Genomic DNA, 50,860 nt, shown 5'->3' with positions numbered 1-50,860 from the left:
AGCCGTTCGTAACGCTCGTCCAGATCAAAGAAACCAGGCTGTCCCCGCATCATCCGCTCCCGCCAAATCAAACAAGCAGGATGGAATCACGAATATCGCAAAAGCGGTAGGTTTTTCGAGGTGTCCAACTGTTTTCGGGCTAAGAAATCGGCTTGCATCAATTCATTGGTGATCGCCTGCCATTCGCTCTCCGACAATGTGATGCCGTCATCGGCGGCAACCGTTTCCGCATACAGTCTTGCCGCGACGCCGGCCAACGTATTCCCTTCCACAACGCCTAGTGCCAGATGGCCATAGTCGCACCCCTTTTCGATCAAAAAACTCGTAGTAACTCACGGCGTCCTTCGCATCCGCATAGGATTTGAGCAGCAAAATATCCGCTTGAGAAAGAACTTTCCCGACCATCGCCTGCCTCCACTACTTAGAATTTAAGGAAAATACTTGATTGCAAGACCGGCTGGAGGCGGCGTGTCCTTGCCGATGACGAAGCCATCGAGCTTTGCGAGAACAGCGGCCCTGATTGCGGGCCATTCTGGCAGCAAGCCACCCCGAATGTGGATATTCAGGTAGAAGCGGTCTTTCCACGCGATCCGCATCACGCAACGGTGCACGTAGGGTTTGATCTGTGGAGAGCAGGTTGCAAATTCTATTTGGCCGAGATCGTTCTGACCGCGGTAAACCAGATGATAGACTTCGGTGGGACGAGTAGACTTTTGCAGAACCGGAAAACCTTCATAGGTCATGCCGGGAATATCAGCCACAGCCCCTTGGCGCGCATCGTTCACCGAGGCGGAGATGAAACCAATGCCTGCGTCAAGTCCGTATCCCTTATAAAGCCGCTCCAGCGTTCCGCTTGCTAGGCATTTGTTTGGTCGGACCGGCTTCACCGTCACTGAAGTGCAGTTCCGATTGACGAACACCCTTATGAGGTTGGAGGTTGAGGGAAGCTCTAAAAATTGCGGTGCATTGTCTCTCGTTTTTGCGGTCAGTCCTGGCCAAAGCCCAATGAATGAGAAGCCGCTTTGCAACTCATCCGGAGCAGCCTCTGAGTTTTCCAGGATTGTAGCCAGATGCCGGACCGGTACGCGAAACGCATACCCGTCCATTTGAAACTGATAGATATCATCGGAAATCGCTCTCTCGGAAATCAGTTTAACTGTTTTCCGGAACGGTACGGAATCAGTCTCCGAGGCGTGAATTGCTGAGGGCGCAAGCAATATGAGCATGCCTGAAATTAGCAATATCGCCTTCCATGCAAATCCATACGCGTCTGAAAATACTCGACGATCCAAGCCCTGTGCCCCCCCGGGAAATGGATTGATGCACAACCGTATCAGCCAGAAAGCATCAACGCAAACATTAACATGAGTATAACAATCATATTTAATTTATGGATCCGTCCCAGAGCGCCATCATCCTCTGCGGCGGCGACAAGCAGGGCATGAGTCAGACGCTGTTTTACAAGACCCTGATCCGCAAGGCCGATATCCGCTTTTCCGCCTGGCTGAAGGAGAAACGCAATGGACACTGACTGGGAAACAATGCGCGCTGAACTGCCGGACGGCGTCCGCGCACGCCTCCGACGCCAAGCGCGACGAGCGGCGGCTTGGCAAAGCACTGGCCGAGGTCCGCAAGGCCATGCAGGCCACCCAGCAGGAGGTCGCAGCCCGGGCCGGTATGACGCAGAATACCGTCTCGAAGATGGAGCGCGCGGACGATGTTCTGCTTTCATCGGTCGTCCGCTACATGCGATCTGTTGGCGGCGGCGTCGAGCTTATCCTGAAGACCGCAGATGGTGGGGCACGGCACGTCGACTTGACCCCTGAGATATCCATCCCGGCGACCTCCTCTCGTCCCCCTCAAATATAAAGCGGTGCCATCCTTCGCCAGGCGCCGGCGCGGTGGGCGCGGCCGTGCCAGATGTGCATCTGGTGCTGCACGCCGTGCTCCTGCAGCAGGTGGCTGAGATGGCGGTTGTTCTCGAGGAAAGGGTCTTCGGCGCCGATCGTCAGCACGATCTCCATCCGGCGCAGGTGGTCGAGCTGCGGGCCGGCAGGAAGGTTTGCGAGAAAGTGGGTCGGCGTGCGGAAATAGACGTCGTTGTCGTAGTAGCCGCCCAGCAGATCGTCGAAATGTTCCACCTTGAGGGTGAGGTCGTAGCGGCCGGAAAAGGCGACGAGCTTGCGGAACAGATGCGGGTGGCGGAAGGCGAGGCTGGCGGCCTGGAAGGCACCGAGGCTGCAGCCCTGCGCAATGGTGCAGTCATGGTGGTTGCGCGCGTTCATCAGCGGCAGCACTTCTTCCAGCACATAGTCTTCGAAGAGCGCGTGACGGCGGATGCGGTCGGCGGGGTGGCGCCAGTGGCTGTAGAAGGTTTCCCCCGCCAGCCCTTCGATGCAGAACAGCTGCAGCTGCCCCGCCCTCACCTTCTCCGCAAGGCTCGCCACCACGCCGAGTTGCTCGTATTCGAAGAAGCGGCCCTCCCGGGTCGGGAACATCAGGACCTTTGCGCCGGCATGACCGAAAACAAGAAGCTCCATGTCACGATGGAGCCGTGGACTGTACCAGCGTAGATATTCCCGGATCATGTCACCCCGAAGAACTGCCTGACCTTCTCGCAGAGAAGGTTATGCTGCACCGCAGCGTCAGGATAGTCGAAGTGCCCCGCGTCGAGAATGAAGGTTTCATTAAATTTTGATTTCGGCAGCGCATTGGCCACGGAAAACTGGCAGGGCGGTGCGACAGCCGGATCGAACCGCGCCGCCGCCACCAGCATGGGCTGGGTGATGCGGGTTGCGGCGGTCGCCGAATCGAAGAGCCTGAGCGTCTCGTCCACCTCCGGATGCGTGCGTCGGTAGGCCTGCACGGAAGCCGCACTGCCGGTGCTCGGCAGCGTCAGCCACAGCGGACGGTTGCCGAAGGTCGGCACTTCGAGAAAGCCGCGATCGATACGCCGGTCGTAAGGCATCGCCAGCGCGCCGATGCCGCCGCCAAAACTGATGCCGCTATAGCCGATGCGCCCGGCAAGCTTCGGAAACAGGGTGGAAAGCGCCGAGACCGCAATCCACAGATCCTCGACGCAGCCGCCGATCACGTAGCGCTCCGGCTTGTCGATGTGGTGGAGCACGTGCCAGACGGCATTACCGGAAATCGGCGGATGCGGGCTTTTCGACATGCCGCGAAAGCAGGGAAAGAGAAGGGCCGCATCCTTCACCGGATAATCGTAGTCCGGCGCATCGCGCCCGCCATATCCATGGCCGACGACGATGCCGCGCTGCACTTCCCGCCCCTTCGGCGTCAACAGCCAGCCGCCGATGCGCACCCGGTCGGTGGAGGTGAAGCGGATCTCGCGCACATGCCAGTCGTCATGGTCGCTGGCGCCCGGCAGAAGCTCGGGCTGCGGCTTCACCTTCAGCGCCCGCTCGTAGCGCCTGGCCCAGAAGGCATCGAACCCCTGCGGCGCCTCGGGCGGCGTCAGGGCAAGAAGCGCCTCCAGACCGTAGCCATAGGTCGGGTCGAAGGGATAGGGGTGAACGGTCGGAATGCTCATCGGGTCTTGCCTTGCACAACAGCGCCGGGACGAGTTGAAGGCACTGCCCTGCCCGGTTCATCGATACGGAAAACCCCGCCGGATCGCTCCGGCGGGGTGCATGTCGAACGGTTTGCCGCGAAAGGCTCAGCCGATTTCCGACTGGCTTTCGACGATCTTCGAGACCAGGCCATAGGCCACGGCGTCCTCGGCCGACAGCCAGTAGTCGCGGTCGATGTCCTTGGCGATCTTCTCTTCCGTCTGGCCGGTGGCCTTGGAGAAGATCTTGATCAGGCGCTGGTTCATCTTGATGATCTCGCGGGCCTGGATCTCGATGTCGGAGGCCATGCCGCGCGTGCCGCCGGACGGTTGATGCAGCAGGAAGCGGGTGTTCGGCAGGCAGATACGGCGTTCCTTCGGCACCGACACATAGATCAGCGCGCCGGCAGACGCGACCCAGCCCGTGCCGATGATCCAGACCTTCGGCTTGATGAACTTGATCATGTCATGGATGGAATCGCCCGATTCGACGTGACCGCCGGGCGAGTTCACGTAGATGCGGATGTCCTCGTCGGAGGCGGCGGCAAGGGCCACCAGCTGCGTGCACACCTTCTGCGCCAGTTCCTGCGTGATCCCGCCATAGATGAAGATCGAGCGCGACTTGAAAAGGTTCGCCTCCGTTTCCTTGCCGAGCGGCAATTCCTTGCTCTTGTCGTCGTCGTTTTCATCAAGCATCGAGCGCTCTCCAATCTCAGTTCCGTAGCTTCGGACATAATGCGTTCGGCGGCGTAAAACAATGAGCGAAACACGAGTAAGGTGAATGCCGCCTTCGTCATTTTGCGGATGGACAGATTTTTAGGCACTGCCTAATCTTGCGGCTGGCGATGGGTGACCGCCTCCCGGCATCCGCTCGCCGCCATTTCAGGGGAACCTCCATGTTGAAACGCCTTTCGCTCACCGCCGCCATGCTGGCCGCCGCCGCCGCACCGGCCTTTGCCCATCTCGATCCGCTGGCGCACGGCTCGTTTGCCGCCGGCCTCTCGCATCCGATCTTCGGTGCCGACCACGTACTGGTCATGGTCTCCGTCGGCCTGTGGGCGGCACAGATCGCTGCAAATCCCGAGCGCCGGGCAGCACTCTGGGCCGTGCCGGCCGCCTTCGTCTCCACCATGGCCTTCGGCTTCCTGCTTGCCGTGCTCGGCGTTCACCTTCCCTTCGTCGAGCCGGCGATTCTCGCCTCGGTCATCGGCCTTGGCCTGCTGGTCGCCATGGCCGCCCGCCTTCCGGTCGCAGGCTGCGCCGCGGTCGTCGCCATCTTCGCGCTTTTCCATGGCCATGCGCATGGCGCGGAACTGGGTGAGGCCGGTGCGCTGCAGTTCGGCCTCGGCTTCGTTCTCTCCACCGCGCTGCTGCACGTGGCCGGCATCGGCCTTGGCATCGTGGCCCAGCGCGCCACGCCGGTTGCCGCCCGCGTCGTCGGCGCGCTGACCGCCCTTGCCGGCCTTTCGCTGGTGTTCGGCGGCTGATCTCTGGAGCGGGGCCGGCCCGCCGGCCCCGCTCCCAAGCTTACCGAGATTTAAGATTCCGCCGGCTGCAAAAGCCGGAATCCGGCCCCATTTTCTTCTCATGCATGGCAGCAATCCATCAGCCAGGAGATGAACATGTCACCGGAAGAACGCCAGTTGCTGAACGCCCTGTTCGACCGTGTCGCAACCGCCGCGGCAACGCCGCGCGATGCGGATGCCGAGCGGCTGATCGCCGATGCGGTGCGCCGCGAACCGGCCGCGCCCTATTATCTCGCCCAGGCCGTGATCGTCCAGGAAAAGGGCCTGGAAGCCGCTTCCCGGCGCATCACCGAACTGGAAGCGCGGATTCGCGATCTGGAAACCCAGGCTGCCGCACCACCACCCCAGGAAGAGCGCGGCGGGTTTCTGAGTTCCATCTTCGGCTCCAGCCAGCCTCCACGCGCTGCACCGCGCCCGCAGGCGCCGGTCCAGCCTGCCGCCGCCGGTCCCTGGGGTGCCGCTCAACCCGCCTATGGGGCTCCGCAAGGCTATGGCGCGCCGCAAGCCTATGCACCGCCGCCCGCCGCCGGCCCCTGGTCGCAGCAGCCGCAGGGCCTGCGCGCCCCGTCTGCCGGCAGCAGCTTTCTCACCGGCGCGCTTGGCACCGCAGCCGGGGTTGCCGGCGGCATGCTGCTCGCCAATTCGCTGAGCGGCATTTTCGGCCATCACATGTCCGGCCTCGGGCTTGGCAATCCGATGGCGGAAGGCTTTGGCGGCGGAATGGTCGAGGAAACCGTGATCAACAACTATTACGGCGATGCAGCCGGCGATCCGGGCCAGGATTGGGCCGCCCAGGATGCGGCAGGCGGCAATGATGTTCAAAATGCCGATCTGCCGCCCGATGACGGCCTGCAGCCGGCCGATGATACCTTCGCCTCCGACTGGAGCGCCGGCGACAGCGATTACGACGGCGACGACAGCAGCTTTGCCTGACGCCGTGCGGAGAGGCGGTTCTGCCGCCTCTCCCGTGATCGGTGCACGGAACCGATCAGCCGCGGCCGCGATAGGTCGGCACGCCCTGGTCCGGCAGCCACACGCCCTCCGGCGCCGCCCCGGTCTGCCAGAAGACATCGATCGGAATGCCGCCGCGCGGATACCAGTAGGCACCGATCCGCAGCCATTTCGGAGCAAGCAGGTCCACGAGACGCTTGGCGATATAGACCGAGCAGTCCTCATGGAAGGCCCCGTGATTGCGGAACGACACGAGGAACAGCTTCAGCGACTTGGATTCCACCAGGAAGTCGCCCGGAATGTAATCGATGACGATATGGGCGAAATCCGGCTGGCCGGTCATCGGGCAGAGCGAAGTGAATTCCGGCGCGGTGAAGCGCACCACGTAATCGGTTCCGGCATTGCCGTTCGGCACCCGTTCCAGCACCGCCGCTTCCGGGCTTGCCGGCGCGTCCACCTGTTTTCCGAGCTGCGACAGCCCGCTGACATCCGTCATGCTCATTCTATTGACCTTCTACCTTGACCTTGAGCCCGTGGGCGCGTTCGCCCTCCGGCTCCACATGAATGGCGAGTGATGCGCCGGGAATAGCCGTCTTGATCGCATCTTCCAAGCGATCGCAGATTTCATGCGCCTTGCCGACGGCCATGTCTGCGGGAACCACCAGATGGAAATCGATGAAGGCGGCGGCGCCGGCGCGACGGGTGCGCAGATCATGCACGCCGAGAACGCCGGCGGAATTGGCGCGGATCGCCTCGCGGATCGCCTCCTCCTCCTCCGGCTCGACGGCCTTGTCCATCAGGGCCCCCAGCGAATGGGAGATCACCTTGTAACCCTGGAACAGGATGTTGATGCCGACGATGATGGCCAGCACCGGATCGAGGATGGCATAGCCCGTCACAATCGCCAGCACGAGCCCGACAAGCACCCCGGCGGATGTGACCACATCCGACATGACATGCTGACCGTCCGCCTTGAGCGCCGGCGAGCGGTGGCTGGTGCCGATGCGCATCAGCACGCTTGCCCAGACGGCATTGATGACGCCGGCCAGCGCATTGATGGCGAGGCCGAGCACCGGCGCCTCCGGCAGGCGTGGCTCCATCAGCCCGCCCCAGGCCTCCTTGACGATCAGGAGCGCGGCGATCACGATCAGCACGCCTTCCAGCACGGCCGACAGATATTCCGCCTTGTGATGACCGAACTGGTGGTCGTGATCGGCAGGGCGCTGGGCATAACGGATCACCACATAGGCCACCACCGCCGCCGTGACATTGACGGAGGATTCCAGGCCATCCGATAGCAGCGCCACCGAACCGGTAACCCACCAGGCCAGGAGTTTCAGGGCCATCACGCCGATCGAGAGGGGGATTCCCCACAGGGCCAGCCGCTGCACTAGGTGCTTTTCGTCGTCGGTCATCGTCTTTCCATGCGCATGCGAATGATTTGCAAGAGGCCTGAAACAGCGAAACCGCCGGAGCGCTCGTGTAGCGCCCGGCGGTTTCGATTTCGTGGCGTCTATCGCTCGGATTGCCGCAAAAGTCAAAGTGTTTGGCTCAAACGCCGCCTGCAAGCCTTCACCCCAGCAGCAACGCCATCTGGATGACATCGATGAACCGGCCGTCGATGCACACGCCGTCCCGCGCCCGGCCTTCCTGCACGAAGCCCACCCTCTCGTAGAGAGCCTTGGCGCGCAGGTTGTCCGCATAGACATCAAGATCGATCCGGTGCAGACCCAGCGCGCGGGCCGCATCGATGGTGGTGGCAATCAGCCGCCGGCCAAGCCCGCGATCGCGATAACCAGGCACGATTCCCATGCCGAGCGTGCCGCGATGGGCCTGAACCTCCCGCTGATGACGACGGATGTCGCACCAGCCGACCACCGCGCCATTCGCAAGCGCGACGAATTGCGGGTGGCCGTTGCGGATATTGTCCAGCACGAAGTCGCGGGTGCCCTCCAGCGGAGGCGCCTCCAGAAAAGACAGGTATCGACGTTCCCGGGCCACCGTGTCGAGGGCCATGTGAAAGCCCTCGATATGCGCCTCCCGGATCGGTTCAATGCCGATCTCCTCCATCTTACGCCGCCTGTTCCTTCGCCCGGCGCGAGAGGTTCGCCACCACGTTCTCGATCATCCGCATGCCGGCATCGCCGCCGAGCGTCATGATCGATTCCGGGTGGAACTGCACTGCCGCGATCGGTTCCTTGGCGTGTTCGATGCCCATGATCGTGCCGTCCTCGCTTTCCGCCGTGATGATGAAATCCGGGTGCAGGGTCTTCGGATCGGCGAAGATCGAGTGATAACGGCCGACCGTTACCTCGCGGCCAAGGCCGGCAAACACGATGCCCGGTTCCAGCACGCGGATTCGCGACGGCTTTCCGTGCATCGGCACCGCAAGATGGCGAAGCTCGCCACCATAGGCTTCCGCCAGCGCCTGCAGGCCCAGGCACACGCCGAAGATCGGCAGGTTTTTGGCACGCGCTGCCTTGATCGTTGCCTTGCAGTCGAAATCCTTGGGATTGCCCGGTCCGGGCGACAGCACCACCAGATCCGGCTTGATCCGGTCGTAGATCTCTTCCGGCACCGGCGTGCGCACCGTAGAGACCTCGGCCCCCGTCTGGCGGAAGTAGTTCGCCAGCGTATGGACGAAACTGTCCTCGTGATCGACCAGCAGGATTTTCACCCCCTGCCCGACCGTCTGTACGTCGCGGCTGATCTTGGCGGTATTGCCCGTGCGGGCATCGCGGATGGCGGCAATCATGGCGGATGCCTTCAGTTCGGTTTCGGCCTCTTCCTCATGCGGATCGCTGTCGTTGAGCAGGGTTGCGCCGGCCCGCACCTCGGCAATCCCGTCCTTGATGCGGATGGTGCGCAGCGTCAGGCCGGTATTCATGTCGCCGTTGAAACCGACCATGCCGATCGCGCCGCCATACCAGGCGCGCGGGCTCTTTTCGTGTTTTTCGATGAAACGCATCGCCCAGAGTTTTGGCGCCCCGGTAACGGTGACGGCCCAGGCGTGGGAAAGAAAGCCGTCGAAAGCGTCCATGTCCGGACGCAGGCGGCCTTCGATATGGTCCACCGTGTGGATGAGGCGCGAATACATCTCGATCTGGCGGCGGCCGATGACCTTGACCGAGCCCGGCTCGCAGACGCGGCTCTTGTCGTTGCGATCGACGTCCGAGCACATGGTCAGCTCGCTCTCGTCCTTCTTGGAGTTGAGCAGCTTCAGGATCTGTTCCGAATCGGAGATCGCATCCTCGCCGCGGCGGATCGTGCCGGAAATCGGGCAGGTCTCGATCCGCCGGCCGGAGACGCGCACGAACATTTCCGGCGAGGCGCCGACGAGATATTCCTGGTTGCCGAGATTGATGAAGAAGGAATAAGGCGACGGGTTGATCGCCTTCAGGCGGTTGGAGATCTGCGAGGGTTTCGAGTCGCAGCGTTCCATGAACTTCTGGCCGGGAACGACCTCGAACAGGTCGCCGCGCCGAAAGCTTTCTTTGGCCTTCACCACCAGTTCGGCATATTCGCCGGGGCGATGATCGCCCTTCGGCGGGATTGTATCCGTTGTGCGGAAGGGTTCGGGCGCAATCTCTTCCGACTTGCCGACCGTCGTCTTGCCGTCGCGGGCAAAGTCGTAGCGGTCGATCCAGGCCTTGGCGGCGTGGTGGTCCACGACGAGGATTTCGTCGGGCAGGAACAGCACCATGTCGCGCTGGTCATCGGGACGGGTCAGCGAAAGGTCGATGGAATCGAACTGGAAGGCGAGATCGTAACCGAAGGCGCCGAAGAGCCCGATGGCGCTGTCGGCATCCGAATGGAAGAGATCGACGATGGCGCGCAAGACGGTAAACACCGTCGGCATCTTCGAGCGCTCTTCCTCGGTAAAGGCGCGGGCGGGTTTGTTGACCGACAGATCGAGGCGCTGCGCCGTACGCGCGCCCAGCGTCAGGTCCGGCTCGCTCGACAGCCGCTCTGCGATGAAATCGAGCAGAACCTCACCGCGGCCGTTATAGGCCTCGATCCAGACAGAACGGCCAAAGGAAGAGATCCCGAGCGGCGGATCGACAATGGCCGTGTCCCAGCGGGTATAGCGGCCCGGATATTCGTAGTTGGAAGAGAAGACCGCGCCACGCCGCTCATCCAGCTTGTCCACATAGCTGGACACGGCATTGGCATAAGGGGTCGGCCTGCGCTTGCGGCTGACGGAAATGCCGCCACGGGTCTCATAAACCTCGGAGCCGTCGTCTTCGATGATGGTAACCATGCTTAACCTCTTCCACTTTCCCATCGGACCCGGTTCTGGAGGAGGCTTTGCACAAAAAAGCCGCCTCGGGAGTTTCGGGCGGCTTTGTCTCGTCTTTGGACATGACTGGTCAAGGCCGCGTTCAGCGAGCCCACCACCAGATAACCATGATCAGCGACGTTTTCATGATGATGTGATAGCGCGGCCCCGCGGCGGCTGCAAGCCCTGAAATAAGTATCATCTTTTTACGCGAACATATACACGGCACCGCAATTAGCGATTAAATAATTTTTGTATGCATTAGTTAATTCGAAAACGTCGGGCAAGGCCCGCAAACGCCTGTTTCGAGGGCCATTCGCATGAACTTGACAATCTCGCGGTTTCTGGGGCTGTTCGGCCTGACGCTGCTGGCCAGCCTCGGGCTTGCGATCGGCGTTCTGCTTTATTCGCTGCAGCAGTTGAAGGTCGACGGGCCGGAATATGAACGGGTGATCGACGCCAAGGACCTGATCGCCGACATCCTGCCGCCACCCATGTTTCTGGTGGAAGCCTATCTGACAGCGATCGAGACGGCGCGCCACCCGGAAGAGACGGATGCCAATATCGAGATCCTGAAGAAGCTGCGGCAGGATTACGAAACGCGCTTTGCCGTCTGGGCGGGCAAGGACCTGCCGCCGGAGATCCGCACGCATCTCGACACGAAACTCAAGCCTGCCTCGGATGCCTTCTGGGATATGCTGGCCCGCCGCATCATTCCGCAGTTCAATCTTGCCAAGAATGACGGACGCGACATCAACCTCGCGCCGCTGCGGCGCCAGTTCCAGCAACAGCGGGCGGCTGTCGTCGAGCTGGTGACGCTGTCGGAAGCCTATCAGAAACGCGTGGAGACACGGGCACGTACGGCAGACATCACTTATCGCGGCGCAGCCTATGCGGCGAGCCTGCTCGCTCTTCTTGCACTGGTCGGCGGGCTCCTGCTCTTCCGGCGGATGGCGATCAGCCCGATGCAGGACATGGGCCGTTACATGACCGCACTGGCCGGCGGCGACTATCAGGCAGGCGTCCCGCATTTCGACCGGCGCGACGAAGTGGGCGGGATGGCGAAGGCCGTCGCGCATTTCCGCCAGGCCGCCCTGGACAAGCAGGCGCTGGAAGCGGAGGCGCGCCAGCAGGCCGAACGGGCCGCCGCCGAGCGCAACAGTCGCCTGAGCGCGGAGATCGAACGCGCCGAGACGCTGAACAAGGTGATCGGCGAACTGGGTGCCGGCCTTGACCGGCTGTCGCGTTTCAACATTCACGACACGCTGGACCAGCCTTTCCAGGCGGAATTCGAGGTGCTGCGGCAGAACTTCAACCGTTCGCTCGCCGTGTTCCAGGAAACGATGCGCCGGGTTCTGGGCAAGGCCGACGAGATAAGGGCCAATGCCGAAAGCCTGGACGGTTCTGCCGACAACCTGGCCCGCCGCACCGAGCAGCAGGCGGCAGCCCTGGAGGAGACCGCCGCGGCGCTCGACCAGATCACCTCCAAGGTTGCCTCCTCCAACGACCTGACACGCAGCACCCGCGTCAAGAGCGGTCATGCGCGTGAAAATGTCGGCCGCTCCGCCGGCGTGGTGCGCGAGGCGATTGCCGCCATGAGCCGCATCGAGGAAGCCTCGCAGCAGATCGGCTCGATCACCGGCGTCATCGACGAGATCGCCTTCCAGACCAATCTTCTGGCGCTGAATGCCGGCGTCGAAGCCGCCCGTGCCGGCGACGCCGGCAAGGGTTTTGCCGTGGTGGCGCAGGAGGTGCGGGCGCTTGCCCAGCGATCCGCCGCCGCCGCCCAGGAAATCAGCCGGCTGATTGCCCATTCCAACAAGGAGGTGGAAGGCGGCGTCGACCTCGTCAGCCGCACAGGCCAGGCGCTGCAGGAGATCGAGGGCGATATCGTCTCTATCGCCGCCGATATCGAGACCATCTCGCAAAGCACATCCGAACAGTCGGACGTGCTGCAGGCAATCAATACCTCCGTCAATCAGATGGACCAGATCACCCAGCAGAATGCCGCCATGGTCGAGGAAATGAATGCCGCCTCCCATTCGCTGACCGAAGAGGTGGGCGAGATGGTCAGCCTCGTCGGCCAGTTCATCCGCAGTGACAACAGCTTGAACCCGGCGGCCGCCTCGCGCGTGGCCTGAGCCGCAGCATCCCGCACGGTACAGCCGCGCCATGCGACCAAATGGCGTCTGGCGCGTTCCCTCCCTGAACCCGCAGGGGAGGACGCGTCATGTTTGCCCGGCTTGTTGCCGCCGCCACCGCCATGTTGATGCTGACCGGCATGGATCTGCCCGAAAAGGGACCACGCCCCGCCGAAAAGCCGGTGGCGGCCGTGCCCGCGGCTCCGCCCGTAAAACCGACACCGGCCACAGCGCCCGTTCCGCAGGAACGGCCCGAGCCTGCGCAAGATGCCGGTGCGCCTGCCGCGACGGCGAAACCGGCAGTGGACAGCGCGCCGGACGCCGCGCCGCAGAATGACGTCGAAATGGAAGAGGAACCTTCCGCCCCGCAGGCGCAAACCCCGCTGCCCGCCATCGCCAGGGAGGACCCGGCAGCGCTCAAGGCCTGCCTTGCCGATCTGCAAAGGCTCGGCACCCGTTACGAGACGCGCGCCAGCATCGTCGGAGACGAACCCGGCTGCGGCATCGAAAGCCCGATCGTGGTTCGCAACATCCTGCCGGACATTGCCCTGTCGGAGCCGACGCCCATGCGCTGCGAAACGGCGCTGTCGCTCGCCCGCTGGATGGCCCAGACGGTTGTTCCCGCGCTGCACATTGCCTTTCCGGAGCGGCGCATCACCGGTCTCAGGAACGCTGCCGCCTATTCCTGCCGCAAGCGCAACGGCGCCGAGGACGGCAAGATATCCGAGCACGCCCGCGGCAACGCGATCGACATCACCGGTTTCGAGCTGGATGATCGCGAGACGATTGCGATGAGCCCGCGACAGGAGGATTCGTCGATGACCGGCGCCTTTCAGCGCACCGTCACCGCCGGCGCGTGCCTGCATTTTTCCACCGTGCTCTCCCCCGGCAGCGACGCCACCCATCAGGACCATCTGCATCTCGACGTGCTGGAACGCAAGGGCGGCTATCGCTATTGCCGGTGATGGCTGGGCAACGCACACCGCGATCCCGAGGCGCCACGATCTGCCGCCCTGGCGTGTTCAGCCGGCGACTTCCCCGAACGGAGAAACAGGCTGGGAAGCGGTGCGGAAGCAGCCCTTTCCGTCAGCCTTGGCGCGGTAAAGCGCCTGATCGGCATCCAGCATCGCCTGTCTGAGATCAACCGCGTCCGCCGGGATCAGGCAAATGCCAATGCTGACGCCCACGCCCGAAAGGCTGCCGGCCACCGGATAGGGCGTCATCAGCCGCACGATGAGCCGGCTGGCCAGCGCCTCTGCCTCCCGGGCACCGGCACCGGTGACCAGCAGCAGGAATTCATCCCCGCCGAGACGAGAGATGGCCGCCCCCGCCGGCGCCATTTCTCTCAGCCGATCGGCAACCTGACAGAGCAGATCATCGCCGGCCGCATGACCGAGCCGGTCGTTGACCGACTTGAAGCCGTCGAGGTCGAGGCAGAACAGGGCGCCAGGCCTGCCTGCGGCCAGCATCTTGCCACCCTCCGCATCAAAGCCACGACGATTGAGCAGGCCGGTCAGCGGATCGGCAAAGGACTGTCGGCGGCTTTCGATCTCGGCCGTGAGGGCGCGCACCGTCGTCGCACGCTGCTGACGCATGATGCCGATGCAGACCATCACGAACAGCAGGCCCTGCAACAGCAGCAGGGGCGCAAAATCCGGATTGCGCATCGCGAAGGGCACCTTGTAGGAAAGATCGATGATGGCGACCTGGATCAGCGCATAGCGCATGGCCGCGAAATTGCGCGACACGATGCCGGCGCAAGAGCCAAGTGCCGAGGCGACCACCACGATGAACATCGGCAGGTCGTCGCCGAATCCCACCACCGTCGTCGTTGCCGCGATCAGCCCGGCCCACACCAGCCCGCTGGCAAAAACGACATCGGGTGCAAATCTGGAAAAACGGCCCCGCATCACGCAAAGCCGGGCGAGAAGCGAGAGAAGATCCAGGCACGCAATGGCGAGCAGCACCGGATGACCAAGCCGCGCGTAAGCCACCAGCGTCACGCAGATGGAATTGACGCTGCCGCAAACAACCGCATGCGTCGAATTGGCGATGGTCGCACCGAGACGGTGGCGCATCTCCTCGCTGATGTCGTCTCCCAGGCTGCCGATCCACCTGAGGATCGGCCATCGTGGCGGATCGATGCCGCCGGCCATTGTCTGTGTCATTCAGGGTCTCCGAATGGCCGGATCGTGGCATTCGAGCCTTGAAATCCCCTTAGCACGGCGGATTTATCGCCACTCCCGACGCACGAATCCGCCGCTGCGGTTAACCGTTGGTTCAAGCTTCGGCCCAAAGACCGGGAGAACCACTCAGAACAACCCCTCGACATGCCCTTCGGCATTCAGCCGGATGCGCTCGGCCGATGGCGCGCGCGGCAGGCCCGGCATGGTGCGGATTTCACCGGTGATTGCCACCACGAATCCAGCGCCGGCGGAAAGCCGAACCTCGCGCACCGGCACCACATGGCCGCTTGGTGCGCCCAAAAGATCGGGATTGGTCGAAAAGGAATATTGCGTCTTGGCGATGCAGACCGGCAGGTGGCCATAGCCCTGCTCTTCCCAGCTGCGTAGCTGCTCCAGCACGGACCGTTCGGCCGTCACCTCGCCGGCACGATAGATTTCGCGGGCCACCCTCTCGATCTTGGTAAACAGCGGAAGATCATCGGCATAGAGCGGCCTGAAGTTGGCGGCACCACCCTCGACGATCTCCACCACCCGGCGCGCCAGATCCTCGATGCCTGCAGAGCCCTCGGCCCAGTGGCGGCAGAGGATCGCGTCTACGCCGAGCGCCGCGGCATAGGCCTTCACGGCATCGACCTCGGCCTGCGTATCCGAGGAGAAATGATTGATCGCGACGACGACAGGAACTCCGAACTTCTTGAGGTTCTCGATATGCCGGCCAAGGTTGACGCAGCCGGCGCGCAGCGCCTCGACGTTTTCCACCGAAAGGTCCGGCTTGGCGACGCCGCCATTCATCTTCAGCGCACGAACGGTCGCGACGATCACGGCCGCCGACGGCGAGAGGCCGGCCTTGCGACACTTGATGTCGAAGAATTTTTCCGCACCGAGATCAGCACCGAAGCCCGCCTCCGTCACCACGTAATCGGCAAGCTTGAGTGCCGTCTGCGTCGCCACCACGGAGTTGCAGCCATGGGCGATGTTGGCAAAGGGGCCTCCATGCACGAAAGCCGGGTTGTTTTCCAGCGTCTGGACCAGGTTCGGCTGCATGGCATCCTTCAGCAGCACGGCCATGGCGCCATCGGCCTTCAGGTCGCGGGCAAAGACCGGTGTGCGGTCACGGCGATAGCCGACGATGATGGCGCCGAGCCGGGCTTCCAGATCGCCAAGGTCGGTGGCGAGGCAGAGGATCGCCATGATTTCCGAAGCAACCGTGATATCGAAGCCGGTCTCGCGGGCAAAACCGTTGGAGACGCCGCCGAGCGGGCCGACGATCTGGCGCAGCGCCCGGTCGTTCATGTCCATCACCCGCTTCCAGGTGATGCGGCGCAGATCGAGATCCAGCGCATTGCCCCAGTAGATATGATTGTCGACCATGGCCGAGAGCAGATTGTGCGCGGAGGTGATGGCATGAAAATCACCGGTGAAATGCAGGTTGATGTCCTCCATCGGCACCACCTGCGCATAACCGCCGCCAGCCGCCCCGCCCTTCACCCCGAAACAGGGGCCGAGCGAGGGTTCGCGCACGCAGATGATCGCGCGCTTGCCGATGCGGTTGAGGCCGTCGCCAAGGCCGACCGTGGTGGTGGTCTTGCCCTCGCCCGCAGGCGTAGGGTTGATCGCCGTGACAAGGATCAGCCTGCCGTCCGGCCTCCCCTTCTGGGCCGCGATGAAATCCGGGCTGATCTTGGCCTTGTCATGCCCGTAGGGCACAAAGCTGTCGGCCGGAATGCCGAGCTTCGCCCCGATCTCGAAGATCGGCTTCTTCTTTGCGGCGCGGGCGATGTCGATATCGGACGGTACGGCTCCCATGGGGTTCCTCGCAGTCGTTGTTTTGCCCTTCATAGACCATGGCAAGGCTGCGTGGAAATGGTGCCCGAAGGGAAGAACCCGCAGACGAACAGAAAAGGCGGCACGGAAAGCCGCACCGCCTTTTCCGCACGCAGCGACCGGAGATCAGAAGCGCTGCGTCAGGGATATCTTGAAGCTGCGGCCGGGCTCCGAATAGAAGGCGCGGGACTGACTGCTGGAGTTGTCACGAACCGTCGTGTAGTCGTAATACTTCTTGTCGAAAAGGTTGTAGATGCCGGCATTGATGCGCAGGCCCTTGGCCTGTTCCGGCTCCCACCAGGCGACGAGATCGGTCAGGCCATAGCCCGGCGTCCTGAAGTAGTTGTTCTGTCCGGCCACCGTGCTGATGTCCACCTCGCCCTGGTCCCAGGAGCGTCCGACCGCCGTGAAATCGAGCCCGACACCCCAGTGTTCGGTATCATAGCCGATGCTGGCCACTGCCTTTACCGGGGCAACGGACTTCAGATACTTGCCATTGTCCAGGTTCTTGCCAAGCGAGGCAACGAGGCCGCCGCCCAGCCGGATGCCGTTGTCGAAGGTGCGATGGGCGGTAAGCTCCACGCCGTAGATTTCGGCGCGGGCCACATTGCGGTACTGGGTGATGTTGTTGCCGTAGTCGGAGAGCGTGTAACCCAGAGCCAGCGCTTCTGCCGCACCAAGGCTGCGTACATCGATGAAATTGCGATAGCGGTTGTAGAACAGGTTGACGCGACCACCGAAGTCCTCGTCGCCCAGATTGGCACCGATCTCGAAACCATTGCTGGTTTCCGATTCCAGATCTGCATTGCCAAGCCGCAGATAGGTGCCTGTTGATCCATAAGAACTGTACATTTCTCCGGAGGTCGGCGCCCGGAAGGCCATGGCCCACTGGGCGAACAGTTCAACCTGCGGCGCCACATCATAGGCCGCGCGCAGTTTCGGCGACAGCCCCGTATCCTCGAACCCGTCCGGCAGGGTCGGATTGCTGGCATTGCTGGCGAAGGCCTCGGTCATCTTCGGTTCGTGCTTCACCCAGTCGAAGCGCAGGCCCGGCTTCAGGCGTACGCCGCTGGCGCCAAGATCGATCTCGTCATCCACGTAGAGACCAACCCTCTGGCTCTCCACCTTGGGCGTATCGGCCTGATTGGTGTGAAGGAAATTGCAGGAAGAATTCGCCCCCGTGTAGATGCCGTTCGACGGGCAATTGTCGTAGCCCGACGAGTATTGCTCGATGGTGCTGGAGGCAAGATCGAGACCGAAGGTGAAGCGGTTGCTGAACCCGCCGATCTCCGCCTCGCGCTGGGCTGCGCCGATGAGGCCGAAGGTGCGTTCCTCATTGTCGTTGACGCGACCGATCGGGCCGACCACCGACGTCGTGCGGTAACCGGTATAGCCATCGGCGGTACGGGTACGCATCCAGTAGAGCGAGGCCCAGGCATTGTCGAAGAAGCTGTCGTCGCTCTCGCTTTCAAACTTGTAGTCCAGCGAAACGCGATCCCGCTCATTGTCCTTGTGACCGATGTAATCGCCCGGGCGATAATTGCCGGTGGTTGACTGCGAGGTCTTCATGTCGGTGTCGCGGTCCTTGCGATACCGTTCCGCGGTCAGGCCGATGGTGTGGCCGCCTTCCAGCTGCTGTCGCAGCTTGAACAGCAGGTTGTGTTGGTCGTAATCGGAGGGATTGGCTTCGGTGCGCGTCGTGGAATAACCGCCGACATCGCCCGCCGTCTTGCGCTCATGGCCCTTGCGATAGCTGCCCTGGAACAGGATCGAGGTGTTTTCAATGCGCTTGGCAATCGCGGCGGATCCCTCCCAGCTGCGATCGCTGCTGTCATAGGTGGTCTTGGCGAGCCCGCCCCAGTCGCGCCCCTCGCCGATCAGGTCTTCCGGCTCCAGCGTGCGATAGGCAACGACGCCGCCAAGCGCACCGGCACCGGCCCGGCTCGAATCGGCGCCGCGCATCACGTCGACGGCAGACAGCGAGGAGAAGCTGAAGGTATCGACACCGCCGGTCGCACTGCGGGTCGGATCGTTGAAATAGGGAACCGGGATGCCGTCAATGGTGGAGAGCACGCGATTGCCCTCCAGACCGCGGATGTTTACCGAACCGGTCGTCTTGTTGACGTTGACGCCCGGCTCGGCAATGCGTCCGAGATCCTCGATATTGGTGATCTGCTTGTCGGCAATCTCGCGGGCCGTGGTTTCCGTGGTCAGCGGGCTGTCGGTGGCGCTGCCCTTCGGCGCGGTGACCCGCTCCCCCTTGACCGCCACGCGCGGCAGCACGGTGGCCGCCTCCCCCGACGCAGCCTCCTCGGCGCGTGCCCCTCCGGCAAGCACGGCAACCGACAGGGCCGAACAGGCAAGAAGCGAAAGTTGAAGACGGCGAAGCATTCGAACCCCTTTCGAAAGGCATGCGCGATCGCGCCGAAGCGCAGGCGCACGACGTTTGACGACAAAGCTGATGATGACCGGGCCCAGGCTTGCCCGTTTCTTGCCACTTAAAAAACATGATTACTGATGTCAAGATTAAACATGACAACATTGGTCATATTTTTGCCATCCCTCGGGGAATGCGGTGATTGTGATAAAGTGGACACATTGTCATAATTTCATCGCCTCGCCCCCAGCTTTCAGGAGTGGCGGCTGCGCCAGCCACTGGACGACACGCGTGCTCCACGACAACAGTCATGCACGGCAGCAGAGTTGCCTGAACGACCTGCTGCCTGAGGTGGTATAGGCCTCAAGGCGGCACTCAACGAAACAGGCGGCGTGTCCGAAAGGTGACAAAAAGATGAGGGCCGAACCAGGCGAGCTTGCGCATTATCTGCAGACATTCGAAAATTAGGTTGGTTCCGGGTCCCGTTTGATATAACTCTTCTTCAAGCGGTATTTGTCACACTTTTACCCCCCCGAAATAATGATCACGCTCGAACGCCACTCTCTTCTCAGCCAGACCATATCGACCGCAGAGACGCGTGACGCGATCGCCTCTGCCATGGCCCAGATGCCGGTCCATTTCGGGTTCGAGTATTTCACGCTGATGAATGCGCCCGCTGCAACCGACACGCTGATTGCGCCGCTGGCCGTCACGACGACACTGCCCCAGGCCTTCGTGCGCGAATTCGACGAATTGCGGCTTCTCAGGGAATGCCCGCTCGCGCCGATGATGAAAAACATGGTGCTGCCACTCTGCTGGAGCTGCGAAGCGGGCGTGCAGGAGGGACGGCTGCTGAATTTTTCGCCGCGTCTGCTCGCGTTTCTCAAGCGACACCAGGTTTGCACCGGCGTTGCCATGCCACTCTATTCCAGCGACGGCTCGGTGTTTCTCATGCGCCTTGACGGCCACCGGCCGATGCTGACCCTGCCGGAACTCAACGAAGTGGGCATGCTGTTCCTGCACGCCTTCACCATTTTCGACCGCCTGCGCCGTCAGGAACCGACCGAGCACAAGCTGCTGACGGCACGCGAGATGGAGGTTGTACGCTGGACTTCGCAGGGCAAGACATCCTCCGAAATCGCCAGCATCCTGTCCCTGTCCGACCACACAGTTAATGCTTACCTCAATAAGGCAATCAAGAAACTCGATTGCGTGAATCGAACCCAGCTGGTAGCGAAAGCCATACGTTTGAGATTGATTAGCTAACGAAATGGGTTGGCGTCTGCCGGACGCCGGGGAGTATGAAGCTTTGCTTCAGGCGAATTTGCGCGAAGACATTCAATTTGGCGAAGAGACCTTCGGCCTGATGGAGCCGGACATCGTCCGTCTGTTCACGACCTTCAACAAGGTCGGCTTCTGGCGCATCGACATCGACACGGGCCATGGCTTCTGCGACGCACAGGCCGCGGAAATCTTCGGCATGGATGCCAAGGACGGCCCCCTCGACATGGTCGTGCTCAGTTCACGCATCCATCCGGAAGATCTGGCCGCGGTGATGGAGAGCCATGAAATGGCGGCCGTCGAGCACTGCAGCTTCCAGAAGATCCACCGGGTTCTGCTCGATGACGGCAGATACAAATATATCTGCTGCCTTGGCGCCTGGCGCGCCAGGCCGGACAGCGCCGGAGAGATCGTCGGCGTGATGTTCGACCTGCCCAAACACCAGTGCGACCTGCGCATCTTTCCGCAAGCCTGAGTGCCGCCATGCCTGCGCCGTGCGCATGGCGGCCGCCTCGGCCTTTTCCACCCTCAGCGATCCAGCACGGAGCGGATTTCCACCAGGTTGGAACGGACCCTTAGGATATAGAATCCCATGGTCGCCAAATGCGTCGGCATGATCCAGCCATCCTCGCGACCGTTGGAAATGATCGCGGGCTGGATGCGCAGCGCCGCCCTGAACTGCGCCAGCGTATCGTTGAACAGCACGCCCAGATTACGCTCGCGCACCACCTGGCCGAAATCCGCCTGCGCGGCGGAGAGCACGGCATAATAGCCGTAGAGCTGGCCATAGGCGAACCAGAAACGGTCGTCGGCGCGCGTATCGAACCAGCCGGCATTGTAGTTTTCCGAACGCTCGCGCAGGATGGCGGCCGTGCCGCCAAGATCGTTGGCGATGCGGTCGACGAACTGCACGAGATTGTCGGCGCGGGTATCGAAGGTGGCGTTGCAGGCGGCAAGCTCGGTGTTGAACGTGCGCAGGCTCTTGATCGCGGCGCGATAATAGGCCGGCGTCGGCGTCTTGAAGCCGAAGGGATCGAGGCCGAAATACCAGGAATACTCGTCGAACTGCAGGTTGCCGCGGGCATCCTGCAGATTGCCGTCGATGCCGGATGTGCCGCGCACGCGGCCGAGCGTATCCACCAGCTCCGCCGAGGTGCGTCGCACCACCTGGTTCACCCCGCGCTGGAAGCTCGCCTTGTTGTCGAGGAAGGGCGTGTGATCCCAGTCGATGCCGAAGAAGCCGAGCCGGTAGAGCAGCATGGAGGAAATCCATGCATTCTGGTTGACGTTCAGGCCCGTAAGGTCGGCCGCGACGTCGACGATGGCGGATGTCTGGCACTGGCGCACGGCCGGACCTGTCGGGGCTTGTGCAGGCGGGGCCTGTCCAGCGGGAACCTGTTCTGCGGGAGATTGCGCCGCGCCATCCGCCGCAGCGGCTTCGGCCGGACGCTCCTGCCCGGCAGCAACCGAACGCTCCGCCAACCGGTACCGGTCGACGAAATTGGGGTCGAAGCCCGTCCATACCTGCGTCTGCCAGATGAAATAGCCATAGAAGGCGCCGACCACGAGAAGCACCGCGAGGATGGGCAGCTTGACCATCAGGTGACGCTGGCCATACCAGCCATGCGCGGCCATGAAGGGCCAGGCAATGGCGGCAAAGCCCAGCCGCAGCACCCGCCCTGTTGCACCCAGCACCCGGCTGAACAACTCCGAAACCATCAAGCATCCTCCTGTTGCGCGCCCTGAGGTAGGGATCCGCCCGCCGCTTGTCGAGACGCTGCCTGCCGCGATGCGGCATATCGCTGGTGGAAGAGGTCGCGCAGATGCGCCCGGCGCGTCCGAATGCTGCGCACGGACAAAAGTCCGAGGTCGCGCAGATGCGCCTGCCGCGACAGATGCGGCAGGTCCGTTCGCATGGCGGCAAGCAGCGCGGGATCGAGCCCGCCGATCAGCATCACGCAGGCTTCCGCCTCCACCGCCAGCAGATGGCCGAGGACATGGGTGCTTTTGGTCATATCGATCAGCAGGTCGACGAGATCGAGACCCGGCCCCTGCCAGCGATCCCTGTTCTCACCGGCTGCGGCCGCGGCCATGGCATCCTCAGCCCGCCCGCCGGCGGTGGCGACAAAGGCGCTGTCCAGCCAGTCCTCGCAGGCAGGCAGCAGATTGCCGAGGAAGATGCGCTGCCGGTCGATGGCTTCGATCAGGGCCTCCGTGCGCTGCAGCAGGGCGCTGGCGCGAACAGAAAAATCGGCCGCAAGCGGCGCCAGAGCAGGCGTGGCAGCGCGGCGACGGCCAAGCCGTGACAGAAGGCCACCCGCCGGCTTCGGCGGCTGAAGATAGGGCGCGCCAAGCTGCTGCAGATCGGCGGCAAGCGCGGCTATGCGATGGGCAAGCGTGCTGTCGACAGCGCGAAACATCACCGACACGGCAGCAAGCTCCGCCTCTGCGGCATCTGCCTCCGCGCGGCCGGATGGCTGGGCCTGGCCCGATGCGGCACCGGCCTTCAGGCGCTGAAGCAGCGCTTCGAGGCGGTCGCGCAGCCCGGCAAGAGCCTGAAGCGGGTCGATGTCCGCCCGCACGTCATCCCGTCCCGTCATGCCCGATGCTCCCCCCATCCTGCCGGCCCCTGCGGCCGGATCACCGCGAAGATGTCACCTTATGACAGTGCGCGGCACCGGCACAACGGGCGCGGCCGCCGGCCGGTTCCTTTGTCGCTGCAAAGCCGGCGGCTGCGGCTCACAGCCCCAGCGAGGTAATGGCCGCATCGAGACGCTCGCGCGTCTTCTTCGGCATCTTGGCGGCCTTAACCGCATCGAGATTGGCCGGAGCGCCCTCGCCCACGACGACCAGCGCCACCATGCCCATGCCCCAGTGCGGCGTGCACTTCACCACATAGGCGCCTTCCTTCTCGACGGTCAGCACCAGTTCCTGGTTCATCTTGCCCTTGAACTCCTCGACACCCTCCGGCAGCAGTTCCTTGACGGCGGCCGCGTCATGGCCCTTGTCGACGGGGACGAAATGGATGGTATCGCCGACGGCGGCCCGCACGGCGGCCGGTTCGAACACCATGGCCTCGCCCGTGGCGCCCTTGTTGAGCATCTTCACCTCGATATCGGCAGCAAAGGCGCCGGATGCGGCAAGGGCCGGTCCGAGAGCGAGGAAGCTCGAGGCGAGAATGGCTTTCAGTGTCATGTCAAAGGTTCCTTCCAGATGGCCGGCGATCCGGCCGCATGCACGGGATCTGCCGCTGCTTTACGCGAACGGAACCCGTCTCCCTTTGACCGAGGTCAAAACACATTCTGGACACATTGTCGCAAACACCCCCTGTCTTTCGGCGCGAATAGGCGTGCTTGCTTGCCTTTCCGAGATATTGATAATGGCCGGGGAACAAAAAAGGAGCAACCTCATGCCGGGAACGACCTCGTTGAAATTTGCAGTCGCGGCCAGCCTTGCCGCGTTTGTCTCGACCCAGGCGCTGGCCGCCGATCCTGCAAGCTGTACCAATGTCCGCTTCTCGGACGTGGGCTGGACGGACATCACGGCCACAACGGCAACGGCTGCCGTCCTGCTGGATGCGCTCGGCTACAAGCCGAACATCCAGGTTCTGTCGGTGCCGGTCACCTACCAGTCGCTGAAGAACAAGGATATCGACGTCTTCCTCGGCAACTGGATGCCGACGCAGGAGGCCGACGTGCGGCCCTTCCTCAACGACAAGTCGGTCGAATCCTACGGTCCGAACCTGGTCGGCGCCAAATACACGCTCGCCACCAATGCCAAGGGCGCCGAACTCGGCATCAAGGATTTCAAGGATATTGCCGCCCACAAGGCCGAGCTTGATGGCAAGATCTACGGCATCGAGCCGGGCAATGACGGCAACCGCCTGATCCTCGACATGGTGTCGAAGGATACCTTCGGCCTGAAGGGCTTCGAGGTGGTGGAATCCTCCGAGCAGGGCATGCTGGCACAGGTGGCCCGCGCCGACCGTTCCGGCAAGCCGGTCGTGTTCCTCGGCTGGGAACCCCATCCGATGAACAGCAATTTCAAGCTGACCTATCTGACCGGCGGCGACGACATCTTCGGGCCGAACTTCGGCGGTGCCGAGGTCTACACCAATGTGCGGGCGGGCTTCACCACCGATTGCCCGAATGCCGGCAAGTTCATCACCAACCTGAAATTCACCCTGCCCATGGAAAACGTGATCATGGGCAAGATCCTCAATGACGGCGAGGATCCGCAAAAGGCGGCCACCGCCTGGCTGAAGGCCAATCCCACCGCCGTCACGCCCTGGCTTGCCGGCGTCACCACCCTCGACGGCAAGGACGGCCTTGCCGCCGTCAAGGCAAAGCTCGGCCTCTGAGGCTTCTGCACCGCCCGCGGGCGCCACGGGGGACACCTGTCCCGACTGCGGCACCGGCGGGCGGCGTTTCCGATTGTGTCCATCCGCAGCGCCCGAAGCGCGTCGCGGATTTCGCCGAGAGACCGGCGCGCGCCTTCTCGTCAAGCCGCGTGCCCTTCGCTCCTGCCGAAACCTGACCAGAACGGGAAGAAGTCCTTGGAACTCCTCACCGAACAACGCATTCCCATCGGCAACTGGGCCAAGAATTTCGTTGACTGGCTGACGCTGCATGGCGCCGCCTTCTTCGACTGGCTCTCCGCCGTCCTTTCCTCCGTCATCGACGGCCTGCTGTTCGTGCTGCAATGGCCGCATCCTTTGGCCGTCGTGCTGGCCTTCACCCTGCTGTCCTGGCTGCTGCGCCGCTCGATCGGCATTTCCCTCTTTACCTGTCTCGGGCTGCTCCTCATCATCAACCAGGGCTATTGGAAGGAAACCACCGAGACGCTGGCGCTGGTGATTGCCTCCACCGCCGTCAGCATGGCCGTCGGCATCCCCGTCGGCATCGCCGCGGCGCGCCGGCCCTGGCTTTACGAAGGCCTGCGCCCGGTGCTGGACCTGATGCAGACCATCCCGACCTTCGTCTATCTGATCCCCGCCCTCATCCTCTTCGGCCTCGGCATGGTGCCGGGCCTGATCGCAACGGTGATCTTCGCGATCCCCGCCCCCATCCGCCTGACGCGGCTCGGCATCATTTCGACGCCGGAATCGCTGACGGAAGCGGCCATCGCCTTCGGCGCCACTCCCTCCCAGGTGCTGCGCAAGGTGGAACTGCCGTTCGCCATGCCGCAGATCATGGCCGGGTTGACGCAGACGATCATGCTGTCGCTCTCCATGGTGGTCATCGCCGCCCTTGTCGGCGCCAGCGGCCTCGGCGTGCCGGTGGTGCGGGCACTCAACACCGTCAATGTAGCGCGCGGCTTCGAGGCGGGGCTCTGCATCGTGATCCTCGCCATCATTCTCGACCGCATGTTCCGCACCGACGAAGGAGAAGGCGCATGACGGACGCAATCATTTTCGGCAGTGTCGACATCGTGTTCGGCGACCGCCCGGACCGGGCGCTGCCCCTGATGGACCAGGGCCGCTCGCGCGAGGAGATCAGCCGGGAAACCGGCCTCGTGCTCGGTGTTTCCAAGGCCTCGCTGTCGATCCGCCAGGGCGAGATCCTGGTGCTGATGGGCCTGTCTGGTTCCGGCAAGTCGACGCTGCTGCGCGCCGTCAACGGGCTGGCGCCCGTGGTGCGCGGTTCGGTGACGGTGCAGAGTGCGGCCGGCCCGGTCGATCCCTATCGCGCCTCGCCGAAGGCCCTGCGCGACCTCAGGATGCACACGGTCTCGATGGTCTTCCAGCAGTTCGGCCTGCTGCCCTGGCGCACGGTGGCGGAAAATGTCGGCTTCGGCCTGGAACTGGCCGGCGTCAGCGAGAAGGACCGCAGGGAGCGGGTGGCAGAACAGCTTGCGCTGGTGAACCTGTCCACCTGGGCCGACCGCAAGGTGGGAGAGCTGTCGGGCGGCATGCAGCAGCGCGTCGGCCTTGCCCGCGCCTTTGCCACCGGCGCGCCGATCCTTCTGATGGACGAGCCCTTTTCCGCGCTCGATCCGCTGATCCGCACCCGCCTGCAGGACGAACTGCTCGAATTCCAGAGCCGGCTGAAGAAGACCATCCTCTTCGTCAGCCACGATCTGGACGAAGCCTTCCGCATCGGCAACCGCATCGCGATCATGGAGGGCGGCCGCATCGTCCAGTGCGGCACGCCGCAGCAGATCGTCCAGGCGCCGGCGGATCAGTATGTCGCGGATTTCGTGCAGAACCTGAACCCGATCAACATGCTGACGGCCAGCGACATCATGCGGTCCGGCGCCGCAGCGTCCGCAACGCCGACCCCGGTGACGGCCACGGCGCGGGCGCAAACGCCGCTGACCGACATTCTCGACGCCATGGCCCGCCAGCCTGGCCTCATCGGCATCGTTGACAATGGCGTCGTCATCGGCACCATTGGCGCCGATGACGTGATCGCCGGGCTGACCAGGCATCGGCGGCGGGAGATACGCGACACATGACACGAGAGCCGACGTCCCTTCTGAGGGAAACGGACGAGGAGGCGCGCATTGCCGCACGCAGGCTCGTTCGCTCGGCACGCCACGTTCCGCTTGCGGTGCTGGACCCGGAGACCGGCTTTCCCTCGGTCAGCCGGGTGCTTCTCGGTCTCGATCTCGACTGCACGCCCGTCATCCTCGTCTCCGCGCTTGCCGGCCATGCGCGGGGACTGAAGGCGGATCCGCGCTGCTCCTTTCTCGCCGGGGAACCCGGCAAGGGAGATCCGCTCGCCCATGCGCGCATCACCGTCTTCTGCCAGGCAGAACCGGTGGCGCGCGGCGGCGCCAGCCATCAGAGGCTGCGCACCCGCTTCCTGCGGCGCCACCCCAAGGCGGCACTCTATGTCGATTTTCCCGATTTCAGCTTTCTGCGCCTTGTTCCGATTCGGGCCGCCATGAATGGCGGCTTTGGCAAAGCCTACACGATGGATGGCGAAGATCTGGTGCTGGCGCCGCCACACGACGAGTCGGGCTGGCTCGCATTAGAAGAATCTATTATGATCAGATATCAGGATGCGAGTCGGCTTGCTTCGGCCAGCGGCGCTTCCGAGACATCGAACTGTCGCATGAGCGGCATTGATCAGGCAGGTTTCGACATCGTTTGCGGCAATCGCGGGTTTCGGTACGAGTTCGACTCACCCTGCCCGACACCACAGGCAGCCGAGGACTATGTGCGTACAATACATGACGCTGTATAACCGGTACGTAAAATTTAGGGATATACAATCCTTTCCGAAACTTGCTAGATTTCTGACACGTTGTACCGACCTTCAGGTAGGTCAACATTGCTAGGGGATGACTGAGGGATTAAGAGATGACCCAACTCACTGAGCATTCGGCTGCAGCCGCAAATCTGCTGTCCGCCATGGCCAATCCGAAGCGGCTGATGATCTTGTGTTGCCTGGTGAAGGGCGAAGTCGCAGTCGGTGCGCTTGCAACGAAGGTCGGCCTCAGCCAGTCCGCTCTTTCGCAGCATCTCTCCAAGCTGCGCGCACAAAAGCTGGTCAATACCCGTCGCGATGCGCAGACCATCTACTATTCCAGCTCCGCAGAGGCCGTGATGAAGGTTCTCGAAACACTGGAAACGCTGTATTGCGAGCCTGAGCCCGCTAAATCTGCGGCCTGATGACAGCGCTGACATCGGGTTGAAATCCGTCAAGACGGCGGGGTGTGAATCTGGGCGGGTTCCAGCCATCGCCGGAAATGCGTGACCGGGCGTTGCCATGCATGGTGGCGCCCGTTTGCTTTTTGCGATCGCACATGACGCAGCAAGACGATGCAAGGGCGCTGAACAGCGCTTGACGGCTCGCGGGCGCTTGATAACCTGCCCGGCATCGCACCGCCCCGGGGAACGGGCGGCGACCGGGATATGGCCCCCGTCATGGAAAAGAAGGCCATGGAGATCATGATGTCGAACCGCCTGAATACCGCCCCGAACGACTTGCGGGCGTTCTGGATGCCTTTCACCGCCAACCGCCAGTTCAAGAAGGAGCCGCGCCTGTTCGTGTCCGCAAGGGACATGCACTACACGACGCATGACGGGCGCCAGGTTCTCGATGCGACGGCGGGTCTTTGGTGCGTGAATGCCGGCCATTGCCGCCCGAAGATCACCGAGGCGATCCGCGAACAGGCCGGTGAGCTGGATTACGCGCCGGCCTTCCAGCTCGGCCATCCGAAGGCGTTCGAACTGGCGAACCGCCTCGTCGACATCGCGCCGGAAGGCCTGGAGCACGTGCTCTACACCAATTCCGGCTCCGAATCGGTCGATACCGCGCTCAAGGTGGCGATCGCCTATCACCGCGCCAAGGGCAATGGCGCCCGCTTCCGCCTGATCGGCCGCGAGCGCGGCTATCACGGCGTCAATTTCGGTGGCATTTCCGTCGGCGGCATCGTCGCCAACCGCAAGATGTTCGGCACGCTGCTGACCGGCGTCGACCACATGCCGCACACACATCTTCCGGGCAAGAACGCCTTTACCCGTGGACAGCCGGAGCATGGCGGCGATCTGGCAACCGAACTCGAGCGCATCGTCACGCTGCATGATGCCTCCACCGTTGCCGCAGTGATCGTCGAGCCGGTTGCCGGCTCCACCGGCGTGCTCATTCCGCCGAAGGGCTATCTGCAGAAGCTGCGCGAGATCTGCACCAAGCACGGCATCCTGCTGATCTTCGACGAAGTCATCACCGGCTATGGCCGTCTCGGCGCGCCGTTTGCCGCGCAGTATTTCGACGTGAAGCCGGACATCATGGTGACCGCCAAGGGCCTGACCAATGGCGTGATCCCGATGGGCGCCGTCTTCGTCACCGCCGAAATCCACGATGCCTTCATGAACGGCCCGGAACACCTCATCGAGTTCTTCCACGGCTACACCTATTCCGGCAACCCGATCGCCTCGGCTGCAGCACTGGCCACGCTCGATACCTACAAGGAAGAGGGTCTGTTCGAACGCGCTGCCGACATCTCCTCCTACTGGGAAGAGGGCCTGCACTCGCTGAAGGATTGCAAGAACGTCATCGACATCCGCAATCTCGGCCTGATCGGCGCGATCGAACTCGATCCGATCGCCGGCGAGCCCACGAAGCGCGCCTTCTCCGCCTTCCTGAAGGCCTATGAGGACGGTCTCCTGATCCGCACGACGGGCGACATCATCGCCATGTCGCCGCCGCTGATCGTCGAGAAGCACCATATCGACGAGATTTTCGGCAAGCTGCGCGAGATCTTGAACGCGAATATCTGATGACGGAAAACGATGCGGGGGCGCGGCGCAATGCGAGTGTGCCCCCGCACCATCACCTTGCTCCGAAAGGGACCTGTCTTCCCGTGAACGTGCTGCCCACCGTTGTGGCAATCATTCTTGCCTGCGCAGGATCGGCAGCCGCAGACGATGCCGCGACGATCGATTGGGGCAAGGCTGGCAAGGGCGAGACGCCGACAATGCCCACCGAACCGGTGGTCGCTCCACCGCGCAAACTGCCGGACAGCGGTTTTGACTGCGGCACCGCCACCCGCATGTCCTGGGATCGAGTCGGCGAAGGCGCGCGGCGCCCGGGGCCGGAAGAGGTCCGCCGCTGCAGCCGTGATGGTTTTTCCATGGAAATCACCGCCCCCTCCAACTGAATGCATTCACAGGATGCGGTCACGATCCTGAGGCGCGGCGACGAAGCATTGCGGGCGGCGACCGAACAGGCGGTAGCGATTGCGCGCCACAAGACGATAGAGGCGATCGCGCAGGCCGCGCGGCACGATCCGCAGCAACAGCAAGAGGCTCCACGGAAAGCCCAGCCCGCCGGCAATCGCAAGCACGGCTCCGCTGTCCTGCAGGGCGTGATCGCCCTGCACGAGCAGGATCGTCTGCGGATCGTCCGGATCGATGCCATGCTGACGGCTGAGCGCCGCCCCCGCCGGGCTTTGCATCGCCGCCAGCCGGAACCGTTTCCGGCGGTCATGGCGCAGAACGAAGCGGGCACTTGCCGAACAGAGGACGCAGTCTCCGTCGAAGACGATGACCGGGCCGCCGGTGTTGTTGTCGAAATTGCTGCTGGCCATGCACTCCACATGGTGTGCCCGCCCCTCTGACGCAATGCCGGGACGCGGACCTCCCGAGCCGTTTCCCGATGAGACGCAGGCACTATGCTGCGACGCGGGAACCAAATGCCGCCCTGCCCCTTCCCGCCTTGGGCGCCTGCCGGTAATCTCTCGTCATTGAATCAGACCGGGGTAGACGATGAGCGATCTTGAGAGCCGCATTGACCAGGGAACGGGCCGCGTAGCCGCCGACATCGTGCTGAAGGGCGGCCGCTTCTTCGATCTCGTCACCGGCGAGCTTGTCGCCTCCGACATCGCCATCTGCGGCGATACCATCGTCGGCACCTGCGAGGCGTATGAGGGCGCGCAGGAGATCGACATCACCGGGCGCATTGTCGTGCCGGGATTCATCGATACGCATCTGCACATCGAAAGCTCGCTGGTGACCCCGCACGAGTTTGATCGCTGCGTACTGCCCTATGGCGTGACGACGGCAATCTGCGATCCGCACGAGATCGCCAATGTGATCGGCACCGAGGGCATCCAGTTCTTTCTCGATTCGGCGCTGGAAACCATCATGGACATCCGCGTCCAGCTCTCCTCCTGCGTGCCGGCCACGCATCTGGAGACGGCGGGCGCCGACCTGCCGATCGAGCGGCTGCTGCCCTTCCGCAGCCATCCGAAGGTGATCGGGCTTGCGGAGTTCATGAATTTTCCGGGCGTCATCCACAAGGATCCGGTCTGCATGGCCAAGCTCGAGGCCTTCCAGGGCGGCCACATCGACGGGCACGCGCCGCTTCTCTCCGGCCTCGGTCTCAACGGCTACCTCTCCGCCGGCATCCGCACCGAACACGAGGCGACGAGTGCGGCCGAGGCGCTCGAAAAGATCCGCAAGGGCATGCACATTCTGGTGCGGGAAGGCTCCGTTTCCAAGGATCTGCATGCGCTGATGCCGATCATCACGGAACGTCTGTCGCCATATCTGGCGCTCTGCACCGATGACCGCAATCCCCTCGACATTGCCGAGGAAGGCCATCTCGATTTCATGATCCGCACCGCCATTGCCCATGGCGTGGAGCCGCTTGCCATCTATCGCGCCGCCTCCATTTCGGCCGCCCGTGCCTTCGGCCTTCGCGACCGCGGCCTGGTCGCTCCCGGCTGGCGCGCCGATCTCGTCATCATCGACAGCCTGGAAAACTGCAAGGCGCAGATGGTGTTTGCCGGCGGCCGGCAGGTAACGGCCGAGCTTTTTGCAACGCGCCGGCCGGTTGCCCCGGTCGGTCTCGACAGCGTCAAGGCGCGCATCGTCAAGGCCGCCGATTTCGCCGTGCCGGCGAAGGCCGAGGAACAGCCCGTCATCGGCGTGCTGCCCGGCAAGATCATCACCGAGCATCGCCGCTACCGCCTGCCCTCCTCCGGCAACCAGACGACCGTCGATCTCGCCAATGACATCATCAGGGTCGCCGTCATCGAGCGCCACGGCAAGAACGGCAACCATGCCAACGGCTTCGTGCAGGGCTTCGGCCTGAAGAAGGGTGCGATCGCCTCCACCGTCGGGCATGACAGCCACAATATCTGCGTGGTGGGTGTCAGCGAGGAGGACATGGCGGTGGCCGTCAACCGGCTCTCCGATATTCATGGCGGCTTCGTGGTGGTGGAAGACGGGCGGGTGACGGGCGAGATCGCCCTGCCGGTGGCGGGCCTGATGAGCCTGGAGCCCTATGAGCGGGTGCGTGACACGCTGGTCGGGCTGCGCAAGGCCGCCTATGCGCTCGGCACCACGCTGGCGGAACCCTTCCTGCAGGTGGCCTTCCTGCCGCTGCCGGTCATCCCGCACCTGAAGATTTCCGATCGCGGCATGGTGGATGTGGATCAGTTCCGGCTGCTCGACTGAGGCGGCGGACGCAGCAGACTATTCCACATGGCGATTGTCGTCGCCATCGGCCTTCAGCACATGGGCAACCGCCTTGGCGGCGCTGCTGGCAGACGTCCTGATCGCATCGGTAATGGCCTCGACTCGGGCCACCTCGCGGTTGAACTCCTCCAGCGCCTTGCCGCGCAGCACCGTGCCGGCCGACATATGCGCCTTGGTCGGATCGGCATAGTGATCGCCCACCCGCAGCTCGTAATAGAGATGCGGCCCGGTGGAGAGGCCGGTGGATCCGACAAAGGCGATCACCTGCCCCTGCGAGACACGCTGGCCGATCTTCAGATCCTTCGGCGTGCCGTCGATATGGGCATAGGTCGTCTCGTAGCCGCCATCGTGGCGAATGCGGACGAACTTGCCGTAACCGGCCTCCCAGGAGATTTTCTCGACCACGCCATCGCCGGCCGCCACGATGGGCGAGCCCTTGGGGGCGGCAAAATCCACGCCATTGTGGAACTTGCGCACCTTGAGGATGGGATGGATGCGCCAGCCGAAGCCGTCGCCCAGCCGGCCCGCAGCCACCGGCTTTTCCATCAGCGTCTTGGAGACCGAATGGCCACCATGGTCGAAGAACTCGGCCTTGCCGTCGCCGGAGGTGGCATAGCGATAGAAACGGCGCTCGCTGTCTCCCTCGTGCAGGGTGACGGAAACCAGCTGGTCGCCGTCATCCTCGGTCTTGCGGTAGATGACGTCCAGTTGCGGCAGGTCGTCGGCCGACGACCATTCGAGACCGTTGACCTTCATAAGCTGCACCACCTGCAGACAGACGCGCGGCGGCACCTTCGAATGCCTGAGATGCGCGATCAGCTTGGGATAATCGGCGGCGGCGCGGTTGAGATCGCGGCTCTCCTGTGGCGTCAGGCGTGCCCTGGCGCCCGGCTGGCTTTCGGCGGCGATCGCCTCCGCCAGCAGACGGTCGTAGAGATGGCGGTCACTCACCGTCTGGAAGGTGCCGTCGTCGCGCCGGGCAAGAAAGCGTTCGCCCCGACGATGCGAGACATGGCGGGCAAACACGATCTGCGGCGCATCCGGCCGTTCCGGCCGCTCTTCCAGCAGAATATCCAGCTCCTCGCCGGGCTTCACGCTGTCGGAGCCGAGTTCGCGGGCCAGATTGACGAAATCCGCTTCCGTGACGTCGACCGCGCCCTCGATGTTGCGCAAGAGTTCCTCCCGCGCGGGCAGCGAGACGAGCCGCCGGATATGGCCCGAGGGCCGGGCCGGCGCCACGCTGACATTGATCGGCTCGCCGCGCACCGGCACGGGCCGCGCACCCTTGGCCACATGCAGCGCCGGCTTCTCGCCATTCTGGGACGCTCGAAGCACCAGATTGAAGGGATCGGACGAAGACGGCTCCGCCTCCTGATAGGCAGCGAGCGTGGCCGGTTCTTGCGGCGCGCGCGACGCCTCGGCGGAAAGATCGAGCGAGACATCGAAATAGGCGGATTTCGCCAGCGATCCGTCGCTCATGCGCTCAATGAGATCGAGCTTCGGGGCAGCGGCCGCCACGGTCGGAACCCAGACACGCCCCTGTTTCGGCGTGCTGACCGGCTTGCGGCGGGCGCTGCGCAGCACCACGGACTGCTGGGGAACCGGCGCCCTGGCGATGGAGAAGGCCATGCATTCGCCCAGAAAGGCGCTCGCGCCCACCGCCAGCAGCACCAGCGCACAGCTGACGCGCCAGTGGCTGACGAAGGAAAAACGGATGACGGTCTGCGCAGGATGTATGAAGCCGAATCCATCCCTGTTGCGCTGCATCAGCGCGCGCGCTGTCAATGCCGTCATGCGTTCAAGCCCTTGTGAAACCCGCGCCTCACGTTATCGGGTTCCGTGGCCAAAATGTGTCACCTGGCCGGGCGTGGACAGGAAGTGATCGGCGAGCAACCGAAATCGCCGTCACACCGCTAGGCCCGCAGCAGTTCCATCCCGGCATGGTAGAGCACATCGTTGCGGAACTCGCCGTCCGCGGTAAAGCCGGTGTCGTCACGGTAGTCGATTCGATTGCCGCGCACCTCATAGCGGCCCTGATAGGCGCGCTCGCGGTTGCCGCGGGCCTCGACATAACGGCCGTTCGGCAGGAGGTCGTGACGGATATACCCGTCCCTGGTGATCCAGAGACCGCAATAGGGGTGGGAGGCCATGGCCGGCATCCTTTCGAAAGAGACGTGAAACGGGGAAGGTTCAGGCGGGGGCGTACGAAGCCGCCCCCCCTGCAAACCGCGTCAGCCGTTCATGTATCTGCGACGCAGATCCGCCTCGCGGCGGCGGGAGACGGATCGGCGATGGCGTTGCCGGATCGCGTCCACCAGATCCACGAACCACAGTGCCGGGCTTTCGAGCAGCCGCTGGAAATTCTGCATCTCCGTCTCCTTTCCTTGAAATCTTGTCGCCGATGGCGGTGAGGTGCATGTGCCAGGCCAATATGACCGGCGCAGGCCGACGGACGGTAGACCAGGACTCCGGGATGATTGCACAAAAATCCGGAAGTTCGGAGCAAGGGATGGAGCCAGGGCAAGAAGCCTGATAGCTATCCGGGCAGAAATTGCGGGAAAAAGGCCGCAGAAAACCGACACGGAGCATGAAGACCATGCAGGAATTGGAAGAACTGGCAAGGCGGATTGCACAACACACCGATCATGACGGCGTATTGGCAACGCGGATTCCGCGCCTGTCTCTGGTGCGAATCTCCAAGCAGACCGAGCCGATGCAGGGTCTGCAGCAACCCTCGGTCTGCATCATTGCCCAGGGGCGCAAGCAGGTGCTGCTGGCCGACGAAATGTTCGAATACGGGCCGGCGCGCCATCTGATCGCCTCCGCCGATCTGCCGATCACCGGCCAGGTGGTGGGCGCAAGCCCGGACGAGCCCTATCTCAGCCTGAAGCTCGATCTTGACCTTACGGTGCTGGGAGCCATGATGCTGGAGATCCGGCCGCAGCCCGCCTCGCAGGTGCCGACCAAGAGCTGCGGCAAGGCGCTCTGCCTCAGCAAGAGCGAGCCGAAGCTGCTGGAGGCGGCCGTGCGGCTGGTGCGCCTGCTGGAGCATCCGGAGGACATTCCATTCCTGGCGCCGCTGGCCGAGCGGGAACTGCTTTATCGGCTGCTGCGCGGCGACCAGGGCGAAAAGCTGCGCCGCATGCTGATGCCGGACAGCCGGCTGGCGCAGGTGAACCGCGCCATCGCCTGGATCCGCCAGAACTACGACAAACCGTTCAGCGTAGAGCGGGTGGCAGAGGAGGCGCGCATGAGCACCTCCTCGCTGCACGAGCATTTCCGGGAAGTGACGGCGATGAGCCCGCTGCAATACCAGAAGCAACTGCGGCTGCAGGAAGCGCGACGCCTCATCCTTTCGGAAGCACTTGATGCGGCAAGCGCCGCGCACCGGGTCGGCTATGACAGCCCCTCGCAGTTCAGCCGGGAATATCGGCGGCTGTTCGGCGCGCCCCCGATACAGGATGTATCCCGCCTGAAGACCGGGCCTGCCAGCTATGCGGCGGCCTCGGCCTGACAGGGTCCGGCCCCGTCAGATGCGGGCGCAGAAGGCATCGAGCGGTGCAAGCTTCACCACCTTGCCCTCGACGGCCGGGTTGTAGCCCGGCATCGGTGTCGGCTGGCCGTCGGCAAAGGCGCCGGTCAGCGGAAAATCCTTGGCCTCGCGCGTCAGGTTGAACACGAAGAGCAGCCGCTCGCCGCCCTTTTCGCGGATGAAGGCGAGCACGTCCGCCTGCGTATCGAGGAAGGTCAGATCGCCATCCAGAAGTGCGGCATGCGCCTTGCGGAAGGCCAGCGTGCGCCGATAGTGGTGCAGCACCGAGCCTTCGTCGGCCTCCTGCGCGTCCACCGACAGGGCAATATGTTCCGGCGGCACGGGAAGCCAGGCCTTGGTCCCCTCGCTGAAGCCGCCGAGCGGCTTGCCCGCCTCCCACACCATCGGCGTGCGGCATCCGTCACGGCCCTTGAAGGCCGGCCAGAAGCGGATGCCATAGGGATCGCGCAGGTCCTCGAAGGAAAGCTCCGCTTCCGGCAGCCCCAGCTCCTCGCCCTGATAGAGGCAGATCGAGCCGCGCAGGCTGCTCAGGACGCTGATCGCCAGCCGGGCGATCGCCTCGCGCTCCTCGGGCGTTTCCATGAAGCGGCTGACATGGCGCACCACGTCGTGGTTGGAGAAGGCCCAGCAGACCCAGCCATTGGTGACGATTTCCTGGCACTTGGAGACGACGCTGCGGATGTGTTCGGCGGTGAAGCGCGGGCTGAGCAGGTCGAAGGTGTAGCACATGTGCAGCTTGTCGTTGCCGCTGGTATAGATCGCGAGCGTCGTCAGCGAGCGGTCGCCATCGCCCACTTCGCCCACCGTCGTACGGCAGTCATAGTCGTCGAGCAGCGACCGCAGACGCTTCAGGAACTCGATGTTCTCCGGCTGGCTCTTGTCATACAGGTGGTTCTGCATCGAATAGGGATTGGTGTCGGTCTCCAGCCCCGTCGAATCCGGATCGTAGACCATCGGCGGATTGCTGCGCAGCTGCTTGTCATGGAAGTAGTAGTTCACCGTATCCAGGCGGAAGCCGTGCACGCCGCGATCCAGCCAAAATTTCACCGTGCCCAGCACCGCATCCTGCACATCCGGGTTGTGGAAGTTGAGGTCCGGCTGCGAAGCGAGGAAATTGTGCATGTAATACTGCTTGCGCACGCCATCCCATTCCCAGCCCGGACCGCCGAAGATCGACAACCAGTTGTTGGGCGCCGTGCCGTCCGGCCGGGGCTCGGCCCAGACATACCAGTCAGCGCGCGGATTGGTGCGGCTCGAACGGCTTTCCACGAACCACGGATGCCGGTCGGAGGTGTGCGAGATCACCTGGTCGATGATCACCTTGAGGCCGAGCCGCTCGCATTCCGCCATCATCGCATCGAAATCGGCGAGCGCTCCGAACATCGGATCGACGTTGCAGTAATCGGAGACGTCATAGCCCATGTCGGCCATCGGCGAGGTGAAGAAGGGCGAAAGCCAGATGGCGTCGACGCCGAGCGAGGCGATGTGCGGCAGGCGCCGGGTGATGCCGCGGATATCGCCGATGCCGTCGCCGGTCGTATCCTGGAAGGAACGCGGATAGACCTGATAGATCACCGCCCCCCGCCACCAGTTCGGATCGCCCTTCTGTGCCGTTACCCTTGTCATCTGTGAGGAACTCCCTGTGCATTCGAACCACTGCTCAACCTAGTGAGCTGACGGCAAAAGACAAATGAAGAAGATGCCATGAACACGCGCAGCCCCGGGAAAGTGAAGCCCCTCCGCGCCACCACCTTGCCTTGCCAGGCACTTCGGCCTATGCCCAGCAAACAGACAGACGGAGGGGACGGTCGTTCATGGCAAGGCGCATTCTTTCGATCGGCGAGTGCATGGTGGAGCTGTCGCAGGCGGGTCAGGGCCTGCTGCGCAAGGGATTTGCCGGCGATACCTTCAACACCGCCTGGTACCTGCGGGCCGCCCTGCCCGATGACTGGCAGGTGGATTACCTGACAGGCCTTGGCGACGATCCGCTATCCGATGAAATGCAGGCATTCATGGAAAAGGCGGGCATCGGCACCGGTTTCATCCGTCGCATCGCCGGCCGCACGCCGGGACTCTATCTCATCACCCTGAAGGACGGGGAGCGCACCTTCAGCTACTGGCGCGACAGCTCGGCTGCCCGGCAGCTGGCCGATGACGGCGACCATCTGCGTACAGCGATCGACAGCGCCGATCTCGTCTATGTCTCCGGCATCACGCTGGCGATCCTGTCGCCCGGAGCCTGCGATACCCTGCTTGCCGAGTTGCGCCGCGCCCGCGCCAGCGGCAAGACGGTGGCCTTCGATCCAAACATCCGCCCGCGGCTCTGGGCCGACAAGGTGCGCATGCTGGACACGATCAGCGATGGCGCCCGTGCCGCCTCCATCGTGCTGCCGAGCTTCGACGACGAGGCCCAGCATTTCGGCGACATCAACGTGGCTGCCACCATCGAGCGCTATCAGGCGCTGGGTGCGGAAAAGGTGGTGGTGAAGAACGGCGCCCAGGGCGCGACCGTCGCCGAAGGCGGGCAGACCATCTTCGTGCCGGCCGTGCCGCCGGAAAAGCTGGTCGATACCACGAGCGCCGGCGACAGCTTCAACGGCGGCTTCCTTGCCCGCCTGATGCAGGGCGCGATGCTGGCCGAGGCCGCAGCGCATGGCGCAGCCGTCGCCTCCGTCGTCATCGGCCATCACGGCGCGCTGATCGAGCCCGCCCTTTTGCCGGAGTGACCTGACGGGCGGAGCCCGGCCGCGAGCATGCACTCGCCGCCCTGACATGCGCCTGTCACAGAAGTCCTCGATAAGAGCCCCGACAGTCACCTGCACTGCGCGAGTCGGTTGCGCGATGACAGAGGGGGGCCGGCGACCATGACCAGAATCACCATCGTGACCGATGCCTGGTATCCGCAGGTCAACGGTGTCGTGCGTTCCATCGAGAACACCAATCGCGAACTGACGCGGATGGGTATCGAGGTTTCGATGATCACCCCGCAGGACTTTTCCAGCGTCCCCTGCCCCACCTATCCGGAAATCCGGCTGTCGGTGGCAAGCTACAGCGCAGTGGCCCGCGCCATCGAGAAATTCGGCCCGACCTCTGTGCATATCGCAACAGAAGGTCCGCTCGGGCTTCTCGCCCGCCGCTGGTGCCTGAAGAACAACCTGCCCTTCTCGACCAGCTACCACACCCGCTTTCCGGAATATGTCGCGGCACGCTTTCCGGTGCCGATCCGCTGGATGCGGGCCTTCGTGCGCTGGTTCCACAATGCCGGCAATGGCTGCATGGTGGCAACCGCCAGCCTGGAGCGCGAACTTTCGAAGCTTGGGCTGAAGAACCTCCTGCGCTGGAGCCGCGGCATCGACCAGACGCTGTTTCACCCGCGGCCGCTGGAAGACAATCCCTTCGGCCTGCCGCGCCCGATCTTCATGACCGTGAGCCGCATCGCCGTGGAGAAAAACCTGCCCGCCTTCCTCGACCTCGACCTGCCGGGTTCCAAGGTCGTGGTGGGCGATGGTCCCGAGCGGGAAGCCCTGCAGCGCCGGTATCCGGACGTGCTGTTCACCGGCATGAAGACCGGCGAGGATCTGGCGCGCGCCTATGCACAGGCCGATGTATTCGTGTTTCCGTCAAGAACCGATACCTTCGGCAACACCATTCTCGAGGCGCTGGCAAGCGGCGTGCCGGTGGCAGCCTTCCCGGTGACCGGACCGGTGGATATCCTCGAGGAAGGCTCGGGCGCCGGCGCCCTCAACGAAGACCTGCGTCAGGCCTGCCTCGATGCGCTCGCCTGCCCGCGCGACAATGCCCGCCGGCTCGCCCGCAACTTCACCTGGGAAGCGGCGTCGAAACAGTTCCTCAACAATGTGCTGATCGCACAGGGCCGCAAGGCGCTGCCGGGCCGGAAAACGAGTTTCCGCGCCCTGACCTCCTGAGACGGCCCTCGGACCGGATGTCGCGAACCGTATCGATCAGCGCTTCTTGCGCCTGTTCTCGTAGGGGTTTTCCGCCGCCTTGAAATGGATGCGGATCGGCACGCCCGGCATCTGGAAATCGGCGCGCAGGCCGTTGATCAGATAGCGGACATAGCTTTCCGGCAGCGCGTCGGAGCGCGTGCACGAAATCATGAAGGCCGGCGGGCGTGCCTTCACCTGCGTCATGTATTTCAGGCGGATGCGGCGGCCGGACACGGCCGGCGGCGGATGCTGCACCTGCTGCGCTTCCAGCCAGCGGTTAAGCTTGGCCGTCGAGATGCGCTTGTTCCACACCTTGTCGGTGTCGACGATGTTCTGCATCAGCTTGTCGAGGCCGTAGCCCGTCTGGCCGGACATCGGCACGGCGCGAATGCCGCGCGCCTGCGGCAGCAGCCGCTCGGTCTTCTCGCGCAGATCCGCCAGCACCGCCTGCGGTTCCTCCACCAGATCCCACTTGTTGAAGGCGAGCACGGCCGCGCGCCCCTCGCGCAGCACCAGGTCGACGATCTGCAGGTCCTGCTTCTCGAAGGGAATGGTGGCATCGAAGACGATGACGACGGTTTCGGCAAAGCGGATGGCGCGCAGCGTATCGGCCACCGACAGCTTTTCCAGCTTTTCCTGCACGCGCGCCTTGCGGCGCATGCCGGCGGTGTCGAACATCTTGATCATGCGGCCGCGCCATTCCCACTCCACCGAGATGGAATCGCGGGTAATGCCGGCTTCCGGGCCGGTCAGCAGGCGGTCCTCGCCGAGAAAACGGTTGATGAGCGTGGACTTGCCGGCATTCGGGCGCCCGACGATGGCCACGCGCAGCGGCTTCGTCTCGTCATAGGCGGGCTCGAGTTCCTCGTCCTCGTCACCCTCCGGCAGGCGCACATCGACATCGGTGACGGCAATCTCGTCCTCTTCGTCGCCGAAAGCACGCTCCGGGCCGATGGCTTCAACGATTGCATCGCGAAGGTCGATCATGCCCTGCCCGTGTTCGGCCGAGATCGGCACCGGCTCGCCCAGCCCCAGCGTATAGGCATCGTAGAAACCGCCATCGGAGCCGCGGGCTTCCGACTTGTTGGCCACAAGCACCACCGGCTTGCCGCGCCGGCGCAGCATTTCCGCCAGCGTCTGGTCGACCGGGGTCAGGCCCATCTTGGCATCCACCACGAAGAGCGACAGATCCGCCTCGTCGATCGCCAGTTCCGTCTGCGCGCGCATGCGGCCTTCCAGCGTTTCCGGATCGGCCTCTTCCAGGCCGGCGGTATCGATGATGCGGAAGCGCAGGTCGACCAGCTTGGCATCACCGGGGCGACGGTCGCGGGTGACGCCGGGCGTATCATCCACCAGCGCGAGCTTCTTGCCCACCAGACGGTTGAACAGCGTGGATTTGCCGACATTGGGACGCCCGACAATGGCGACGGTGAAGCTCATGGGTCTGGTGCCTTTCTGGGCCTTCTCGTTGTAAATTACGGCGCCTTGCCGGAGGCGGCAATGGTGTCGAGCATGATCTGCGCGCGATTGGCGACATTGCGCGGTGCGGTGGCGTCGTTGGCGATCTCCTGGAACCACTGCTTGGCCTTCGCCACGTCGCCAGCCTTGTAAGCGGCAAGGCCAAGTGCTTCGCGGGCGGAATTGCGCAGCGCATTGCCGGGCGTTGCCATCACTTCGACTTCCGCCGAGATCTGGTCATAGGTGCCGGTATCGATCAGCAGGAAGGCCGCGCGCAGCCGGGCCACATCGCGCATCACCTCGGGAACCGCATTGTCCCTGGCAACCTCGTTGAAGGCGGCAACCGCCCCCGTCACATCGCCCTTCTGCGCCAGAAGCGTTGCGGCCCGCATGCGCGCCAGAACCGGATAGGCGCCGCCGCCTTCCTTTTCCAGCTTTTCCAGTGCCGCCAGCGCCTCGTCCGGCTTGTTGTCCTTGGCGAGGTTCAGTGCCGCCAGGAACTGGTCGCCATAGATCGAAGCATTGTGCGTATGCCAGTATTCATAGCCGCGATAGGCCGCCGTACCGAGAACGATCAGCGCGGCACCACCGATGATGACATAGCGAAACCGCCGCCAGACGCCGCTGATCTGCTCGGAACGCAGTTCCTCATTCACCTCGCGGATAAAGCTGTCGTTATCATGTACCATGCCAAACTCCGGCCGGATGGCGGCCCCTTGCCTCGAAAGCCTGCCTTCTAACCTATTTTGTGCGGGATGTAAGGGGGTGAGTTGCGACGGCTGAGCCGTCAGATCGATCCAGTGGATCGATTTGAGCAACGAACGCCTCGAGCCCGAGCGAGAGGCCGGACCGGTTGCGACGGCGGCTTGCCCTCGCGCCATGCCCCGGCTTTGCCGCATTCCACCGCGACAAGGCCCCGCCACGCCTCACACTGACTGGACTGCCCTTGCCCCGCTTGCCCTCTCTTCTTGCCATCCTTGCCTGCTGCATGCCGAGTTTCAGCCCTATGGCATGGGCGGGAGAGAAACCGAAGCAATTGCTGCTGATCTCCTTCGATGGCGCCGGCAGCAATGGGTTATGGGCCAGAAGCCGGCAGATTGCGAGCAAGGCCAATGCCCGGTTCACCTATTTTCTCTCCTGCACGCTGGTCATCGACCGGGCACGCGCCAAAAGCTACCAGGGTCCGCACCAGAAGGCGGGCCGCTCGAATATCGGCTTTGCCCAGACACGCGAAGAGGCGCTGGCCAGGCTCGACCATATATGGCAGGCGCATCGGGAAGGCCACGAGATCGCCAGCCACACCTGCGGCCACTTCGACGGCAAGGACTGGACCGAGCAGGACTGGCGGACGGAGATGCAGAATTTTCGCCGCGTGCTGACCGATGCCTGGGGCGATCTTGGCGCAGAGAAGGACGAGCCGGACGGCTGGCGTGCCTTCGTGAGCGGCATCAGCGGATTTCGCGCCCCCTATCTCTCCACGTCGGAGGCTCTCAACACGGCAGAGCGTGCCGAGGGTTTTGCCTATGACGGCAGCGGCATCAGCAAGGGGCCGACACTGCCGGCAGCCCGCGACGGCGTGCTGAATTTCGGCCTGCCGCTCATCCCGGAAGGACCGGAAAACCGCAGGATCATCGCGATGGATTACAACCTGTTCATCCGCCATTCGGCCGGCATCGACAATCCGAGCCGTGCCGCAGAATTCGAGGAACGTGCCTATAGCGCCTTCCGGGCCGCCTTTGACGAGCAATATGCCGGCGACCGCATTCCACTGCAGATCGGCTTTCACTTCGTCGAAATGAATGGCGGCGCCTATTGGCGGGCCATGGAGCGGCTGGTGACCGACGTCTGCAGCCTGCCGGATGTGGGCTGCGTCACCTATGGCGAGGCGATCGAGGCGCTGAGGGAGAGGCGGGCCGTGCCTGCGCAGGTCCGCTCCGGTCTTTGAACGGAGAGCCTGAACCGACAAGGGCCGCCGCGGAAAGATCCGCTGCGGCCCTTGTTCTGTTTGTGACGTCCTGTTTGCGAGAAGCGCCACTCAGTAGGGCTTGTCGGCTGCCAGTTCGCCGCCCTCGGCCTCACGCTCCAGATAGCGCTGGTCTATCTCCGGCAGCGGCTCGCCATCGATGGCGGCCTCGAAAGCCTTCAGGCGCTTGTGGATCGACAGAAGCTCGATGATCGTCGACCAGTAGCTGACGAGGTACTGAAAGCTGTCGCTCACCTGACCGAAGGCGGTCGCCACCTGCTGCCACAGGCCCATGGTCAGCTTGCCGGCCACGAAAGTGGGGATCAGGATCGTCGTCAGGAAGATCGCATCCAGCTGGCCATAGGTGTAGCGAGCCACGTTGAAATAGAGATAGTGCCAGTACATGCGGAAATAGTTGCGCCGCACATTGCCGAACAGTTCGCCCACCGTGACGGGGTCGGCGCGGTCCGCATTGTCCTCGCCATAGACGAGTTCCTTGCGGAAGGCGGCCTCGACGCGCTGGTTGCGGAACTGCAGGCCCGGCAGCTTGATGCCGGCCAGCGCCAGAAGCCCGGTGCCGAACAGCGACCAGCCGATGGCCAGCCAGAACAGCGCATGCGGCACGGCTCCGATGATCGGCAGATCGCCGATATTGTCCGACATGCGAAACAGCAGCGGCAGGAAGACGACGAGCGTCATCACCGAGTTGATCAGCGTGACGCCAAGCCCTTCGAGGATGTTGGCGAAGCGCATCGTGTCTTCCTGGATACGCTGCGAGGCACCCTCGATGTGGCGCAGCCTGTCCCATTTGGACAGGTAGTAGTCGTTCATCGCCTGGCGCCAGCGGAACACATAGTGGTTGGTGAAGAAGGCGGTGATGACGTTGAGGACGATGCTGAGTACGCCGATTTCGAGGAAGCGCAGCTGGTATTCATAGAGCAGGCCGGTGGTGACCCCCGGCTCCTTCGACATCGCCTTCTGGATGAGATCCCAGAAGGGGCCGCGCCAGTTGTTGACGGCGACCGAAATCTGCACGGCGAAATAGGCGATGAAGACGATGAAGGCCGATCCCCAGATCGACCAGTTCGACCAGCGGTGATGGCGTTCGATCAGCTTCCAGGCGGTGCCGAACACCAGCACGAAGACCGTGAAATAGATGTAGAACCACAGATTGTCGGTGGTGAAGAAGAAGGCGAGCCCGATCGGCGGCTTTTCTCCGGCCGGAAGCGGCGGAAGGCCGATGGCGGCCCCCATCTGCGGACCGATGGTATACCACACCACGATGCAGAGCAGGGACCACAGCGCGGCAGAGGTGAAAAACAGTTTGGGACGGGGGAAGAAGGAATGGAACACGGGGATGGGTTTCCCTTGCTGCGACAGGCCGCCAGCGGCGATTGATTTGGCCGGAACCTAAGCCAGTTCGAAAAGGCCAGCAATGGCGAAGCCGGCATCTTACCCAATTGTAACGATAATTGGCGTGGGAAGGCCGTGGCGTGCCGTCATCAAAAGAGCCTCCGTGCCGTGTCAGCCCCGCCCGGTCACAGCCCGTGGTCTGGCAAGCGGCACGGAAAGCACCGCCGCCAGAAGCAGGAACACGGCGGCGATGCCCGAGGCGAGGCGAAAATCGCCGCTCCATTGCGTCGCCCAGCCGGCGACGAGCGGCCCGAGGATCTGGCCGGTGCCGAAGGCCGCCGTCATCAGGGCCAGTGCGCGGCGCTGGCTCTCCGGCGCAAGCGCGCGGGCGATCTGCAGCCCGTAGGCCGTCACCGTCATGAAGGTCAGGCCGAGCAGCAGGCCGCCCAGCAATGCGCCGGTGACCGGCGGCATCAGCACCGAGGCCAGCACGCCGCAGGCCTCCAGCAGAAGACACAGAAGATAAATTCTCCCAAGGCCGATCCGTGCGGCAAGCGGCCGCAACAGGAAGAGCGAGACAGCCGCCGCAAGCCCGGTGACCAGCCAGGCGCCGGCTTCCACTGCCGGACCGGCAGCCGCCATGCGCACGATGGCCACCAGAAAGGTGGCGGTGACGACATAGCCGAAGCCGAACAGGCCATAGGACAGGGTCAGCAGCACCAGCGGCCGCGTCCAGCGCATCGGCGGTTCGGCTCCGCCCTGCCGTCCCGCCATGGGCGGCGGCAGGTGGCGCGCCACCCAGAAGACCATCAGCAGCACCAGCGCGGCACCGGCAAGCCAGTCCATCCGCCAGCCATGCGCCGCATCGCCCGCCGCCCGCTGGATCAGGAAGGCAAGCACGGAGGAGAGCGCGATGCCCGCACCGACACCGCCGAAATGCACGGCCTGCACGGATGGGCGTCCCGAAGCGCGTGGCAGCACGATTGAAGTGGTGAAGATCATCGCAAAGGCGCTGGCGAGCCCGGCGAGAAACCGGATGAGAATGAAGAGCGGCAGGCTTGTGGTCAGCGCCATGGCCAGCAGCAGCAGGGCCGTGGCAACCAGGGCGCCCAGCGCCCAGCCCCGTTCGCGCCCCGCCGCCCAGGACTGGCTGGCCAGCAGCGCCCCGGCCAGATAGCCGGCGAAATTGCCCGCCGCGATCAATCCCGCCTCGGCGGCGGAAAGCGGAATGCCGCTCATCATGCCGGGCAGCACCGGTGTAAAGAAGAAGCGTCCGAAGCCCATGGCGGCGGCCATGGCAATGGCACCGGCAAAGCCGGTGAGCAGCGGACGTTCAGGATAGACCGACAAGGACATGCCCCTTCGTCGCAATAAAGCAGGGCCGGCACAATGCAGGAATTCTGACGCATCCCATCAGAGTTCGTAATGCAGGCGCGTGGTCAGGCGCGGCCGCTCAGGCGGCACTTGCCTTCAAGACGAAATCGGCCTCGATCTCGTCATAGGGCACACGAAGCAAACCCGCCTCATTCCGTTCTACCAGCCCCCAATCGATCAGCAGTGCAACATCCTCATGCACACGCTTGACGTCGCGCTCAAGGGACCGGGCAAGCCCCCGAAGGCTTGAAGGCCCCAACCGTTGCAAGTGCTCCACCAGGTCCCAACGTTTGGGCGAAAGAACGGAAAAGAGCTGTGCAGGGCTCTCGAAGGTCAGAATGACAAGAGGCTGACAAGCCACATCGCCCGCCCACGCCTGCTTGAACCGTTCGCCCATAGCTTGCAGATCGCCCTTGACGTCAACGCTCCGTCTAATCCGGATCAAGGCTTTGGTCATCATCCAATCTCCTCATGACTTCCCGGAGAAAGTCGTCGATCAATTGTTCCGCGCTGGTGAAATGGTAGGGATACTCCTGGCCGTCGAGGTGATAGTGATCTCCCTTCCCCCGCTCATTGTCGAACCCGACGATGCACACGCCATGACGGCCGAAGTAGAGACTGTATTTGAACGGGTGCTCGCTCGCGAGGACGGGGGTCGGAACAAGCCAAAGCACCATCTCGACGATCGAACCATCTGCGAAAATGCGCTTGTCATGCATCAGCTTGACGGCTTTCATGACAATCATTAAGCGGCAACGGCACGCCGTTGTCAATTAGGCCAACAGAACAACAGGCGCCGCCACCCCTACTCCGCCAGCGTCAGGATCAGCGGGCCGTTACGGGTCACGACGATGGTGTGCTCGAACTGCACGGTCGGAGCGCGGGGGTCGCTGTAGAGCGTCCAGGGATCGCCGTTGCCGCCGTCTTCGGCCCATTCACCGCCGAGCGACAGGAAGGGTTCGACGGTGAAGACGAGGCCCTCTTCCATGATGCGGCTTTCGTCGGCATCCGGCCAGGTCGGCACCTCGGTCGGCTCCTCATGCAGGGAGCGGCCGATGCCATGGCTGGCGAGGTTGGTGATCAGCGTATAGCGGTTCTTGCGGGCGAAAACGCCGATGGCATTGCCGATGCCGGCAATTGGCTTGCCGGTCTTCACCTGCTGCAGGCCGGTCCACAGCGCCCGGCGGCCATCGCGCACCAGCTTCTCGATCTCGCGTTTGACCGGCGGCACCGCGAAGGAGGCGCCGGTATCGCCAAAGAAGCCGTCCTTGACGGCGGAGACATCGATGTTGACGAGGTCACCGGCCGCAATCACCCGGCTGCCCGGAATGCCGTGCGCCACTTCCTCGTTGACGCTGATGCAGGTGGCGCCCGGAAACTGGTAGCAGAATTCCGGCGCCGACTGAGCGCCGTTCTCCTCCAGCACCCTGCGGCCGATCTGATCGAGTTCCAGCGTGGTGATGCCCGGCTCCAGCGCCTTGGCCATCACCTCGATGGCCTGGGCGCAGATGCGCCCGATGGCCTTCAGCTTCTGAAGTTCGTCGTCGCAGGTGATGATCATGGGCAGAATTCCGGCTTGTCTTTTCAGGCGGCCGGTTTCGCGCCATCCTTCGCAGGCGTCAACGCTTTTCTGACGAGGGGGGCGACACGGGTGCCGAAAAGCTCGATGCCGCGCATGATCTGGTCATGCGGCATCAGGCCGATCGCCATCTGGATCAGCAGACGGTCATTGCCGAACACCGTGTGGGCGGCGACGATCTTTTCCGCCACCGTTTCCGGATCGCCGACAAAGAGATTGCCGGGTGCCGAGCGGGCACGGTCGAACTGGGCGCGGTTCGTCGGCGGCCAGCCACGCTCGCGGCCGAGCCGGTCCATCACGGCCGCCTGCGGGCCATAGAACTGGTCGGCCGCCTTGTCGGTCGTATCGGCGACGAAGCCATGCACGTTGATGCTGGTCTTCAGCGTTTTCGGATCATGCCCGGAGCGGCGAGCCGCCTCGCGATAGAGATCGAAGAAGGGGGCGAAGCGGGCATAATCGCCGCCGATGATGGCGACCGCCAGCGGCAGGCCGAGCGCGCCGGCACGCGCCACCGATTGCGGCGTACCGCCGACGGCAATCCAGACCGGCAGCTTCTCCTGCAGCGGGCGCGGATAGACGCCGCGGCGATTGATCGGTGCGCGCAGTTCGCCTGCCCATTCAACGATCTCGTTGTCACGCAGCGTCAGCAGCAGGTCGAGCTTTTCCGAAAACAGCCGGTCGTAATCGTTGAGGTCATAGCCGAACAGCGGATAGGATTCGATGAAGGAGCCACGCCCCGCCATGATTTCCGCCCGCCCGCCGGAGAGAAGGTCGACGGTCGCAAACTGCTGGAAGACGCGGATCGGATCATCCGAACTCAGCACCGAAACGGCGCTGGTGAGGCGGATGTTCTTCGTCTTGACAGCAGCCGCCGCCAGCACCGTGGACGGCGAGGAAACGGCATAATCCGGCCGGTGATGTTCGCCGAGGCCGAAGACATCGAGCCCCACCTGATCGGCAAGCTCGATCTCTTCCAGAAGATGCTTCAGGCGCGTGGCGGCACCCTGGCCGCGGCTGCCGCTTGAAATGTTCGGATCGACATCCGCAAAGGTGTAAAGGCCAAGTTCCATGCGATCCTTCCTTGTGGTTCAAGCCCGCTAGATAGGGAGGGAGAGTGCCGCAATAAACAGGAAAGTTTCGAAGGGGTCGTTCGAAAAACTGGATAATGGCGGATCGCTAATATGAATCCGTTGCCCGTAACTTACACTGATCCATTGACAGGAAGTGTCAGCGCCTACACTTGAAATGGCAAAAAACCTTGAAAACTAAGGGGGAAACAGATTCAATCTGTCAGCAGATTTGACTATCCCTCTCCAAAGATTCAGGGTTTCCTTTGCGCCCGCTGCGCGGCGAGCACGCAACGCCCCTCCCCCGCCCACCTCTGGCGGATCGACGCAGGGACGCTATAGTCCGCCGGCATTTGCCACACGAGGACCCCATGGCCGATCTTTCCGCTTTCCCCATCACCCGCCGCTGGCCGGCTGCCAATCCCGAGGTCCTGCAGCTCTATTCGACGCCCACGCCGAACGGCGTGAAGGTGTCGATCATGCTGGAGGAAACCGGCCTCGCCTACGAGCCGCACTTCATCAATATCGGCCAGAACGAGACCTGGGGCGAGGAATTCCTTTCGCTCAACCCGAACGGCAAGATCCCGGCCATCCTCGATCCGAACGGCCCGGACGGCACGCCGCTGGCGCTGTTCGAATCCGGTGCGATCCTGATCTATCTTGCCGAAAAGACCGGCCGGTTCCTGCCGAAGGATGCGAGCTCCCGCTACGAGACGATCCAGTGGGTGATGTTCCAGATGGGCGGCATCGGCCCGATGTTCGGCCAGTTCGGCTTCTTCCACAAGTTTGCCGGCAGGGAGATCGAGGACAAGCGCCCGCGCGACCGCTATCTCAACGAAACCAGGCGCCTGCTCGGCGTGCTCGACCAGCGACTGACCGGCCGCGATTTCATGATGGGCGAGGATGTCACCATTGCCGATTTCGCGATCGTCGGCTGGATCCGCTCGCTGATCGGTTTCTACGAGGCGCGCGATCTTGTCGAATACGACAGCCGGGCCAGCCTCTCCGCCTGGTTCGAGCGCATGATGGCCCGGCCCGGCGTGCAGCGTGGCGTGGAGATCCCGGCGCGGCCCTGAGGCATTGACAGCACACGCCCCATCAACCCTTTGTGAGCCGTGGCCGCGAAGGGTTGATCCCGCCATTAACCATTCGCTAACTCTCCTGCCGAACAATCGCGCGCTGTCGCACCCGCCGCTCTTTCGCGTGCGGGCTGTATCCATCCGCCATGATCAGGAGAGTTCGATGTCCCGCAAGACATGCGCCCTAGCCGTTTCCGCCGTCCTGCTGTCCGCACTCAGCGCCAGTGCCCAGCCCACCCGGATCAAGCAGTTCGATGCATGGGGCGTCTATTCTTATGGCAAGGGCAGCGGCAAGAGCTGCTATGTTCTGTCCGTTCCCACCACGCAGTTGCCGACCAATGTGAACCATGGTGACAACTTCTTCCTGGTCGCACCGCAATCGGGCGCCTCGCCCTTCATGCCGCAGGCGATCATGGGCTATACCGTGAAGGAAGGCTCGCGCATCACGCTGACCATCGGCAATGACAGCTTTACGCTGGTCCCGAAGGATCATGCCGCCTGGGTGCGCGATCCGGCCCGCGAGCCGGCACTGGTGGCCGCCATGCGCGGCGGTTCCGACATGACGCTGAAGGCGACATCCGCCCGCGGCACCGACACCACCTATACCTATTCCCTGAAGGGGGTGACGGCGGCGCTGCAGGCGGTGCGCAACTGCCGCTAAGGGCACGCTACAACCCATTGCCAGGCAAGCCCCTTTGAGCATAACCTCCCTTGTCGCGCCGCAGCATGACGGCCACACGAGGGAGGAAAAACCATGGCAAGAACCGTCGTCGTCACCGGCTCCACCAGCGGCATCGGGCTCGGGATCGCCCGCGCCTTTGCCGCCGATGGCGCCAATGTGGTGATCAACGGCTTCGGCAAGGCGCAGGAGATCGAGGCGGCACGCGCCGCTCTCGACGATCTCGGTGAAGGCAAGGTGCTCTATCACGGCGCCGACATGACCAAACCGGACGAGATCGCCGATCTGATCGGACTTGCCGAAAAGAGCTTTGGCACCGTCGACGTGCTCGTCAACAATGCCGGCATTCAGCATGTGGCGAAGATCGAGGATTTCCCGACGGAAAAATGGGATCAGCTGATCGCCATCCTGCTCTCGTCCGCCTTTCACACCATGCGCAACACCATTCCGCTGATGAAGAAGGCGGGCAAGGGCCGCATCATCAATGTGGCCTCCGCGCATGCGCTTGTTGCATCGCCCTTCAAATCGGCTTATGTCGCTGCAAAGCATGGGGTCTTGGGTCTGACCAAGACGGCCGCACTGGAATTGGCCGAATTCGGCATTACGGTGAACGCCATCTGCCCCGGCTACGTGTTGACGCCGCTCGTGGAAAAACAGATCCCCGATACAGCGCGCGAACGTGGCATCTCGGAAGAGGCGGTCAAGACGGAGGTCATGCTCCGCCTGCAGGCGACGAAGGAATT

At 63.4% G+C, this 50,860-nt stretch carries 51 protein-coding genes (1 of these 51 running past the window's edge); 23 read left to right on the top strand and 28 right to left on the bottom strand.

The genetic code is table 11. From position 1 onward, the window contains the following. Positions 1-86: 86 nt before the first annotated feature. Together KLP42_RS06785 and KLP42_RS06780 are read right to left on the bottom strand one after the other, a co-directional pair. Positions 87-317 (bottom strand): hypothetical protein, encoded by a 231-nt coding sequence (locus tag KLP42_RS06785; RefSeq protein WP_215565401.1) that lies wholly within the window; start codon positions 315-317, stop codon positions 87-89. A gap of 111 nt (positions 318-428) precedes the next feature. Then, a complete protein-coding gene (locus tag KLP42_RS06780; protein WP_215565400.1) occupies positions 429-1,292 on the bottom strand; it encodes a hypothetical protein in 864 nt (287 codons plus the stop codon). A gap of 98 nt (positions 1,293-1,390) precedes the next feature. On the opposite strand from KLP42_RS06780, the gene KLP42_RS06775 reads away from it, so the two are divergent. Both KLP42_RS06775 and KLP42_RS06770 read left to right on the top strand, forming a co-directional pair. Beyond that, complete coding sequence (locus KLP42_RS06775) at positions 1,391-1,531, top strand: hypothetical protein (RefSeq protein WP_215565399.1); 141 nt, start codon at positions 1,391-1,393, stop codon at positions 1,529-1,531. 107 nt (positions 1,532-1,638) lie between these two features. After that, positions 1,639-1,869 carry a helix-turn-helix domain-containing protein gene (locus tag KLP42_RS06770; protein ID WP_252192786.1) on the top strand — a complete coding sequence of 77 codons (231 nt, stop codon included), beginning with the start codon at positions 1,639-1,641 and terminating at the stop codon, positions 1,867-1,869. On the opposite strand, the gene KLP42_RS06765 is transcribed toward KLP42_RS06770, so the two are convergent. From KLP42_RS06765 to KLP42_RS06755, 3 genes are all read right to left on the bottom strand, one after another. Then, complete coding sequence (locus tag KLP42_RS06765; protein WP_215565398.1) at positions 1,860-2,588, bottom strand: esterase family protein; 729 nt, start codon at positions 2,586-2,588, stop codon at positions 1,860-1,862. The genes KLP42_RS06770 and KLP42_RS06765 overlap by 10 nt on opposite strands. Continuing rightward, positions 2,585-3,550, bottom strand: a complete 966-nt coding sequence (locus tag KLP42_RS06760; RefSeq protein ID WP_215565397.1) for an acetylxylan esterase — start codon at positions 3,548-3,550, stop codon at positions 2,585-2,587. The genes KLP42_RS06765 and KLP42_RS06760 overlap by 4 nt, the downstream gene beginning before the upstream one ends. Before the next feature lie 126 nt (positions 3,551-3,676). Further along, positions 3,677-4,264, bottom strand: coding sequence for an ATP-dependent Clp protease proteolytic subunit (locus tag KLP42_RS06755; RefSeq protein ID WP_143124495.1), 588 nt, complete (start codon positions 4,262-4,264; stop codon positions 3,677-3,679). A 200-nt stretch (positions 4,265-4,464) separates the two neighbouring features. On the opposite strand from KLP42_RS06755, the gene KLP42_RS06750 reads away from it, so the two are divergent. Together KLP42_RS06750 and KLP42_RS06745 are read left to right on the top strand one after the other, a co-directional pair. Beyond that, complete coding sequence (locus tag KLP42_RS06750; protein WP_215565396.1) at positions 4,465-5,055, top strand: HupE/UreJ family protein; 591 nt, start codon at positions 4,465-4,467, stop codon at positions 5,053-5,055. A 135-nt stretch (positions 5,056-5,190) separates the two neighbouring features. Then, positions 5,191-6,027 carry a DUF2076 domain-containing protein gene (locus tag KLP42_RS06745; protein WP_215565395.1) on the top strand — a complete coding sequence of 279 codons (837 nt, stop codon included), beginning with the start codon at positions 5,191-5,193 and terminating at the stop codon, positions 6,025-6,027. 55 nt (positions 6,028-6,082) lie between these two features. Here KLP42_RS06745 and queF read toward each other — a convergent pair whose 3' ends face one another. The 4 genes from queF to KLP42_RS06725 all read right to left on the bottom strand — a co-directional run bounded on the left by queF (position 6,083) and on the right by KLP42_RS06725 (position 10,306). After that, positions 6,083-6,547 (bottom strand): preQ(1) synthase, encoded by a 465-nt coding sequence (gene queF / locus KLP42_RS06740; RefSeq protein ID WP_215565394.1) that lies wholly within the window; start codon positions 6,545-6,547, stop codon positions 6,083-6,085. A 1-nt stretch (position 6,548) separates the two neighbouring features. Continuing rightward, on the bottom strand, positions 6,549-7,460 hold the full coding sequence (locus KLP42_RS06735) for a cation diffusion facilitator family transporter (RefSeq protein WP_215565393.1): 912 nt from the start codon (positions 7,458-7,460) through the stop codon (positions 6,549-6,551). Positions 7,461-7,617: 157 nt separating this feature from the next. Next, the gene (locus KLP42_RS06730) at positions 7,618-8,115 is read right to left on the bottom strand and encodes a GNAT family N-acetyltransferase (protein ID WP_215565392.1); all 498 of its coding nucleotides are present in this window, start codon (positions 8,113-8,115) and stop codon (positions 7,618-7,620) included. Between the two features lies 1 nt (position 8,116). After that, positions 8,117-10,306, bottom strand: coding sequence for an anthranilate synthase (locus KLP42_RS06725; protein WP_215565391.1), 2,190 nt, complete (start codon positions 10,304-10,306; stop codon positions 8,117-8,119). Between the two features lie 338 nt (positions 10,307-10,644). On the opposite strand from KLP42_RS06725, the gene KLP42_RS06720 reads away from it, so the two are divergent. Together KLP42_RS06720 and KLP42_RS06715 are read left to right on the top strand one after the other, a co-directional pair. Continuing rightward, a complete protein-coding gene (locus KLP42_RS06720) occupies positions 10,645-12,465 on the top strand; it encodes a methyl-accepting chemotaxis protein (RefSeq protein ID WP_215565390.1) in 1,821 nt (606 codons plus the stop codon). 89 nt (positions 12,466-12,554) lie between these two features. Next, entirely contained in the window at positions 12,555-13,430 is an 876-nt protein-coding gene (locus KLP42_RS06715) for an extensin-like domain-containing protein (protein WP_215565389.1), read from the top strand. Between the two features lie 57 nt (positions 13,431-13,487). Here KLP42_RS06715 and KLP42_RS27105 read toward each other — a convergent pair whose 3' ends face one another. The 3 genes from KLP42_RS27105 to KLP42_RS06700 all read right to left on the bottom strand — a co-directional run bounded on the left by KLP42_RS27105 (position 13,488) and on the right by KLP42_RS06700 (position 18,866). Beyond that, positions 13,488-14,633 carry a GGDEF domain-containing protein gene (locus KLP42_RS27105; RefSeq protein ID WP_215565388.1) on the bottom strand — a complete coding sequence of 382 codons (1,146 nt, stop codon included), beginning with the start codon at positions 14,631-14,633 and terminating at the stop codon, positions 13,488-13,490. A 144-nt stretch (positions 14,634-14,777) separates the two neighbouring features. Beyond that, positions 14,778-16,457: a formate--tetrahydrofolate ligase gene (locus tag KLP42_RS06705; RefSeq protein ID WP_215565387.1), complete on the bottom strand. Its 1,680-nt coding sequence runs from the start codon at positions 16,455-16,457 to the stop codon at positions 14,778-14,780. A 144-nt stretch (positions 16,458-16,601) separates the two neighbouring features. Beyond that, positions 16,602-18,866 (bottom strand): TonB-dependent hemoglobin/transferrin/lactoferrin family receptor, encoded by a 2,265-nt coding sequence (locus tag KLP42_RS06700; protein ID WP_215565386.1) that lies wholly within the window; start codon positions 18,864-18,866, stop codon positions 16,602-16,604. Positions 18,867-19,392: 526 nt separating this feature from the next. Between KLP42_RS06700 and KLP42_RS06695 the strand changes: the two genes are divergently transcribed. Then, entirely contained in the window at positions 19,393-20,118 is a 726-nt protein-coding gene (locus tag KLP42_RS06695; RefSeq protein ID WP_215565385.1) for a helix-turn-helix transcriptional regulator, read from the top strand. 43 nt (positions 20,119-20,161) lie between these two features. Further along, a complete protein-coding gene (locus KLP42_RS06690; protein ID WP_215565384.1) occupies positions 20,162-20,608 on the top strand; it encodes a PAS domain-containing protein in 447 nt (148 codons plus the stop codon). A gap of 53 nt (positions 20,609-20,661) precedes the next feature. Here the strand turns inward: KLP42_RS06690 and KLP42_RS06685 are convergent, their stop codons facing one another. From KLP42_RS06685 to KLP42_RS06675, 3 genes are all read right to left on the bottom strand, one after another. After that, a complete protein-coding gene (locus KLP42_RS06685) occupies positions 20,662-21,852 on the bottom strand; it encodes a DUF2333 family protein (protein ID WP_215565383.1) in 1,191 nt (396 codons plus the stop codon). Further along, positions 21,852-22,733: a hypothetical protein gene (locus KLP42_RS06680; RefSeq protein WP_215565382.1), complete on the bottom strand. Its 882-nt coding sequence runs from the start codon at positions 22,731-22,733 to the stop codon at positions 21,852-21,854. Before KLP42_RS06680 ends, KLP42_RS06685 begins: the two co-directional genes overlap by 1 nt. A gap of 139 nt (positions 22,734-22,872) precedes the next feature. Continuing rightward, entirely contained in the window at positions 22,873-23,328 is a 456-nt protein-coding gene (locus tag KLP42_RS06675) for a pseudoazurin (RefSeq protein ID WP_215565381.1), read from the bottom strand. 214 nt (positions 23,329-23,542) lie between these two features. Here KLP42_RS06675 and KLP42_RS06670 point away from each other — a divergent pair, with 214 nt between their 5' ends. The 7 genes from KLP42_RS06670 (at position 23,543) to KLP42_RS06640 (ending at position 29,742) form a co-directional block, all read left to right on the top strand. Then, on the top strand, positions 23,543-24,493 hold the full coding sequence (locus tag KLP42_RS06670; protein WP_215565380.1) for a choline ABC transporter substrate-binding protein: 951 nt from the start codon (positions 23,543-23,545) through the stop codon (positions 24,491-24,493). Positions 24,494-24,688: 195 nt separating this feature from the next. Beyond that, on the top strand, positions 24,689-25,531 hold the full coding sequence (gene choW, locus KLP42_RS06665) for a choline ABC transporter permease subunit (protein ID WP_215565379.1): 843 nt from the start codon (positions 24,689-24,691) through the stop codon (positions 25,529-25,531). After that, a complete protein-coding gene (gene choV, locus KLP42_RS06660; protein ID WP_215565378.1) occupies positions 25,528-26,589 on the top strand; it encodes a choline ABC transporter ATP-binding protein in 1,062 nt (353 codons plus the stop codon). The genes choW and choV overlap by 4 nt, the downstream gene beginning before the upstream one ends. Next, on the top strand, positions 26,586-27,323 hold the full coding sequence (locus KLP42_RS06655) for a HugZ family pyridoxamine 5'-phosphate oxidase (RefSeq protein WP_215565377.1): 738 nt from the start codon (positions 26,586-26,588) through the stop codon (positions 27,321-27,323). Before choV ends, KLP42_RS06655 begins: the two co-directional genes overlap by 4 nt. A gap of 116 nt (positions 27,324-27,439) precedes the next feature. Beyond that, positions 27,440-27,751 (top strand): ArsR/SmtB family transcription factor, encoded by a 312-nt coding sequence (locus KLP42_RS06650; protein ID WP_215565376.1) that lies wholly within the window; start codon positions 27,440-27,442, stop codon positions 27,749-27,751. 282 nt (positions 27,752-28,033) lie between these two features. Then, positions 28,034-29,362: an omega-aminotransferase AptA gene (gene aptA, locus KLP42_RS06645; protein ID WP_215565457.1), complete on the top strand. Its 1,329-nt coding sequence runs from the start codon at positions 28,034-28,036 to the stop codon at positions 29,360-29,362. Positions 29,363-29,445: 83 nt separating this feature from the next. Continuing rightward, positions 29,446-29,742 (top strand): hypothetical protein, encoded by a 297-nt coding sequence (locus KLP42_RS06640; protein WP_215565375.1) that lies wholly within the window; start codon positions 29,446-29,448, stop codon positions 29,740-29,742. 6 nt (positions 29,743-29,748) lie between these two features. On the opposite strand, the gene KLP42_RS06635 is transcribed toward KLP42_RS06640, so the two are convergent. Beyond that, on the bottom strand, positions 29,749-30,171 hold the full coding sequence (locus KLP42_RS06635) for a thiol-disulfide oxidoreductase DCC family protein (protein ID WP_215565374.1): 423 nt from the start codon (positions 30,169-30,171) through the stop codon (positions 29,749-29,751). 178 nt (positions 30,172-30,349) lie between these two features. On the opposite strand from KLP42_RS06635, the gene ade reads away from it, so the two are divergent. Beyond that, entirely contained in the window at positions 30,350-32,044 is a 1,695-nt protein-coding gene (ade, locus tag KLP42_RS06630; RefSeq protein WP_215565373.1) for an adenine deaminase, read from the top strand. An 18-nt stretch (positions 32,045-32,062) separates the two neighbouring features. Here the strand turns inward: ade and KLP42_RS06625 are convergent, their stop codons facing one another. The 3 genes from KLP42_RS06625 to KLP42_RS06615 form a co-directional block, all read right to left on the bottom strand. Further along, positions 32,063-33,859, bottom strand: coding sequence for a M23 family metallopeptidase (locus KLP42_RS06625; RefSeq protein ID WP_215565372.1), 1,797 nt, complete (start codon positions 33,857-33,859; stop codon positions 32,063-32,065). A 119-nt stretch (positions 33,860-33,978) separates the two neighbouring features. Then, positions 33,979-34,290, bottom strand: coding sequence for an Atu4866 domain-containing protein (locus tag KLP42_RS06620; RefSeq protein ID WP_502941272.1), 312 nt, complete (start codon positions 34,288-34,290; stop codon positions 33,979-33,981). 6 nt (positions 34,291-34,296) lie between these two features. After that, positions 34,297-34,434: a hypothetical protein gene (locus KLP42_RS06615; RefSeq protein ID WP_215565370.1), complete on the bottom strand. Its 138-nt coding sequence runs from the start codon at positions 34,432-34,434 to the stop codon at positions 34,297-34,299. A 227-nt stretch (positions 34,435-34,661) separates the two neighbouring features. Here KLP42_RS06615 and KLP42_RS06610 point away from each other — a divergent pair, with 227 nt between their 5' ends. Continuing rightward, a complete protein-coding gene (locus KLP42_RS06610; protein ID WP_215565369.1) occupies positions 34,662-35,579 on the top strand; it encodes an AraC family transcriptional regulator in 918 nt (305 codons plus the stop codon). A 15-nt stretch (positions 35,580-35,594) separates the two neighbouring features. Here KLP42_RS06610 and bglA read toward each other — a convergent pair whose 3' ends face one another. Further along, a complete protein-coding gene (bglA, locus tag KLP42_RS06605) occupies positions 35,595-37,244 on the bottom strand; it encodes a beta-galactosidase BglA (protein ID WP_215565368.1) in 1,650 nt (549 codons plus the stop codon). Positions 37,245-37,432: 188 nt separating this feature from the next. Here bglA and KLP42_RS06600 point away from each other — a divergent pair, with 188 nt between their 5' ends. Both KLP42_RS06600 and KLP42_RS06595 read left to right on the top strand, forming a co-directional pair. Next, positions 37,433-38,344, top strand: a complete 912-nt coding sequence (locus KLP42_RS06600; RefSeq protein ID WP_215565367.1) for a sugar kinase — start codon at positions 37,433-37,435, stop codon at positions 38,342-38,344. 138 nt (positions 38,345-38,482) lie between these two features. Continuing rightward, the gene (locus KLP42_RS06595) at positions 38,483-39,544 is read left to right on the top strand and encodes a glycosyltransferase family 4 protein (protein ID WP_215565366.1); all 1,062 of its coding nucleotides are present in this window, start codon (positions 38,483-38,485) and stop codon (positions 39,542-39,544) included. A 36-nt stretch (positions 39,545-39,580) separates the two neighbouring features. Here the strand turns inward: KLP42_RS06595 and der are convergent, their stop codons facing one another. Both der and KLP42_RS06585 read right to left on the bottom strand, forming a co-directional pair. Next, a complete protein-coding gene (gene der / locus KLP42_RS06590) occupies positions 39,581-41,005 on the bottom strand; it encodes a ribosome biogenesis GTPase Der (protein ID WP_215565365.1) in 1,425 nt (474 codons plus the stop codon). Positions 41,006-41,040: 35 nt separating this feature from the next. Next, entirely contained in the window at positions 41,041-41,712 is a 672-nt protein-coding gene (locus KLP42_RS06585; protein ID WP_215565364.1) for a tetratricopeptide repeat protein, read from the bottom strand. 317 nt (positions 41,713-42,029) lie between these two features. Here KLP42_RS06585 and KLP42_RS06580 point away from each other — a divergent pair, with 317 nt between their 5' ends. Continuing rightward, positions 42,030-42,968: a polysaccharide deacetylase family protein gene (locus KLP42_RS06580; RefSeq protein WP_252192785.1), complete on the top strand. Its 939-nt coding sequence runs from the start codon at positions 42,030-42,032 to the stop codon at positions 42,966-42,968. A 90-nt stretch (positions 42,969-43,058) separates the two neighbouring features. Here KLP42_RS06580 and sbmA read toward each other — a convergent pair whose 3' ends face one another. The 6 genes from sbmA to KLP42_RS06550 form a co-directional block, all read right to left on the bottom strand. Beyond that, positions 43,059-44,339 (bottom strand): peptide antibiotic transporter SbmA, encoded by a 1,281-nt coding sequence (gene sbmA / locus KLP42_RS06575; RefSeq protein WP_215565363.1) that lies wholly within the window; start codon positions 44,337-44,339, stop codon positions 43,059-43,061. A 171-nt stretch (positions 44,340-44,510) separates the two neighbouring features. Continuing rightward, on the bottom strand, positions 44,511-45,695 hold the full coding sequence (locus KLP42_RS06570) for a YbfB/YjiJ family MFS transporter (RefSeq protein ID WP_215565362.1): 1,185 nt from the start codon (positions 45,693-45,695) through the stop codon (positions 44,511-44,513). Between the two features lie 97 nt (positions 45,696-45,792). After that, positions 45,793-46,173 carry an HVO_A0114 family putative DNA-binding protein gene (locus KLP42_RS06565; RefSeq protein WP_252192784.1) on the bottom strand — a complete coding sequence of 127 codons (381 nt, stop codon included), beginning with the start codon at positions 46,171-46,173 and terminating at the stop codon, positions 45,793-45,795. Next, a complete protein-coding gene (locus KLP42_RS06560) occupies positions 46,145-46,450 on the bottom strand; it encodes a toxin-antitoxin system TumE family protein (protein WP_215565361.1) in 306 nt (101 codons plus the stop codon). The genes KLP42_RS06565 and KLP42_RS06560 overlap by 29 nt, the downstream gene beginning before the upstream one ends. Before the next feature lie 68 nt (positions 46,451-46,518). After that, the gene (gene map, locus KLP42_RS06555; protein WP_215565360.1) at positions 46,519-47,274 is read right to left on the bottom strand and encodes a type I methionyl aminopeptidase; all 756 of its coding nucleotides are present in this window, start codon (positions 47,272-47,274) and stop codon (positions 46,519-46,521) included. A gap of 23 nt (positions 47,275-47,297) precedes the next feature. Continuing rightward, on the bottom strand, positions 47,298-48,362 hold the full coding sequence (locus KLP42_RS06550; RefSeq protein WP_215565359.1) for an LLM class flavin-dependent oxidoreductase: 1,065 nt from the start codon (positions 48,360-48,362) through the stop codon (positions 47,298-47,300). A gap of 368 nt (positions 48,363-48,730) precedes the next feature. On the opposite strand from KLP42_RS06550, the gene KLP42_RS06545 reads away from it, so the two are divergent. The 3 genes from KLP42_RS06545 to KLP42_RS06535 form a co-directional block, all read left to right on the top strand. Further along, entirely contained in the window at positions 48,731-49,435 is a 705-nt protein-coding gene (locus tag KLP42_RS06545) for a glutathione binding-like protein (RefSeq protein WP_215565358.1), read from the top strand. Between the two features lie 166 nt (positions 49,436-49,601). After that, a complete protein-coding gene (locus KLP42_RS06540; RefSeq protein WP_215565357.1) occupies positions 49,602-50,099 on the top strand; it encodes an invasion associated locus B family protein in 498 nt (165 codons plus the stop codon). A 93-nt stretch (positions 50,100-50,192) separates the two neighbouring features. Further along, a protein-coding gene (locus KLP42_RS06535) for a 3-hydroxybutyrate dehydrogenase (RefSeq protein ID WP_215565356.1) crosses the window boundary here: on the top strand, positions 50,193-50,860 show its 5' portion. It continues 109 nt past the right edge of the window; the window shows 668 of its 777 coding nt (coding positions 1-668); the start codon lies at positions 50,193-50,195; the stop codon falls past the right edge of the window.

This window comes from Rhizobium sp. CSW-27 (genome assembly GCF_018760785.1).
Taxonomy (GTDB): Bacteria; Pseudomonadota; Alphaproteobacteria; order Rhizobiales; family Rhizobiaceae; genus Neorhizobium.
Note: the sequence above shows the minus strand (reverse complement) of the source record. Positions and strands in the feature narration are given on the sequence as shown.

Excerpts from the sequence above, each read along its gene's own strand:
- KLP42_RS06700 (WP_215565386.1), bottom strand. The coding sequence starts at position 18,866 with ATGCTTCGCCGTCTTCAACTTTCGCTTCTTGCCTGTTCGGCCCTGTCG.
- KLP42_RS06745 (WP_215565395.1), top strand. The coding sequence starts at position 5,191 with ATGTCACCGGAAGAACGCCAGTTGCTGAACGCCCTGTTCGACCGTGTC.
- KLP42_RS06695 (WP_215565385.1), top strand. The coding sequence starts at position 19,393 with ATGATCACGCTCGAACGCCACTCTCTTCTCAGCCAGACCATATCGACC.
- KLP42_RS06570 (WP_215565362.1), bottom strand. The coding sequence starts at position 45,695 with ATGTCCTTGTCGGTCTATCCTGAACGTCCGCTGCTCACCGGCTTTGCC.
- map (WP_215565360.1), bottom strand. The coding sequence starts at position 47,274 with ATGATCATCACCTGCGACGACGAACTTCAGAAGCTGAAGGCCATCGGG.
- KLP42_RS06775 (WP_215565399.1), top strand. The coding sequence starts at position 1,391 with ATGGATCCGTCCCAGAGCGCCATCATCCTCTGCGGCGGCGACAAGCAG.
- KLP42_RS06655 (WP_215565377.1), top strand. The coding sequence starts at position 26,586 with ATGACACGAGAGCCGACGTCCCTTCTGAGGGAAACGGACGAGGAGGCG.
- KLP42_RS06675 (WP_215565381.1), bottom strand. The coding sequence starts at position 23,328 with ATGACACTGAAAGCCATTCTCGCCTCGAGCTTCCTCGCTCTCGGACCG.
- der (WP_215565365.1), bottom strand. The coding sequence starts at position 41,005 with ATGAGCTTCACCGTCGCCATTGTCGGGCGTCCCAATGTCGGCAAATCC.
- KLP42_RS06720 (WP_215565390.1), top strand. The coding sequence starts at position 10,645 with ATGAACTTGACAATCTCGCGGTTTCTGGGGCTGTTCGGCCTGACGCTG.
- KLP42_RS06580 (WP_252192785.1), top strand. The coding sequence starts at position 42,030 with ATGGCATGGGCGGGAGAGAAACCGAAGCAATTGCTGCTGATCTCCTTC.
- KLP42_RS06635 (WP_215565374.1), bottom strand. The coding sequence starts at position 30,171 with ATGGCCAGCAGCAATTTCGACAACAACACCGGCGGCCCGGTCATCGTC.
- choV (WP_215565378.1), top strand. The coding sequence starts at position 25,528 with ATGACGGACGCAATCATTTTCGGCAGTGTCGACATCGTGTTCGGCGAC.
- KLP42_RS06715 (WP_215565389.1), top strand. The coding sequence starts at position 12,555 with ATGTTTGCCCGGCTTGTTGCCGCCGCCACCGCCATGTTGATGCTGACC.
- KLP42_RS06650 (WP_215565376.1), top strand. The coding sequence starts at position 27,440 with ATGACCCAACTCACTGAGCATTCGGCTGCAGCCGCAAATCTGCTGTCC.
- queF (WP_215565394.1), bottom strand. The coding sequence starts at position 6,547 with ATGAGCATGACGGATGTCAGCGGGCTGTCGCAGCTCGGAAAACAGGTG.
- KLP42_RS06545 (WP_215565358.1), top strand. The coding sequence starts at position 48,731 with ATGGCCGATCTTTCCGCTTTCCCCATCACCCGCCGCTGGCCGGCTGCC.
- KLP42_RS06600 (WP_215565367.1), top strand. The coding sequence starts at position 37,433 with ATGGCAAGGCGCATTCTTTCGATCGGCGAGTGCATGGTGGAGCTGTCG.
- KLP42_RS06540 (WP_215565357.1), top strand. The coding sequence starts at position 49,602 with ATGTCCCGCAAGACATGCGCCCTAGCCGTTTCCGCCGTCCTGCTGTCC.
- KLP42_RS06615 (WP_215565370.1), bottom strand. The coding sequence starts at position 34,434 with ATGCAGAATTTCCAGCGGCTGCTCGAAAGCCCGGCACTGTGGTTCGTG.
- KLP42_RS06595 (WP_215565366.1), top strand. The coding sequence starts at position 38,483 with ATGACCAGAATCACCATCGTGACCGATGCCTGGTATCCGCAGGTCAAC.
- KLP42_RS06685 (WP_215565383.1), bottom strand. The coding sequence starts at position 21,852 with ATGGTTTCGGAGTTGTTCAGCCGGGTGCTGGGTGCAACAGGGCGGGTG.
- KLP42_RS06765 (WP_215565398.1), bottom strand. The coding sequence starts at position 2,588 with ATGATCCGGGAATATCTACGCTGGTACAGTCCACGGCTCCATCGTGAC.
- KLP42_RS06560 (WP_215565361.1), bottom strand. The coding sequence starts at position 46,450 with ATGAAAGCCGTCAAGCTGATGCATGACAAGCGCATTTTCGCAGATGGT.
- KLP42_RS06735 (WP_215565393.1), bottom strand. The coding sequence starts at position 7,460 with ATGACCGACGACGAAAAGCACCTAGTGCAGCGGCTGGCCCTGTGGGGA.
- KLP42_RS06755 (WP_143124495.1), bottom strand. The coding sequence starts at position 4,264 with ATGCTTGATGAAAACGACGACGACAAGAGCAAGGAATTGCCGCTCGGC.
- KLP42_RS06610 (WP_215565369.1), top strand. The coding sequence starts at position 34,662 with ATGCAGGAATTGGAAGAACTGGCAAGGCGGATTGCACAACACACCGAT.
- KLP42_RS06725 (WP_215565391.1), bottom strand. The coding sequence starts at position 10,306 with ATGGTTACCATCATCGAAGACGACGGCTCCGAGGTTTATGAGACCCGT.
- KLP42_RS06565 (WP_252192784.1), bottom strand. The coding sequence starts at position 46,173 with ATGATGACCAAAGCCTTGATCCGGATTAGACGGAGCGTTGACGTCAAG.
- KLP42_RS06705 (WP_215565387.1), bottom strand. The coding sequence starts at position 16,457 with ATGGGAGCCGTACCGTCCGATATCGACATCGCCCGCGCCGCAAAGAAG.
- KLP42_RS06625 (WP_215565372.1), bottom strand. The coding sequence starts at position 33,859 with ATGACGGCATTGACAGCGCGCGCGCTGATGCAGCGCAACAGGGATGGA.
- KLP42_RS06770 (WP_252192786.1), top strand. The coding sequence starts at position 1,639 with ATGCAGGCCACCCAGCAGGAGGTCGCAGCCCGGGCCGGTATGACGCAG.
- KLP42_RS06670 (WP_215565380.1), top strand. The coding sequence starts at position 23,543 with ATGCCGGGAACGACCTCGTTGAAATTTGCAGTCGCGGCCAGCCTTGCC.
- ade (WP_215565373.1), top strand. The coding sequence starts at position 30,350 with ATGAGCGATCTTGAGAGCCGCATTGACCAGGGAACGGGCCGCGTAGCC.
- KLP42_RS06760 (WP_215565397.1), bottom strand. The coding sequence starts at position 3,550 with ATGAGCATTCCGACCGTTCACCCCTATCCCTTCGACCCGACCTATGGC.
- KLP42_RS06680 (WP_215565382.1), bottom strand. The coding sequence starts at position 22,733 with ATGACGGGACGGGATGACGTGCGGGCGGACATCGACCCGCTTCAGGCT.
- KLP42_RS06750 (WP_215565396.1), top strand. The coding sequence starts at position 4,465 with ATGTTGAAACGCCTTTCGCTCACCGCCGCCATGCTGGCCGCCGCCGCC.
- bglA (WP_215565368.1), bottom strand. The coding sequence starts at position 37,244 with ATGACAAGGGTAACGGCACAGAAGGGCGATCCGAACTGGTGGCGGGGG.
- KLP42_RS27105 (WP_215565388.1), bottom strand. The coding sequence starts at position 14,633 with ATGACACAGACAATGGCCGGCGGCATCGATCCGCCACGATGGCCGATC.
- KLP42_RS06550 (WP_215565359.1), bottom strand. The coding sequence starts at position 48,362 with ATGGAACTTGGCCTTTACACCTTTGCGGATGTCGATCCGAACATTTCA.
- KLP42_RS06585 (WP_215565364.1), bottom strand. The coding sequence starts at position 41,712 with ATGGTACATGATAACGACAGCTTTATCCGCGAGGTGAATGAGGAACTG.
- KLP42_RS06730 (WP_215565392.1), bottom strand. The coding sequence starts at position 8,115 with ATGGAGGAGATCGGCATTGAACCGATCCGGGAGGCGCATATCGAGGGC.
- aptA (WP_215565457.1), top strand. The coding sequence starts at position 28,034 with ATGTCGAACCGCCTGAATACCGCCCCGAACGACTTGCGGGCGTTCTGG.